This window comes from Candidatus Binatia bacterium (assembly GCA_036493895.1).
GTDB lineage: Bacteria > Desulfobacterota > Binatia > UBA1149 > CAITLU01 > DATNBU01.
The window spans coordinates 1-55,620 of sequence record DASXOZ010000007.1; the positions used below are offsets into that span (position 1 = coordinate 1).

Below are 55,620 nucleotides of genomic sequence, written 5' to 3' on the forward strand. Positions count from 1 at the left end.
GAACCCGGCGCTGCGCCAGGGCGCTGCCCCGGTGCAGGCTGCGCCGGCCGCGGTCCCTGCCGTGACGACCGAGCCGAACCAGCAGAACAAGGACTCCCAGCCGGCAACCGAGGGTGAGGCCTGCGTGACGCCTTCGCGCACCGGATGCGGAGCCCAGGCCGAAACCAGCAACCAGCTCGGTGACGAATTCCGCGATTCGCTCGGCCGCGCGATGGCGGCTGCGGGTTACGATTCCAATCGGATGTAGTTGCCGGATGTAGTCGGCCCCAGCCGATTCGAGCCGATGCGAAAAGGCCGCCCGAGAGGGCGGCCTTTTTCGTTTGCGCGCGACGCGAGGTGCGCGTCGCGCCTAGGGCTCGTGGCTGGCCCGCAGCGCGAACCAGCCGCGAAGCACGCGATAGATCACCCAGATCCCGACGAGCGCCGCCGCCAGGAAAAACGTGACGATGCCGAGTCCGAACACGAGCACGAGCGGCAGCGACAGCGCGGCGGCGACGAGCATCCACAGCAGCGCGTACCAGAACGTGCGGATCTGCCAGCGAAAATGCCCCTGCAGCCACGTGCCCTCGACGTCGGGCTGCCGCGCATAGTTCATGATCACCGCAACGATCGACGGGAGACCGAACACGAAGCTGCCGACGACCGTGGCCGCACCGGTGACGCCGATCAGCACCGACAGCGTGTGCAGCGCGTAGATGATGTGCGTGTACGTCACCAGCGACGGATCCGGGATCCGGCCGGAGCCGTCGGAAAACGTGTGCTCCTCCACCATCATGACAACACGCCTTCGCGGCGAGACCGACTATAAGGGAGGCCTGTTCTGCCCGCGAATCGGTGCAGGCTCGTCTTGCTCGCCTGCGTCCACGGCGTGCATCCTGTGCAGGAAACGGTGGATGAGCGGCGCGAACGCGACGCCGGCGATCACGAGCACGGCCAGGCCGCTGTAGAGCGCGTACAGGCCTGCAAAAATCTTCCCGCCCGTGCTCTGGGGCTGGAGCAGGGGACCCATTCCCGACAGGATCATGGCCGCGTTGGTGAAGGAGTCGACCGCCCCGAGCCCCTCGAAGAAGTGGTACCCGGCCATCCCCACCGCAAGAGAAGCGACGATCATTCCGAAGCCGACCGCGGCGCTGGTGGCCAGGCGGCGCAGGAACAGTCGCCACGGGAGCAACGGCATCGAGTGATGTTCGAATTGCCACATTGCCGCAGCATCCTCCGCGCTGCAGATCAGCACGGCGCCGGGCGCATTGCACGCGCGGCCTTCGCACCGCTCGTCGCCTGCTCGGTCGCGATGACGGCGCTTGCCTGCGCCGCGCACCGCGAAGTGCCGGCCGGCAACGCCGCAGCGACGTCTTCCGTCGCAGCCGAAGCAACCCCGACGCAAGGGCCGGCGCCTGCCGCGCCGGTTTCGAGCGCTGCGCAGGCGGGCCTTCCCGTTGCAACGCGAGTGCTCGATACCGGACAGACGATTGCCGGCGAAGCGCTGGCCTATCCGAAGAGTGCCCTTCCCCAGGTCACATCACAGATCGTGACGATCCTGCCGGGCCAGACGACGGGGTGGCACCGGCACGGGGTGCCAACCTTCGGCTACGTGCTGTCGGGACACCTCGAGGTCGAGTACGAGAGCAAACTCGGGCGCCGGGTGCTCGGACCCGGCGACAGCCTGATGGAGGCGATGCACGTCGCGCACGACGCGACCAACCTCGCCGCCGAGCCGGTTCGCATCCTCGTCGTGTTCATGGGCGCTCAGGGCAGACCGACCGTGCTGCGCGCCGATCCTCCAGCCATGCCCGCGGGGATCGGCGGCACCCGCACCGCCGATCTCGTCGACCTTGCGTCCGTGGACCCTCGCCTTCGCTTCGACATCCGCTACGCCGGCGCAGGCAACTTCACGGGTCGGCCCGTGTATACGAGCGCTCGCGCGTTCCTCGAAAAACCTGCAGCCGAAGCGCTCCGGCGCGCCAACGACCGCGCGCGCAAGGAAGGCTTCGGGCTTCTCGTGCTCGATGCGTACCGGCCGTGGTCGGTGACGCGGATGTTCTGGGACAACTACCCGATGCACCGCGCGTACCTCGCCGACCCGTTGCAGGGTTCACGCCACAACCGCGGCTGCGCCGTCGACCTCACGCTGTTCGACTTGCACACGGGCGCCGAAGTGAAGATGCCGAGCGCCTACGACGATTTCAGCGAAAAGGCCCACCCTTCGTACGCGGAAGGAAGCGCAGCCGAGCGTGCCGCGCGTGACCGGTTGCGCGCGATCATGGAAGCCGAAGGATTCAGCGTCTACGAGAACGAATGGTGGCACTTCGACTACCGGGGTTGGCAGGAATACCCGGTGCTCGATTTTTCCTTCGACGAAGTCGCCAGGTCCGCGTCCCGCCGCGGCGCCCCCTGACGAACGCTCGCCGCCTCACTTCAGGAAGAGCACCTTGCGATCGGTCGTGTGACCGGCACCGACCTTTCTCAACTCGCGGTTGAAGCTGAAGCCGGCATCGCTGTCGAAGGCTGCAGGCTTGGTCGTGTAGAACTGGATCGCTTCGGGCTCGAAGCGCGCCTCGTGCAGCGGCACGTCCTTCAGCTGGCCCCGCTCTTCTGCCTTTCGGCCGTTGAAACGGCAGATGGGCACGCTCTTGATCCTGGCCTTCCCGACCGGTCCCATCTCGATGTTGGTTCCGTAGAGCCACGCGTAGAACGGCTCGCGATGGTTGGATGCCGACGAGCGCACCGGCGTGTGCTCGTTGCTCTTGTACGAGAGGTAGTACTGCACGCCCATGACCTCGGCGTTGCCGTCGCCGCGAAGGTCGAAGACGTCGTAGCAGCCGGGCAGGTTCCGGAAAGTGGGCACCTTCGTCAGCGTGTCGGACTCGCTCGGCACGATCTGCCTCAGCTCGCTCATGTGGCCCGACGGAAGCCTCGTGCAGCCGTGGGAGGTGGGCCCGCGGCCGACGATCCACAGGTTCTGCATCGGCTTGCCGTCGCGCTCGCTGGTGGCTTTTCGCCACGCTGCCGGAAGAAACGGCGTCTGGCCGAGCTCGCAGCGCACGCCGGCGTTGTGGAAGGCGTTGTACGTGATGCCGCCGGCGTACTGGTACGCGAGCAGCGGAATGAACCCGTAGCCGGGGTTGTTCGACAGGTAATCGACCATGCCGAGCTGCCCGCGCCCGTGCTCGCGGCGCATCAGCGGCCAGACTCCGGTGACGCCGAAATCCGGAAGAGTCTCGCCGTTGTACGTCGTCGTCCCGTCGACGGTGCCGGCGGGATAGATCGCCGAGAACTCGAGCGCGTCGATGAAGCCGCCGCCGGCGCGATAATGGCCGCCGCTGGCTGCCGCGATGAACGATTCGGTTTCCGTGCGCAACGCCGGGGAATCCGCTGCGCCGCCCTTGGCCGCGGCGACGGCGCGGTCGAGCGCCGCGGCGACCGGCGGCGAGAGCTCCGTGAGGTTGATGCGGCCGGCAAGCGCAGCATTGGCCGCACCGAGCCGTGATGCCGGCGATGCATCGGTCGACGTCAGCACGGCGTGCCATTTCGTTGCGAGCGCCACCACCGGGATGTGAATCGCGAACACGCGCTCCGGATTGAGCGCCGTCATGACGTCGGCCGCCTTGCGGCGCCACGCTTGGGCATCCATCGTCGATCTGGCGACGACCGCAGCGCCGACACCCTGCTCTTCGAGCCCTTTGACGAAGCGCTCGTAGCCCTTGTTCGTCGTCAGCGTCATGGCCTTGCTGTCGATCAGCTCCTGGTAGGTGCGGTGGCGTGTGTCGAGATCGCCGAGGTAGTTGTCCAGCTCCGCATCTCCCAGCACGACAGTGATCCGGACCTGGTTGCCACGACCGAGCTCGATGTGAACCCGCGTCGGATCCTGGGTGCGCGGCGCAAAGCCCGTATAAAACGACGGCTCGTACCAGTGGAAGTAGACGCCGTCGGGCGGACTGCTCCCGTCCCACGTCGTATCGGAGGCCTGCATCGCAGCAGGCGCGGTGCACGGCGATGCCAGCAGCAACGCCGCGACGAGAAGAGTCGACCAGCGCCGCGTCACTGCAGCACCGTCTTGAGCGACAGCTCGTCCTTGCCACCTGCCGCCTTGCCGCCGGGACCGTCGAGCACGGCCAGCGCGGGCACGTTCTTCACGCTCTCGTTGCCGATGAACGGCCTCGACTGGAAGAGCCAGAGATGGCCGTCGTGGAAGCCGAACTCGATGTCCCAGGCGCGCGGCCTGCCCATCGAATCGCGGGCAGGCGTGAGCTGGGCGTCGATGGCCTTGCCGGCGGCGATGATGTCGTCGAGCTCTTTGGGCGCAAGCACTTCGTCCCTCCCGCTCGACGGGACGATGCGGCTTCCGCCGCCGGGAATCAGCGCGTTCTTCCACGGCGACTTGTAGAGCGTCAGGAGGTCGACGCCGTCGGGCGACCAGCGCAGCGTCTCGGCCGAAGTGCCGTCGACGGCGCCGCCGGGGCCCTCGGAAGTGGCGACGATCATCTTGCTGCGGTCACCGGTCTCGACGTCGCAGGTGACCAGCACTCCGGATTTGTCGTTCGGCACGGACTCCAGGATCACGACCGACGGCAGCACCCACAGCGGCTCGTCGATCAGCGACTGCCGCCACGAGAACGAGCGCAGCTCGAACGGGGAAGCCCACACCTGCTTGAGCGCCGTGTAGATGTCCTCGAGCGATCCCATGTTGAAGACGGTCAGGTTCAGGCCGGCGCCGTTGAAGCTGTCGAGGTCCTCGACGTTGGTGTCGCTGCGCACGAAGCAGCCCACCGTGTCGGTCTTGTTCGGCCCCTTGAGCAGGCCGTCCTTGTCGAGACCATCGCGGATCGCCGCGCGCAGCTCGGGCGACAGCGGCGCTGCCTCGATCGAGTAGCGGATCACGTCCAGGCGCGGCGAAATCCACGTGGAGAGGGACTTCGGATCCTTGGCCGCCGGGAGCATCTGGTCGAAGAACTGATGGAAGGTCGTCTCGACGTACTCCGACAGATGTCCTCCCGGCGTCGCGATACCGGCGTTCTTCAGCGAGTCGGGCACCGCGACCGGAATGCGCAGGTAGTGGTCGCGATAGGCACCGAAAGGCACGACGATGCCGCGCGCGACCTTGTCCGGGAACAAGTGCTTGAGCTCGCCGAGGAACGCAGCTTTCGGCCCGCAGATGCGGCCCGAGTCGCTGCGGCGGATGTCGTTGAGGTCGATCGGCAGCCGCTTGGTGAGATCGACCTTGGCGGTGTCGATGTGCAGCTTGGCCAGCCCGGCGCCGAAGCCGCTGATCTCGCTCTTTCGCGTGTCGTTGCCCGTGTAGTCGGACCACGCAGCGTTTTCGACTTCCGTCATCTGCGCCTTCGGCTTGATGATCACGCGGCCACCGGGTGTGGCCACCATGAACGTCGTCTCGCCGTCGTGGGGTTTCATCAGCGCGAACGCGTCGGGGCCGAGCACGACGTTGGGAATGCCGAGGGAGCGGGCAAGAAGCTGCACGTGCGAGAGCACGTTGCCCTCGCCTTCGGTCAGGATGCCGGCCGCGGGTTCGAGGTCGGCGGGAGTCTCGTTGAGCGCGACGATCTCGTTGCGCTGGTAAGCGTCGTCTTTCGGCGTGAAGCGAAGCTTCCCCACGGCCAGACCGGGATTGAGCACGCGCACGTCGTTGGTGACGTCGGTGCCGAACAGGTCGTGGTGCCGCACCCCGGCGCCGCTCGCGAAGGTGTCGAGGCGGCCGTAGACCTTCGCGTAAAGCAGCAGCGGGCTGCTGCGCAAAACGTCGTCGCCGATGCCGGCAATCTGGGGCATCAGCAATGTCCACTGCGCCCACACCTGCGCATACGGCAGCGTCGCATTGACCTGGGCCCATTCGACGATGCGACCGGCCAGGCGCAGGTTGCGCGCGAACTCTTCGCGAGTCGGGCTCGCATCGGCGAGCATCTTCGCGAGCACCTTCTGGGCCGCTTCGTGCTCGCGATGCACGAGCAGTCCGCAACCGTACGCGGCATCGGTGAGCGCGGAAAGGAGCTGCAGGCTCTGCCTGGCGGTGAGCTTTGCCTGGTCGGCCAGCAGCGCGTTGCCTCGCGCCTGCATGACCGCCGCTGCGGTGATGTCGAGGTCGATCAGGCGGCGCGCGTCGGGGATCGTCACCGATTTTGCCGCCACCGCGCGTCGCGCGTCGCGCATGAACGCCCCGAGCGCGGCCATTGCCGCGACCGGATCGCCGTCCGGCGCCGGAAGCTTGGCCGTAAAATCGGCTTTCAGCTTGGCATCCGACAGCGCCGCGAGCTGTTCTTTCAGCGTCTGCTCGTCGAGACGCGTCAGGCGGCTCAGCTCGACGATGACCTGCTCGATCTGCGTCCGCTCGGCGCCCTGCGGAAGCTTGTCGCGGTACGCGGCGACCTGCGGGACGAGGCCTGCCGAAAGCTGGTTGTGAATAGCGTCACGAAGCGGCTTGAACTTCGCGTCCATATCCTGGACTCGCACCGACATCGCGCGCACCTTCTGCACCTGGCCGAGGTCGTCGCGCAGGAAATAGCGACGCTGCAATTCGTAGGCGAGCGGGAAGTCGCGGCTGTCGTCGAAGCCGGGCTCGGCCAGGAATTTCTCGAAGAACTGAGGCGCCGCCCCGGTTTCGTACTCGGCTCCGGAGAGCCCGCCGAAAGCCTTCAGCTCGGCCAGCTTGTTCGCGGGGTTGGTCTCGACGAAATACTTTTCGAGGATGTAGCCGCACACGAGGTCGCGGTGATCGGAGATCTGCGGCCACAGCCACAGGTCGCGCGAGAAGATGTTCGCGATCCAGACGCGGTGCTGGGACAGCGATTCGGCCAGCGGCGCACGAAACGCCGCACAGAACACCTCGTCGTGCCCGCAAGGGCTCGTGATTCTGCCGGCTGCGTCGCGAACGGGTCGCTTGTCGCCGTTTTTGCAGACGCAGAAATTCTCCGAGTAAGGCCCCTTCAGCTTGGACAACGAAGCCTGGAAGTCGCGCTTGAGGGCTGCCGCCTCGGCGGCAGGAAGCTCGGGCGGGCGCATGGCCCTCGCCGGAGCCGCACCGGCAAGCGCGATCGGCACTGTCAGCAGGAGGAAGAAGAGCTTCGGGGAAATCGGTCTCATGCGGTACATCGCTCTGGTGCATCTCCGTTGGCGCGCCTGCGCCTTCCGCCGCGCGCTGGCGGGTGCGACCACCGCGCCCGCTGCCCCGCCCGGCGGAGCGTCCTTTACCCGATAGCGCGATTTCACCGCTCGAAGAAGTCGGCGTCGCCGTCGGCGCTCGTTGTTGCAAGGCGCCAGCCCTGGCGCTAGTCGGCCCGGATGAGACGCCGATGCGGGCGCACCTGCGCAGGGCTTCCTCTCGCCCTCGCTCTTTACACCCCGGCGCTCGCCGCTACACTCCCGGGCGCACCTGCGACGGCCGGCTCGGGACCGCGACAGCCTCCGGATCCCGCCGCAGCCCGTGCTTACGTCGAATCCATCCGCCCGGCGCCGGCGCTCCAGGCCTTTCTCGATCACGCCGTCGCCGATCTGGAGAACACCGACCCGGCGCTGCGAAGGGCCCGGCCCCGCGTCGCGGTGATCGACCTCACAGGCGCTGTCCCGCTTCTTGCCCAGGTGCGCGGCGACGAGAAGGTCTACCCGGCGAGCACTGTAAAGTTCGTCTACCTGATGGCAGCATACGCGTGGCAGGAACGGGGACGGCTGACCATCGACCCGGAGCTGGATACCGAGCTGTCCCAGATGATTCGCGAGAGCAGCAACGGCGCGACCCAGAAAGTGTTCGCGAGACTGACGGACACCGAGCCGGGACCCGAGCTCGACGCCGCGGCGTATGCGCAATTCCGCGATCGCCGCCTCGAGGTCGAGCGCTGGCTGCAGACGCTCGGGATCCACGACCTTCATGCCGTCAGTCCGACCTACGACGGCGACGGCGATCTTTTCGGCCGTGACCGCCAGTTCCTGCGCGACCGCAGCGTAAAAGGAGGCCTCGAAGCCCCATCGCGGCCGCTGGGCAGCGGGCGCGCTACAGGCGGAGACGAGTTCCCGAACCGCCAGGCCATGACGGCAAGCGGAACCGCACGACTGCTCGCCCTGCTCGCGACCGACAGGGCGCTCACTGCGACGGACTCCGCCACGGTGCGCCAGCGCATGAAGCGCGATGTGCGCGAGCAGCCGCACCTGGTCCACCGCATTGCCGGCGGTGCAGCGGCCATCCCCGGTGCCGAGGCATATTCGAAGAGTGGAACCTGGGGACCGATCTATTCCGACGCGGGCATCGTTCGAGACGCGTCGGGAAAAGAGTTCGTGATCGCCGTCTTCACCGAGTCCTCTCCGCCGTATCGCGGGGAGGCCATCGCCCAGCTCACGCGCCGCACCGCCGAGCATATTTTCGGCGCGGGCGCAGCGCCCAACGGAGGACCTACGTGAACACGAAAACGCTGCTGGCCGCAGCCGGCCTGGTCGCGGCGATTGCGCTGGCCGGCGCGGCAAACGCCGACGGACTTCCTCGCAACTGGCCGCTTCCGGCCAAGGATCTCGAGAAACGCCTTTCCCACGACAACTTCACGATCGTCAAGTCCGAAAGCGCGGGTGGCGGCGTCACCGGGGCTTCCAAGATGACGCTGCAGTTCGACGACGGCACGAAGATCAAGACGAAGTGGAAGGCCGTGCCGGAGAAGAAGATGGACGGGTGGAACAACTGCCCGCGCAAGGAAATCGCCACCTACGAGATCCAGCGCTGGTTTCTCGACGACGACAATTTTGCAGTGCCGACCACGGTGGCGCGCAGCATTCCGATGCAGAGCTACAAGGCCGTGCGCCCGGGTGCAGAGCCGACGCTGGCAGGCGGCAACTGCGAGGTCGGAGTCTTCGCGGCCTGGCTGAGCGACGTCACCGCGCCCAAGGACTTCTACGACCACAAACGATTCGCCTCCGATCCGCTCTACGCGCGCTACCTTTCGGATTTCAACGTTCTGACGTACCTCGTCGACCACCGCGACGGACGAGCCGGCAACTTCCTGCTGTCGACGGTCGCAGGCGACCCCCGCGTCTACGCAATCGACAACGGCATCTCGTTCCAGCCGTTTCCGTGGAACTTCCTGGTGCCCAACTGGAACAAGATGCGCGTGCCGTGGGTGCGGCGCGAAACCGTCGACCGCCTGCGACGCGTGACGGCGGCGGACGAAGCGAGGCTCGGCATCGTCGCCGAGCTGGCGATCGACCAGAGCGGCGTGTACCAGGACGTCGAGCCCGGCCGCAACCTCGATCCCGACAAGGGAGCCCGCGCGGCCGGCGGTCACATCCAGTTCGGCCTTACGGCGAAAGAGATCCGCAAGGCCGAAGGACGGCGCGTCGAGCTGTTGCGCGAAGTCGACAGCGGCAAGCTCGCCGTGCACTGACGGCTTTTACTCGGGAGGAGTCTTGGCCGGCTCGTGCGGCGGCTCGACGTAGCCTCCCGGAGCACCCGACGACCCACGCGGCGTCTCGTGCGAGCGCTCGCTCAGCATGTTGCGCAAGCGCTTGGCCAGCGTCTGGCAGATGCCGATGCCGATGGCAGGCTGGTCCTCCATCACTTCGAACAGATCGATGCGGGCAAGGCTCAGCAGGCGCACCTCGCCGACAGCCGTTGCCGTTGCCGAGCGCGTCTCGCCGTCGAAGGCCGCCATTTCCCCGAAGAAGTCGCGGGGACCGAGCTCGGCGACCAACTCGGCGTCCCTCAGGATGTGCACGTTGCCCTCGACGATGAAGTACATGTTGTCGTCGAGCTCTCCCTCGGTGACGATCGCCACGCCGTCCTTGACGACGACCTCGCTGACGACTCGGGCAAGCTCGGAAAGCTGTACCGTGGCAAGCCCCTCGAACAGGTCGAGAGCGCGAAGGTGAAGCATCGTCTCGACGGGGTTGAGCATCGGCATTTCGGCAATTTCCTCTTCGGGTGCTTCGGTCACGACCGCGTCGTGATGAACGGCGACGCGGCGCTTCGGGGAAAATACGCGCAACGCCGCATCCACGTCCAGAGCCGGAGCCACGCTGGTGAGCAGGCCTCTGTTTATCGTCGCGGCCAGAAGCGAGGTGGTCAGCGGGTCCCGCGAAGCCAGCGCCTGGGCGACGGCTTCTTCGAGCGAGGGCATGCGCCGGCCGAGGGCCTCGGCGGCGCGGGTGGCCAGGCGCTGAACGCCGTGCTCCTCGAGCAGCGGCAGGATGCGGTTGCGCTCGGCGGGCGGCAGCAGCGCCTCGAGCGCCTCGAGCAGCACGGCGCGGTCGCGTACGTTCCAGGCGCGGCCGAGGGAGCGGCAGAGGCTGGCGATGCGATCGTCGTCGCGCAGCGCCGCGAGCAGCTCGAGGACCACTCGCGAGCTTTCGTCGATGCGTTCGCGCAGGCGTTGCAGCACCAGCCGCGATATCCCGTTGGCCTCGAGAGAACCGAGCACGACCAGCAGCCCGCGGCAGACGTCGATCTCGCGATCGATCAGCATCGTCAGAAGCGCACCGTCCGGACGGATCTCCTTCAGCATCTGAGGCACGACGGCACGCCCGCGACGGCCTCCGTGACGCAGCGCATGGAGCATCGCGTGCACCGCCACCGGACCAAGCGTCTCCAGCGCGCGGCGCGCGGCTTGTGCCTCGACAGGCACGCGAGACGAGAGCCTCTGCGCGAGCAGCAGCGCGTGGTCGGACAATCCGGCATTGCCGATCAGGCGCAGCACCGCCGTGCGCACGGAAGGATCGGGATCGTCGGCCAGGTCGAGAGCCTGCTGCGCCTTGGCCGCGACCGCCTGCTGGTGAGTGACCGCGATGTCGGCCAGGGCTTCGACGGCCCGCGGACAGCCGCACGCATTCTGCTCCCTCTCCGGGTCGGCAGGATTCGCCGGGGCTGAAGTGGTGAGGTTGGCGAGCAGCAGGTCGAGGCGACGCAGCCACGTGGGATCGCCGTCGTCGCCACGCATCAGCTCATAGCGAAGCTCGGCCAGCGCGATCACCCGGCATTCGGGGTCTCCGCCTTCGAGCGCCGCGGCGACGGTATCGTCGAAAGCGTCCATCGAGGCGTTGTCGAAGCCGAGCCGCGCGGCCGCTACGTCGGCAGCAATGCGCACAGCCGCGGCATGCGCGGAACTGTTGCGCGCTGCCTGGATACGATCGCGGACCGCATCGACGAGCCTGGGGTAGGGCTGCGCGCGCCCGAGGTACTGCAGCAACTTTCCGTGGTCGACGGGCCCGAGGCCGGAAGAATCGGTGAGAATCCGCACGACGCTTGCGACGGCGGGGCCGCTCTGCGGCACGTCGGCGCCGGCTCCGGCGAGGACGCGGTCGAAAGCCTCGAGCAGCAGCGGTCGTTGCGAGGTGCCCCTGGCGATCGCCCGCGCCAGCGCCTCGATCGCGATCCCCGACGGCGCGTCCGAGAGAAGGCCGCACGCCGCCCGGCACAGATTGACGTCCTCGCCTTCGAGATTCTGCTGCAGCGTGCGCAGCGTCGTCGGATCGAGCAGCGCCTGAAGCGACTCGCCGTCACCATTCTCGCTGCGACGCACGCTGGCGGCATCGAGCAGGAGATTCGGGTAGTTCACCCACAGCCACCACGTCATCATCGTCCATGCGGCCGCGACCGGGAACGCCAGCGCGGCCACGTGTGAGGGATTGAGGAACGTGACGATCAGCAGCACGAGAAGGCTGCCGAGCGCCGCACCTGCCCTTTTTGCCGGCCCCTGGACGATTCCGGTCGCGGACGATCGCATGCGCGGCGGCAGCAGCGCGCTCAGGATGCGCTGGGCAGGCTCGTAGATCGTGTGGTCGACGACGCTGGTGCCCACCATCGCGGGCATCGCGGTCGGCAGCCCGAACTTGGCCGAAATCGCCGTGAGGCCGAGCATGTAGCCGGCGGGCGACAACACGGAGGCCATCGGCACGCCGACGCGGCGAAACAGCGCGGCGCTGCCGACGAGCTGGAGCAGCAGCACGCCGACGTTGATCCATCCGCGCAGCAGCCCGTAAAGGCTCAGCAGGCGCTGTTCGCCTTCCGGGAAGCGAGTGGCCATGTCGGCCGCCAGTGAAAACTCGAAGTACAGCACCGGCCCGAGCACGCCTGCGAGGAACGACGTGCAGACGAGGACGCGAAACAGCGCGCTCTCGCGCCAGTAGACGACAAGCCGCGACTGCGGATCCGCCGCTTCGATCGTCGCGCCGCCGGCACGACGCAGGATGCGCGGTCTCCTCGCGCTGCGGCCGAGCGGCATCGTCGCGAATGCCGCCGCGATGAACGCGACGGCCGAAACCAGCAGCAGCGACGGAATGCCGAAGTATTTGCCGAACGTCGACGACGAGAAGCTGCCGAAGATCGTGCCGAGGGTGCCGCCCGCCGTCATCAGCGCAACCAGGCGCTTGCTCTGGCGTCCCGTCATCAGCCCGCCGACGACGACCCAGAACATCAGGGATGCAATGACCTCGATCTGCTTGGATGCCAGGATCAGCGTCGTCGCGGCACCGGGAGCGCCGGTCGTCACCAGCGTCCACATCACGAGCAGGACGACCGTAAGCGACGCGAACGTGATGCCGAGCAGCACCCGCTGGTTGGCGCGCACCGCGAGGCGGCCGGCGACGAACGTCGTCGCGGTCAGCAGCACCGAATTGACGAGGAAGACCAGCGGCAGCCAATCTACGCCGACCCGCTTGAGGAACATCGTGTCGGAGCAGTTGGAGACCGAGACCGAGCCCCACTCGATCAGGAACAGGGTGACGGCCGACCAGGCGACCACCCGCCCCTCTCCGGGCTCGACTGCCAGGGACTGCCGCAGGCGCGGCACCAGTCGGGCGGGCCGATTCAGGCGGGAACCTGTTCCGGGGATGCGGACATCATGCGGGAATAGGCTCGCACGATGGTGACCGCCAGCAAGAGCCATGCGACAGCGAGGACCACGTTCACCAGAAAGAACGCCCGCGGCGGCAGGTCAAGGAAATGCACGCCGACGACAACGGTCAGCGCGGCAAGGCCGTCCCCCAGCCGCAGGAACAGCGAGTCGATCGCCGGCTTGGCCCTGTACTTCGTCTCGGAGCTCGTCGGCAGCCACAGCACCTGGCGCGCCGTGTTGTTGATCGAGTAGTCGGTCGAGTTCTCGGCGATCTTCAACGACCGCACGACCGGCAGGATCGGCAGCAACGCCATCGTCGAATACGAGATCAGCGAGATCACCGGCAGCATCAGCATGATCGCGCCGAAGCCGCCGTAGCGCAGCAGCCGGGAGGCCAGGAACGCCTGCGCGACCAGCGCGATGACGTTCACGTACGTGAACAGGCTGCTGTAGAACAGCGTCGTCTCTCTGCCGACCAGTTCCTGGACTCGCGCGGGGTCGGTGATCCCCTGTGCCGCCGCCTTCGAGGCCAGCGTGTCCTGCAGCACGCGGAACATCAGGTTCTCGCCGTTGGTATTTACCCAGTTCGTCAGCAGCGCGACCAGGGCGACGGTGACGAGATAGCGGTGCGTGAAGATGAAGCCGATAGCGCCGCGCCCTGCCCTTCCCGTACGTTCGTCGTCTGCCGTCGGCCGCGGCAGCGGATCGACGCGGCCGCGCCCGAGCGGCCCGCGCACATAGGCCAGGCGCGAAAGCACGATCGAAGCGGCCAGCGGGATGTTCGCGAGGATCAGCAGCGTTGCCGGGCTCATTCCGCCGCTGACGAGCACGGTCGTCAGCCAGGACCCGAAAGCCGCACCGGCCGTGGCGCCGATCGCGATCAGCGGCAGGAGCCTGGTCCCGCGCTCTCCGGCGTAGAGGTCGGCGGCCATCGTCCAGAACTGGGCGATGAGAAAGACGCCGAACATCCCGACCCAGAGATAGAAGGCGATCCCGGCGTACGGCACGTTCGGCGCGAGAAACCCGGGCCTGAGCAGCCAGAACACGACGAGGTTCGACATGCTGATCAGGATGCTGCCGGAGACGAGATTGCTGCGCGTCACACGGTGCGAGAGGTTCGCGACGAGGCTGGCCAGCCCGGCCAGCAGCAGGCTCTGGCCGAAGCTCGAATAGGCCTTGAGCTCCATCGTCGAAAGTCCCTGCACGCTCGAGACGGCGATCCAGCTGTCGCGCAGGGGCTTGACGAAATAGTACGCGCAAAGAAGGAGGAAGACGTTGGCGAACAGCACCAGCCCCGTCGGTCCTTCGCCCGGACGAATGTCGGTGAACGTGCCGAGGAAGCGTTCGAGCGGAGACGGTCTCGTGTTCTGCTGCACGTTGGCCTTGCCGGAGCCGCCCGCGCCCGGCGCGGCGCTTGCGCCGTACGCGATGCGCTGGCCGGCGCCCCAGCCCGAACGTCCCCCCTTATTGCGGGTCCGGAAGCCTGAGACAACGCAGCTTGTCCAGCCGCCGTCGCCGACCGGCGCGCCTTCCACCCTTTCGTGGCCGCTATTTTCGTCGACGGCGCTGCGGCGGCAACGCGGAATCTCGGCCGGCGGCGGCCCCGAAAAAAGCGACTACCCCGGCCGGACTGCTTCTGTCACACTCCTGCGGTCCGGAGCCACCCCATGAGAGGATCCATCGACGAGCCGACCCTCGGGGTCCCGGCAGCGCCGCTCCCGCACCTCGGCCCGAAGGCTTCCAATGCCTGCGATCGAACGCGGCCGGCGCTCCTTTCCCGGTTGCGCCGCTCCCGCCCGGTGGAGGCCGCGGTCGCCCTTCTCGTGGCCGTCTGCTGCGCGGCAGCGGGCTCCACTGCGCACGCAGCCACCGCGCTGCCGGACCTCATTGTCGACAGCCTCTCGGTCGCGCCGGGAAGCGGGCCCAACGGCACTTCGGTTCAGATCACCGCGACGATCCGGAACCAGGGCGACGCGCCGGCGGTCGCCTCCAAGACCCGCATCCGCATCAACACGGATCCGACCGGCGTCCTTCCCACCGACACCGCGCTCTGCAACAGCCTGGCCACGCCCGCCCTCAACGCCGGCGACACGGCGGAAGTCACTTGTATGCCGGCACTGATGGCCAGGCCCCCGGGCGCAAACTACATCTGGGCAATTGCCGACGCCGGCCCGGACGTCACGGAGAGCAACGAGGACAACAACAAGATCAACCAGCCCTTCACGATCAACGACCAGGTGCCGGACCTCATCGTCCAGAGCATTGCGGTCAACCCGGATTCGGTCTCCAACGGCGAGGCGCCCGACATCACGATCGTCATCAAGAACCAGGGCACGTCGCTGGCGGCCGCGTCGATCGCCAGGGTGCGAATCAACCAGAACGCGACGGGCGTCGCTCCGGAGGACGACCAGGTCTGCGGCAGCGTCTCGACGCCGAGCATCGCGGCCGGGCAGATCGCGACGGTGCATTGCAAGTCGACGATCAGCGGGCGCCCGGCCGGCACGAACTACGTCTGGGTCATCGCCGACGTCAACAACGACTCGGGCGAGAGCAACCACGACAACGACCGGGCGAGTGCACTGATCACGATATCGGCCGCTGCGAGCGACATCGTGGTCGACAGCATCGTGCTCAACCCGACCGGCGGCGCGAACGGCTCGCTGGTGCAGATCACGATTACCGTTCGCAACCAGGGCACCGGACCGTCCTTCGATTCGACGACGAAGGTTCGCATCAACCAGAACCCCGACGACGTTGCAGCAACCGACCCGATCATCTGCGGATCCCTCGATACACCGGCGATCCCCGTCGGCTCCACGACGGTGGTCTCCTGCAAGCCGACGCTCAACAACCGGCCCGCGGGTACGAACTACATCTGGGTCATCCTCGACAGCTCGAACACGGCCGGTCAGGCCGACCGCACCAACGACAGGTCGCGCGCCGACTACGAAGTCGCTGCGCCGCCGGCGCCGGACATGGCCGTCACCCAGGTCACCGTCAAGCCGACCAGTGCAGCCAACGGAACCCTGATCACCGTCAGCGCCCGGGTCGAGAACGACGGCAAGGCCAATTCTCCGGTCACCGAGACGCGCTTCCTCGTCAATCAGAACGCCGACGGCGTCTCCGACGGAGATCTCGTGCTTTGCGACAACGTCGACACGCTGGCCCTCGCTCCGGGCGCCAGCCTGAACGTCAACTGCAAACCGACGCTCAGCGGCCTGGCCGGCGGCAGCTACTTCATCTGGGCACTCGCCGACATCACCGGAGTTTCGGGGCAGTCCAACCACAACAACGACATGCTGTCGGTGCCGTTCACCGTTCTGACGTCTCCGGTCCCGGATCTCGTCGTCGACTCGGTCGCTGCAACGCCGTCTTCGGGCAACAGCGGCACGATGGTCACGGTAACCGCGAAGGTCCATAACGTGGGCACAGCGGCCGCGGCAGCCTCCACGGCTCGTTTCCAGCTGAGCGCGAGCTCGAGCGCGGTGCTCGCGACCGATCCGGTGGTCTGCAATTCGCTCACTCCGTCTCTGGCCACCGGCGTCTCGAGCAACGTCAACTGCACTTGGACCGTCAATGGCCAGGCGCCGGGCCCGATGTTCCTGTGGGTCACGGCCGACCAGACCAATACCGCGGGGCAAACCAACCGCACCAACGACACGAACAAGACGGCCTTCACCGTCGCGGCGGCATCCGGTCCCGATCTCGTGGTCAAGCGCGTCGTCGTGCTGCCCTCCACCGCGCGCAGCGGAACCAGCGTGCTCGTGCGCGCGCGGATCGCCAACGTCGGCAACGTCGCCTCGGCCGCGTCGGTGACGACGTTCCGCATCAACCAGAACACGAGCAGCGTCAGCAACGCCGATGCGGTGCTGTGCGCGGCGAAGCCGACGGCGGCGCTGCTTCCCGGCACCGGCGTGCGCGTGCGATGCACGGCCACCATCGGCGATCTTCCTCTCGGTGCCAACCAGGTATGGGTCACCGCAGACACCACCGCGACCTCCGGCCAGACCAACACGGGCAACGACAGCGGGCACGCAACGCTGACGGTGACCGACGCAGCGTGCACCGACCCGAATGCGGCGCCCGTCTTCGGCTGGCCCGTCGAGCAGCCGCGCATCCTGCAGGACTACGCGAGCTACGGCTCCGTTCCTCTCGGCGCAGGCAAGGTCGGTTACCACTCGGGCATCGACCTTCTGTCCCAGCTTTCGATTCCCGCCGACCAGACTCCGGTCTACGCGGCCGCCGACGGCGAGGTGGTCGCCATTCGCCGCGGTTGTCCGTCGCCGGCCGATCCCGTCGTCAATCCTCCGAGCGGCACCTGCGCCGGCGGCTGGGGCAATTTCGTCGTCATCCGCCACGGCGACGGCATCTACAGCGTGTACTCGCAGCTCGGCGACGTCCTCGCGAAGAACGACACCTGCGTCACGCGGGGAGACCGCATCGCGCTGGCCGGAAGCAGCGGTGCGACCAACATTCCGGTGCACCTGCACTTCGACGTGCTGGCCAACCTGGTCGAACCGGTACCGCGCGCCGAGCTCGGCATGGAGTACTACCGCAAGTACTACCCGTACGCGGGTCGCACGCCCGAAATCGACACCGGGGCGCTGCAGACGCACCTGGATGCGCGTGATTTCATGCCGCGCATCCGCATCGGCATCACGGCAGCGACGGCTGCGTCACGCGACGTCGCCAGCGGCGCAGTCGTCGCGCGTCTGGCCAAGGGGCAGCAGTACATTTCCTACGGGCAGCTCGTGCCGGGTTTCTACCTCATCGACCTGCCGAACCCGATGCTGCCCGAAGACGGGCCTCCGTACGGCGACGGCGTGCGCTACGGCTGGGTTCCGGCCGCTTCGGTGCAGGAGCTGGAGACCGCACCGATGCCGACGTCGTCGCGCATCGACGGCTTCGGCGTCTTCTCGCTCGAAGGTGCCGGCCCCAATTTCGTCGTCGTGCGGGACCAACCTTCCGCAACCTCTGCCGAAGTGACCAAGGTGTGGGCGGACCAGCAATTCGCGCCTGCCGGCGCCCCGGTGCCTGACCTCGGCGCCGGCGGAAACTGGCAGCCGATCTACGTCTCGGGCACGACGACCACCGGCAGCACAAAGCCGCGCGTGGCTTACGTTCCGGTCGTCGACCTCGGTCCGCCGCCAGGCCACTGAGATCGCCACGGCCCGGCGCGGACGAGCGCAGCCGTGAGCCTTCGCGTCAGTGCCGACCGGCTTCCGCTGCCTGGATGCGGCGAACGACGTCGGCCGACGGAGTTCGTCCTTCGGCCTTCGCTTCGTCGACCACGCGGCGCGCTTCGCCTGCGCGTCCCGCCGAAACCAGCGCTTCGGCGAGCTTGTCCGGAAGAGCCGGATCAGCGGCGCCCTGCTCTTTTTCTTTCGAGTAGAGACTGACGAGCGCGTTCCACCCCATCTGGCTCTCGGGCTTGTAGGTGACGACTTGGCGCATGTACCGTTCGGCGCGCGCATCGTCGCCGTGTTTGAGGAACCAGTCGCCGAGGATGCGCATCGCGCCGATGACACCTTGCGGGCTCAGCTCGACCGCTTCCTCGTACGTCGCGATCGCCTTGTCGTTCTGGCCGTTCTGCATGTAGAGCGCACCGAGGTTGTTCAGGCTGATCGCGATCGCGCGATCCTTGTCGTTCCAGTCGAAGCTCTGGAAGCAGAAGAATGCCGACATGGCCACCGCGGCCGCACCGCCTGCGACGTTCTCCCAGCGCGCCGCGCGCACCTGTTCCTCTAGCCACAGGACGCCCCACGCGCCGAGCACGATCAGCGCCGGCACCACCTGGATGCGGTAGCGCGAGAACACGTAGAACGCGACGACCGTCGCGCAGTAGACGGCGACGAAGCCGACGAGGATGCGCGTTTCGGTCTTCGTGCGGATCGAGACGGCGGCGCCGAGCACGGCCAGCGCCGCGACCACGCCGATGCCGAGCAGCGGCAGCGCGAGCACCCACGACCAGCGCTCGAGCAGGTACATGTTGAGGTTGTCGGGCACCTCGTAGTCGTTCCAGAACAGGATGAACTTCCTCAGGAACATCATCTCCGCGAACGTCGGGTTCTCGTGGATGTGTTTCCACGCCAGCGAGCTCCAGAAGTCCGAGACCTGCGACGGCGTCAGCTTCCTGCCGCTCTGGCGCTCGGCCTCGGCGCGGAAGTCGGTCTCTTCGAAGCGCGGGTCGGGGCGGATCGACGGCGGCACGAAGTAGCTGCCGCTCGTGTTCAGCGGATTGTTGCCGATGTAGAAGTTCTGCCCGGCCTGCGACGTCGTCAGCACCCACTGCCCTTCGACGTGGTGGTTGCGCAGCCCAATCGGAGAAAGCACCAGCGCGGCGCCGAAAAAGAGCGCCGCGGCATTGCGCATTCCGTGACGGTCGGGAATCCGGAGAAAATCGAATTCGCCGTCCCTCTCGAACAGCAGCAGCGCCATCGACAGCGGGATGAACACGATCAGGTTCGCGCGCGTCAGGCACGCCAGCGCGAGAACGGCGCCGGCAGCCAGGCGGATCTTTTCGCGACGATCGAGCATCAGCACGAGGAACGCCGCGACGAGAAACACGCTGAGAAACGTTTTCTCGATCTGCACTTCGTAGAAGATCGACGGCAGGAAGAGCGCCGCCATCAGCCCGGCCAGGTTTCCCGCCGCGACACCGAAGATGCGCCGCCCGAGCAGCGCCGTCAGCGCGCAGGTGCCGACGCCGAAGGCCACCTGGACGAGGTAGACGAGCATCAGGTGGCGTCCGAAGATCGAGTACAGGACGCCGAGGAAGTACGGGTACAGCGGATCCTGGTAGAAGATGCGGCTGCCCATCCAGTCGCCGGCGGCAATGCGCTGCCCCCACTCGTCATAGACGAGGCAGTCCAGGCCGAGGTTCTCGAAGAACGGCGTCTTCGACAGCGCCAGGACGTGCGCCAGCCGCAGCAGCGCTGCGACGACGAGCACCGAGGGCAGAAACCAGCGAGAACAAAGGACGCGGCGCAGCGGCGACGGGCCGGGCGCGGATGCGGCCACAGCCGGCCCGGCCTTCGCGCTCGCGACCGGAGCGGAGGCCTGCTGGCCCGCCGGCTTCGGTTTTGCGTGTATGGCGGCCTCCGCCGCTTCAGCGGCGCGGCGCTCGGCGCGGCGGCGTTCGGCTTCGCGGTTTTTCGCCATGGCCGGCGATTAGCACGGCGTCGCCAACGGGGAAATGCCGCGCGGCAGCGCCCGGCGGCCTACTGGAACGGGTATCCGGACCCTACCAGCGCCTGGATCGTCGCTCGCAGCCGTTCGTAGCGCTTCGTCGGCGTCTTCGACACGGTCGCGGGGTCCTCGTCGCCAGGCCATGCGTTGCGCCCGTGCACCGATGCCGAACGGTCGGCGTATCGCACGGTGACCGACCAGTAGCGCCCGGCGACGGCGTCGGGAATTTCGTAGTTGGTCTTCCAGTTCCAGAAATCGACGGCATCGAGCGTGCGGCGCAGGTCTTTCCACTCCTTCTCCGACGGCGCTCGCGCATGGTCGACCTTCGGGTCGAGAAAATCGGACGCGGGGGCGTGCTGGATGAAGTGGAGCGTGCCGCCGTCCAGCTTCACTTCGATCGAACCCTGCTCCAGATAGGCCCCGCTGGTGCAGTCCATCTCGAGGGGCTTCGACTGTGCCGCGGCAGGCCCGACGCCTGCAACGAGAACGAATGCCGCGACAACGACGACCGCGGCGCTTCGCATCAGAATTTCACCTCGGGCACCGCTTTGGCCGACTCCGGCGCTTCGAAATAGGGCTTGGACCCGAAGCCCGTCATTTTCGCGACGAGGTTGGTCGGGAAACTCTTCAGCGTCGTGTCGTACGCCTGCACCGCCTCGTTGTAGCGCATGCGCGCGACGGCAAGGCGATTCTCGGTGCCGGCCAGCTCGTCCTGCAGGTGAAGGAAATTCTGGTCGGACTTGAGCTGCGGGTAGTTCTCGGCGACGACGAGAAGGCGCGACAACGCGCCGGTCAGCTCGTTGGATGCCGCCATCGTCTCGGTCGGCGTGCCCGCCCCTGCCACGCGGCTCCTCGCGTCGGTGACCTTGGTCAATACTTCCTTTTCCTGCTGCGCGAAGCCCTTGACCGTGGCCACCAGGTTCGGGATCAGGTCGTTGCGACGCTGAAGCTGGTTCTGGATCTCGCCCCAGGCCGAATCGACCGCCTCGCTCGTCTGCACCAGCGAGTTATAGCCGCAGCCCGGCAGCGCCAGCGCACTGGTCAATGTCACCAGGGCAACCATCATGGATTGGAGCATCGCGCGTCGCTTCATCGTCCTGCACTCCTGTTCGCCGAGTCTACCAGCTGCGGCCCGCGCCGCCGCCTCCAAAGCCTCCGCCCCCGCCTCCGAATCCGCCACCACCTCCGCCGCCGAATCCTCCACCGAAGCCGCCCGACATCGGCCCGCCGAAACCGCCGCCCCAGAACACCGGTCCGTAGAAGCCGCGCCGACTGCCGAGAAAAATGCGCAGCAGCAGGAACACCACGAAGATCCAGAAAATCAGCGGAGGACCGACGTCGCGCGCTCGCTGGCGCCGCACCGACGGCGCGCCCTGGCCGTCGTACTCGGTCTCGAGAACCCTCGCGATCTCGCCCATGCCCGCGCGGATGCCGCCGGGATAGTCGCCGGCGCGAAAACGCGGGACGACGAAGCGGTCGAGAATCTCGCCGAGGCGCCCGTCGGGCAGCACACCTTCGAGCCCGTACCCGGTAAAGAAGCGGGCATGGTGATCGTCGACGGCGATGAGGAACAGAAGGCCATCGTCTTTCTCGGCGCTTCCGAGCTTCCACGCGGAAGTGACCTTCATGCCGTAGCTGAACTCGTCGAGAGGTGCCGTGGTGCGAACCGTGAGCACGACGATCTCCGCGCCTTTGCTGCCTTTGACCTGCATCGCGAGACGCTCGAGATCGTGCCGCGTGCCGGCATCCAGGATTCCTGCGTCGTCGACGACCGGACCGGTAAGCGCAGGGATCGCGCCGCTGCGATGTTGCGATGGCGCGGGCGCGGCAGGTGCGACGGGTGCATACGGAACCGCCGCCGGAGAAGGCGCCTGCCCGGATTGCTCGAGCTCGGCAACGGCCGCTCGCGCCGTTGCGACACCGAGGGCCTGCGTGCCGGCAATCACACCGAGCGCGAGAGCGAGAGCCCCGGCCAGCGGGCGCGCGCGCCGGATCTTCATTGCGCCGGGATCCCGTCGACCAGCCGTGCCAGCGCGCCGAGCTCGTCGAGGTAGCTCGCGAACACCGCATCGACGTCGGCAAGCGGGAGGCGGACGCCCCGGCGCGCCGCCTGCACCCTGCGGAACGTCTCACTGCGGGTGCCGAAAAGCCGGTCGACCTCGTGGGTGATGCGATGCGCGGCGTCGCGCTCGGCGTCGGCCAGCAGCAGCAGACCTCGCATGATGATTTCGAAGCCGGTGCTGCTCGCGATCATCAGCGCACGAATGCGACGGCGGCTTCCAACGGCTTCGAGGTAGGCCTGGCGAAGATGAAGGAGTTTTCCCTTCAGCTGCTGCTCCACTTCGAGGCGAAGATTGGCGCGATCGACCACCAGGCCTGCCAGCGGATCGGCTTCTCCGCGCACCAGCAAGTGGGTGTCCATCAGCGCGAGCACCTCGAGGGGAAAAACATCGCAGGAGGTTGCCAGGTAGTCGCGATCGAGTACCAGGGGGGCAGCCAGGCCGCTTCGCTTCCAGCGTTTCCAGACGCCGGCGACGTCGTCGAGGGTGGGCACGGTGACCGACTCGACGATGAGGAGCGTCTCGAGCAGCGTGCCCCGCGCAGCTCGCAAGGCGTCGTCCAGCGCGGCATCGCCGTGAAGCAGCACGGCCACCAGCTGCGTTCCGAGCACGGCAGTGCAGTCGGATGCGAAGCCGTCGGCTTTCTTGCGTTCGCTACGCGTCGACACCTCTTGAGTCTAACGGCAGGCGGGCTGCGCTTTCCAGCGCCAGCGGCCGTGTGACCCCGTTCGCGCCCGGGGACGAGGCACACTTTTCCTCCGGACTCGCGCCGGACTCGCGCCGGACTCGCGCGGCCTGCCAGACCCTCGCGACCCGCCACCCGTCGGCGCGAAACCTTACCAGGTGTCGATGCACGGGCGTTTCTTTCCCGTGCGGGGCGCAGCCGGCGGAGCCGAGCGAAGGGCCGTCATGATCCAGTGGCGCGAGTCCGCAGGATCGATCACGTCGTCGATCTCGAACGCGGAGGCCATGCTGACCGCCTTGCCGATTTCGTACATGCGCGCGACCATCTCGTCGAAGAGCTTGCGCCGTTCCTGAGGATCGGCCACCGCCTGGAGCTCTTTCTGAAAGCCGAGCTTGACCGCACCTTCGAGGCCCATTCCCCCAAACTCGCCGGTAGGCCACGCCACCGTGAAGATCGGCGCGTGAAAGCTGCCGCCCGCCATTGCCTGGGCCCCGAGTCCGTAGCCCTTGCGCAGCACGATCGTGAAGAACGGAATCGTGAGGCTGGCGCCGACGACGAACATCCTCGAGGCGTGGCGAACCATCGCGCGCTTTTCGATCTCGGGTCCGACCATGATGCCGGGCGTGTCGCACAGGAACAGCAGCGGCAGGTCGTGCGCATCGCAGAGCTGCATGAAGCGGGCGGCCTTGTCGGCGCCGTCCGGATCGATCGCGCCGGCCAGATGCGAAGGATTGTTCGCGAGAATTCCGATGGGCCTTCCCTCGATCCTTGCCAGCGCGGTGATCATTCCCGAGCCGAAGCCGCCGCGCAGCTCGAGCAGCGACCTGTCGTCGACCAGCGTCTCGATCACGTGGCGAACGTCGTAGATTCTCAGGCGGTTCTCGGGGATCGCACTGCGCAGCAGCCGCTGGTCGGCCATCGTCCAGTCGTCGACGGCGCCCTGGAAGTACGAAAGGTATTTCTTCGCCGCTTCGACCGCTTCGGCTTCATTGGCAACCGCGATGTCGACGACGCCGTTGCGAGCCTGCACCGACATCGGTCCCACTTCGTCGGGATGAAAAACGCCGAGCCCGCCGCCTTCGATCATTGCCGGGCCGCCCATGCCGATGCTCGAGTTCGCCGTCGCGATCACGACGTCGCAGCATCCGAGCAGCGCAGCGTTGCCGGCAAAACAGCGACCCGAGTTCACGCCGACGAGCGGGGCCAGGCCCGAGAGCTTTCCGAAAAGCGCGAACGCGCGGCAATCCAGTCCGGCGACGCCGGATCCGTCGGTGTCGCCCGGCCTTCCGCCGCCGCCCTCGGTGAAGATCACGACCGGAAGCCTCTGCTCGAGCGCGATCTCGAACATGCGGTCCTTCTTGCGGTGGTTCTGCAGGCCCTGGGTGCCGGCCAGCACCGTGTAGTCGTAGGACATGACGACGGCGCGCGAGCGATCGGGGCCGAAGACATCGCCGTTGATGCGGCCGAGACCGCACACCAGGCCGTCGGCCGGCGTGCGGCGCACGAGGTCGTCCACGCTGCGGCGGCGGCGCTGCGCCGCGATCACGAGAGCGCCGAACTCGGTAAACGAGCCGTGGTCGCAAAGCTCGTCGATGTTTTCGCGCGCGGTGCGCTGGCCGGTCGCTTCGCGGCGCGCAACGGCATCGGGGCGCTCGGAGTCGTAGCCGTAGCGATGTCGCTGGATCGACTCCGCCAGGTCAGGGCGAATGAAATCCGGATCGGCTTGTGCCGCATCCGCGTCGCCGGCGGCATCCACTTCGGCCTCCTCGAGGAACACGAGCGCCTGTCCCTCCCCGACCGTATCGCCGATATCGACGGCAAGACCGCGGCAGACACCGGAGGCCGGAGCAGCGACGACATGCTCCATTTTCATCGCTTCCATCACGAGCAGCGCCGCTCCGGTCGCAACGCAGTCTCCGTCGGCGACCGATACACTGACCACCGTCCCCTGCAGCGGAGCCCTCACGGCAAAGGTGCCGGCCGGCGCATCGACGGCCGCAGAGACCGCGACACGCGCTTCCTCCACCTGAACAACGCCGGCAGCGGCAACAATGGACGCTGCCTTTCCGTGCCGCACGACCGCCAGCGGATCCACCGAATCGACGCGCGCGCCGATACCGCCCGCTTTCGGCTGCGCCGACGGCTCCAACGGCCTTGCGAAGAATGCCGCGCGCGAAATCGCGTCGGCGGCGGCGACGATCTCGGCGATGTGCTCATCGACCAGCGTCGTCGTCGCCCGCCCGTTCTCGACATCGCCACGCGACAGCAACGCCGAAAGAAACGCGGCGTTGGTCTCGACGCCCTCGATGCGCAGCTCCGCCAGACGCGCTCGCGCCGCCCTGGCAAGCTCACGCGGGTCCGTCGATGGAACCTGCACGACGAGCTTGGCCAGCAGGGAGTCGAATGCCGTGGAAGTGGCGTAGCCGGAATAACCGAACGTATCGACACGCACGCCCTGTCCCGTCGGCGGCTCGAACACCGAGATCGTTCCGGCGCAGGGCCGCACCGAGCCGTCGCGCCCGATGCGCTCCATGTTGACGCGAAGCTGGATCGCGCTGCCTCGTGACGGCGGCCTGCGCCCCGCTGCCAATCCGAGAGACTCGAGGCTGGCGCCATCGGCGAGCTCGAGTTGCAGGCGCACGAGATCCAGCCCGGTAACGGCTTCGGTCACCGTATGCTCGACCTGGAGCCTCGCGTTGGCCTCGATGAAAAAGAACGTTTCGGGAGATTCCGAATCGACGAGGAATTCGAAAGTGCCGAGGCTGCGATAACCCGAAGCCTCAGCCATGCGCAGTGCGGCGGCGATGATGCGCTCGCGCAGCGCTTCGCCCAGGTTTGGACTCGGCGCCAGCTCGACGAGCTTCTGGTGGCGCCGCTGCAGGCTGCATTCCCTGTCACCGAGCGCGATCACCGACCTGCCGTCGCCGATCACCTGCACTTCGATGTGGCGGGCGCGAGGCAGCACGCGCTCGACGTAGACGTCGCCGATCCCGAAGGCAGAAGCCGCCTCCGAGCGGCAACGCTCGATCGCCTCGGCAACGGCACCTTTTTCGCGCACGACGCGCATGCCGCGGCCGCCGCCCCCGGCGATGGCCTTGACGAGCATCGCGGCGCCAGGCGGCAGCGCCGAGAAGAACGCCGTCGCGGCGTCGACGTCGACCGCCTCGCAGGCGGCGTCGAGAACGGGGACGCCGCAGTCGGAGGCAAGGTCCCGCGCCCTTGCCTTGTGCCCGAACAGCTCGAGCTGCGCAGGCGTCGGGCCGACGAACGTGATCCCCGCCTCGGCCAGTCGCGCTGCGAACGCGGCGTTCTCGCTGAGGAAACCGTATCCGGGGTGCACGCTGTCGCAGCCCGCTTCGGCCGCGACGGCGACGAGCCGCTCGATGTCGAGATACGCTCGCGGCCCGCCGGCGCCGAGCGCGATCGCGCGGTCCGCGCGCGCGACATGCAGGCAGCGTGCATCATCGGTCGAATGCACGGCGACCGTTTCGCAGCCGTGCGCGGAAGCCGCCCTCAAGATGCGCACCGCAATCTCGCCGCGATTGGCGACCAGCAGGCGCTTCACCAGCCGGCTCTCCAGAAACCGATGTCGTCGTATTCGACGCTGTCGAGCGCCGGCGAGCTGCGCTGCGTGACGCCGCTGCCGAAACCGCCGAGACCGGTCAGTTCGAACGCCAGCCGCACCTGCAGCTCCTGCGGGTTCCTCTGGTCGTTGCTCGTCGCCACAGCCGGATTGACACGCTGGACCACGCCGAGTCCCACTGTCCAGCAGTTGCACGACGACGTGAACGTCAGACCCACGGCCTTCTCGATGAACGTGTGGCCGTCGATGTCGTAGAGACCGCGCAGTCCGAGCGCGATGTTCCGCGTGAACGCGAGACGGGCGAGCATCTCGGTAGATTGCACGCTTGGTGCGGTGGTGGAAGTTGTCGGCGTCGGCGGGATCGTCGACGTCGGATCGTTGCGCACGTAACGGTAAGCGGCCGCGATCTGCGACGAAGGCCCGCGCAGGATGGGTCCGATCGGGCCGGTCTCCCACGAAATCGACGCGTTGGCGCCGCGGATCTCGCTCGCCCCCACGTTGTACGAGGTCAGCGTGCGAACCGCGAAGCCCTGCACCGGCTGGACGAATGCCGCCAGATCGATGTCCGAGAAGTGGTCGTCCACCACGTTCTGCGTGATGTTGTAGGTGTTCGACAACGACAGCCGCGCAAATTCGAAGGGTCCTTTCCCCGAATCCGTCTGGCCGGGCGCTCGCCGCAGCAGGAAGCGCTGCTCGACGCCGTAAGTGGCCACGTCGCGCCCGTCGATCGCGTCGAGGCGGTCGAAGAGCGGGACGTCGCAGACTCCTCCCGAAGCACGGCACGTCGGACTTGCGGAACTGTCGAGCGTGTTGAGGTTTGTGTAGCGTACCCCCGCGAAGGGCTCCACGGAATGATAGAGCCCGCTCCACTTTCCGGGAGAGTCGAAATGGTAGTCGCGCGCGAGCTTGGTGCGGATGTCGACGCCGGTCTGGAAGATGCCCCGCAGCGGGAACGTGTCGAGCTGCTCGACGAACTGCTCGTCCTGGTTCAGCACGTCGCGCTGGTTCATCGCGTAGGCCGTCCCGCGCCCATTCATCCACGCGCGCGACAGCACGGGGCCGCTGCTGAGCAGCGGCAGCGCCGCGGTCGTCGAGAAATCGAGCCTCTCGCCGCTGGCGCCCTTGTCGCGGAGGAAAGAAGCGACGCTCGAATCGACCCCGACCGCCACCGGACCGATGTTGCGGTCCGTCTGCAGCCACGCGTTGAACGGCTTCTGCTGCGTGTCGCGGACGACCGGATCGGACGTCGTCGAGTTGCCGTCGCTGATCTGTTCCCCGATCAGGTCCTGGTAGGCGACCGCCTCGACGCCCGCGCTCGTGAATCCGCTCTGGCCGACCAGGCCCGCTCGCGACATCGTGTAGCGCTGGGAGCGGCGCGTGTCGCGTTCGGCGGCATCGCCCTCCAGCGGTGCGATTTCGCGCAGGAAGCGTTCGTCGCCGACCCACTGGACGTCGGTGTACCCTGTCCAGGAGTCGCCGAACTCGCGGTGGGTCATCTCGACGAGGCCGCGATTGTCGGGAACGCCGATCGCCGGAGAGTCGGGACTCGGCTGGCCGCGCACCGATTCGTTGTAGAACGCCGCGTGGATCTCGCCCCACCGCCTTTTCGAAGGCGCGTAGCGATACACGCCGTCCAGGCCGAGCCGGGCAGAAGTCTCGACGACCGCGGTCATCGTAAGGTCTTCGTGCTTGTCGATGGCCCAGAAAGCCGGAAGCGAGAACAGGAAGCCGCGATTGCTCGAGCTGCCGATCGAAAATGGCAGCAGGCCGGACTGACGCGTCTCCTTGGTCGGGAAGACGACGTACGGAAGGTACAGTATCGGCACGCCGCGTACGTCCAGCCGGGCGCCGGTCATGTACGCGTAGCCATCGAGGTGAAGGTCGAGCTGTTTGCCTTGAAGCTCCCAGTCCGGCTCGTGGCCCTGGTCGACACCGCAGGTCGTGAAGTAGCCATTGTCGAGCAGCACGTGGCGGCCTTTGACCTTCTGCATCCGCGTGCCGCCGAAGCGGCCGCCCTGCGACTGCAGGTGCACCTCGGTGTTGTGCAGCTCGCCGGTCTCCTCGTCGACGTCGAGAGTCGCATCGTCGGCGGTCGCGCGAAGATCGTCGGACTGGTAACGCACCTTGCCGCGCGCATCGACGCGGCGCTCGCGCTGGTCGACGCGGAGATCGTCGGCGCGAAGCTTGGTCGTGTCCCACTCCACCTCGACGTTGCCGGAGGCGTGGACCTTGATTCCCTCCTTCTCGATCTCCAGGGAATCGGCTTCGACGGTGATCGGGCTCTTGCCGGAGGAACCGGGCGGCGGCGGAGCGGGTGCAGCCGCGGCGGCCGGCGCGGTTGCGGTGCCCGGTGCAGCGGCAGTGCCCGGCGCAGCAGCGGTCCCGGGCGGCGTCGCTCCCGCTGCGGAGCTCGTCGTGCCGCCGGGCGTGACCACTTCGGTCGTGGCCGGTGCAGAAGGCGACGCCTGCTCGTCGGCAGGCTCGGCGTTGCACGGCGCCGTATCGCTCGTCTTGATCTTGGTCGACTTGATCTCGGTCTGGTGAGGAGTCGCGTTGTACGGCTCGTAGAAGGTCCCGCCCGTGCTCGGCGCGATTCCGCTGCGCTGGGCCGCAGCGAGCTGCGGAAACGCCAGGGCCAGGACTGCGGCGACGAGCGCCTGCGCCCGCAGGTGGGACCCGCAGCGGCGGAGGCCCTCAGTCCTCGAGATCCTGTTCGAGCAGGGTTCCACCCGCCGCCCTGTATAGGGTTCCAAGCAGGAAGATGGAACCCGTCACGACGATGCTGCCGTGCACAGAAGCCAGCTCCTCGGCGACCTCGAGGGCGCGGCTGGGGCTCTCCTCGACGATGGCGTCGGGTGCCACCTCGAGGAAGCGCTGCGGCCTCTCCGCCCTCGGCATCGGCGGCGCCGTCGCGACGATTCGGTCGAAATGCGGGGCGAGCGCTTCGAGCATCGCTCTCCAGTCCTTGTCGGCCATTGCCGCGAACACGAGGACCCGCGGATGCGCCGGCGCAACCGTCTCCACCGCCGCGGCCAGCGCCCGCGCCGCCTCGGGATTGTGCGCCGCATCGAGAATGAGCAGCCCGCTGCCACTGCGCCGGGGAACCGCCTCGAGCCGGGCCGGCCAGCGCACGTCGATGATGGCCCGGTTGCGAATCTGCGCCTCGAGCGCAAAGCGCGGAGCCAGGGCATCGACTGCCGCTGCTGCGACGGCGGCATTGACGACCTGGTGATCGCCCGCCAGCCCTCGACCCTGCTCGCGACGGGCCTCGACAAGCGGCGCGAAAGGCCCGAAATCCCTGCCCCAAGCAAGATGCCGCGCGCCGACTTCGGTCGCACGGCGCGAAATCGCCTCGAGCGCTTCTTGCGTCACCGCGCCACTGATCGCAATCGAGCCGGGCTTGATGATCGCTGCCTTCTCGGCCGCGATCGCCGCGATGCTGTTGCCGAGGTATTCGGCGTGGTCGATCCCGACGGAAGTGATCACGGCGACGTCGCCGTGCACCACGTTGGTGGCATCGAGACGTCCCCCGAGCCCCGCTTCGACAATGGCGATGTCCACTTTGCGGCTGCGGAATTCGACGAATGCCGCCAGCGTCGCGATCTCGAAGAACGTCAGGCCGGCGCTGCACTGCGATGCGGCATTGCTGACGACCTGCACGCCGTCGACGACCGCTTCGCGCGATACCGGCGCTCCGCAGATACGGATTCTTTCGCGGAACGAAACGAGATGCGGCGAAGTGTACAGGCCCGTGCGGTAGCCTCCCGCGCGCAGCGCAGCCTCGATCATCGCGGCCGTCGAGCCTTTGCCGTTGGTGCCGGCAAGATGCACGCACGCGAACGTCCGCTCGGGATGCCCGAGCGCATCGAGCACCGGCGTCAGCCGCTCGAGGCGGAAGTCCATCCCCTTGCGGGCTTCGAGCGCGTAAAGCGCTGCGAGGATTTCCTGATAGCCGCGGGCCACCGCTTTCAGCGACGGACCGCGTCGATGCCGCGGCGAAGATCGGTGACGAATTCACGCACCGCTGCGACGGCGCCGCTGCGGCCTGCGTCGAACATGTGGCGCACCAGCGCCGAGCCGACCACGACGAGGTCGGCGTAGCGCGCAACCTCGCCGGCCTGGGCCGGCGTCGAGATGCCGAAGCCGACGCCGATCGGAAGGCCCGTGATCTTTCTCGCGCTCGCGACGAGACTCTCGATCCCCGCGGGCGCATTGGAGCGCGCACCCGTGACTCCGGTCACCGAAACCATGTACACGAAGCCGCTTGCCATCTCCGCGACCGCTTGCATTCGCGCCGGCGTGCTCGTCGGCGCGAGCAGGAAGATGTTGGCAAGATCGTTGGCGCGACACGCCTCGACCATCGGCGCCGCCTCTTCGGGAGGAAGATCGGTGACGAGCACCGCATCGGCGCCGGATGCGCGCGCATCGCGCGCGAAAGCCTGCTCGCCGTAACGGAAATACGGATTGTAGTAGCCGAACAGCACGAACGGAACGTCGGTGCGCGCACGCAGCCACCCGACCATCTCGAGCACGCGCGGAAGCGAAGAGCCGGCGGCCAGCGCGCGCTGGCTCGATTCCTGGACCACCGTTCCGTCGGCAATCGGGTCGGAAAAAGGCACTCCGAGCTCGATCACGTCGGCGCCGCTTTCGGCGGCCGCGAGGATCGCGTCGCGACTGGTCTCCAGGTCCGGATCCCCGACCGAGAAAAACGGCACGAACCCGGCGCGGCCCTCTTCGGCGAGGGTTTTCAGCTTGTTACGAAGGCGCAGCGACACGGGCGCCGCTTGTAGCGGGATCCGCCAAAGAGTGCACCTCTTCGAGGCCCGCGCCTCGCCAGGATCATCTCGACAGGATCATCTCGACGGGATCCTCTCGACGGGATCCTCCCGAGGTGAAGCACGGCACCCGCGCGAAAGGGCCCTGCTGCGCCCGATGGCCGGCGTTCCCGTCTGCCGTGCAAACTTGATAGCGTCCGTTGGCCGACGGGAGAGCGGAGCCTCGATGAAACTTCTGGTCGTGCGCCACGCCGTGGCGCAGGAACGAGACGAGTGGCATGAGACGGGACGGCCCGACAACGAGAGGCCGCTGACCCGCAAGGGCCGCACCGAAATGAAAGCGTGCGCGAAGGCGCTGGCACGCCTCGTCCCCGGCCTCGATCTCATCGCAACCAGCCCCTTCACGCGCGCTGCCGACACTGCGGAGCTTCTCGCGGCAGCGTGGTCTTCGATGCCTCTCCTCGACGTCAAGGAGCTTGCCAGCGGAGGATCGCGCAACGAGCTGCTCAAGTGGCTGGCCTCGCGCACCGAGTCCTGCCTTGCCGTGGTCGGTCACGAGCCGGACCTCGGTTCCCTCGTCGGCAGCCTCGTCGTCGGCGACAGCCGCGCGGTGCCGATTCCGCTCGAAAAGGCCGGCGCCTGCCTGCTTCGTTTCCCGGAAAGGATCGAGCAGGGGCAAGGCGAGCTTCGCTGGCTCGTCTACCCTCGCCTGCTTCGCAAGCTCGCCAGATGAGCAGCACCGACAACCTGCTCGAGCTGCCGGCCAGTACGGTCGCCTGCGATCTCGTGCGCCGGCGCCTCGAAGACGCTGCCAACGCCCTGTCGCGCGTTTCGGATCGCCACGACACCGAGGCGCTGCACGACTTTCGCGTCGCCCTGCGGCGCCTTCGCGGGCTGCTGCGTGCGTACCGCGACGGGCTCGGCGAGGCGGCATCGCGCAAGTTGCGCCGCCGCCTGCGCAAGCTCGGTGCGACGACCAACGCCGCAAGGGATGCCGAAGTGCAGCTCGAATGGCTCGAGCAGGCGCGCGCGACGCTGCTGCGCCGCGAGCGCTCCGGACTGAACTGGCTCACGCGGCGCCTGCGCGCTGCGCGCAACGCCGACTATCTCGATGTCCGTTCGCGCGTGCGTGAAGAATTCACCAGCCTCCACGACGAGCTGCAGTCGCGCCTCGGCGACGTCGACACCTCTTCGCCGTCGCTTGCCACCACGCTCGCGGCGCTGCTTCGCGAGCAGGCCTCGACGTTCGCGGGCAGCCTGGCGGCGGTGCGCACACCCGGCGATCGCAGGGCGATCCACGAGGCCCGAATCTCGGCGAAGAAGCTGCGCTACCTGCTCGAGCCGGTGCGCGCCGAGGCTCCGGACGCCAAGCCGGTCGTCCGCTCGTTCAAGGAATTCCAGGACCTCTTCGGCACCCTGCACGACATGCACGTGCTCGAGGCGACGCTGGAGACGGCACTGGACGCGGCCTCCCGCGACAAGGCTGCGCGGCTTCGCGACCTCGCTCTGCGCGGCGAGCGCTCGCTGTTCGAGCGCGAGAGACGGCGGGACGAGAGACTCGGCCTTACCGCGCTGGCTGCACGTGCACGCACGTGCAGGGACCAGCTCTTCCATGATGCGGAGCGGGTCTGGCTGTCGCGGCGCGCCACCGAGCTGGTGCGCGACGTGCGGGCGTTCGCCGACTCGATCGACGTGCTGCAGCGTGCCCGCGACGAGGCGCTGGCGACCGAGATCGAGCGCAAATACCTGTTGCTGGCGGTTCCCGAGCGTGCGCGCTCGGCGCCGAGCAGCACGATCGTGCAGGGCTGGCTGCCGGGAAAAACGCTGCGCGAGCGGCTGAGGAAAATCACCGACGATGCGGGCGAACGATACTACCGCACGGTCAAGCTCGGCTCCGGCGTCGAGCGCATCGAAATCGAGGAAGAAACCACGCGCGAGGTGTTCGAGACGATGTGGCCGCTGACGACCGGCTGCCGCATCTCCAAGCGGCGCTACAACGTCCCCGACGGCGACGTCGTCTGGGAGATCGACGAGTTCGACGACCGCGACCTCGTGCTGGCCGAAGTGGAGCTGGCCGCGAAAGACCAGCAGGTCGAAATCCCGGAGTGGCTCTCTGCTTCCGTGGCGCGCGAGGTGACCGACGAGCCGGCCTATCTCAATCTTTCCTTGGCGACCCAGGCGGCGTGAGTGGAACTCAGTGCGCCGCGCGCCGGCTGGCCGGCAACCTGCTAGAGCTTCTCTCCGAGATACTCCGCTACCGCCGGCATGTCCTTGTCTCCGCGGCCCGAAAGATTGACCAGGATGGCCTGGTCCTTCTTCATTTTCGGCGCCACCGCAGAAGCGTGAGCCACCGCGTGCGCGCTCTCGAGCGCGCAGATGATCCCCTCGGTCGAAGCCAGCAGCTGCAGCGCCTCGACGCACTCGGCGTCGTCGATCGTCGCGTAGCTCGCACGCCCGCTGTCATGCAGCCACGCATGCTCGGGGCCGACGCCCGGATAGTCGAGTCCCGGTGCGATCGAGTGCGCCTCGCTGATCTGCCCGAGCTCGTCCTGCAGCAGGTACGTCTTCTTGCCGTGCAGCACGCCGATCTTTCCTCGCGTGATCGACGCCGAGTGTGCGCCCGCGTCGAGGCCCAGCCCCGCCGCTTCGACGCCGACCATACGCACGTCGCGGTCGTCGAGGAAGGGATGGAACAGACCCATCGCGTTGCTGCCGCCCCCGACGCACGCCACGAGCAGATCGGGCAGAGAGCCGCGCTGAGCGAGGATCTGTGCGCGCGCCTCGCGTCCGATCACGCTCTGGAAATCGCGCACCATCTGCGGGTAAGGATGCGGCCCCATCGTCGAGCCGACGAGATAATAGGTATCGCCGACGTTGGTGACCCAGTCGCGCATCGCGTCGTTGATCGAGTCTTTCAGCGTACGACTGCCGCTGGTCACGGGCTTTACCTCGGCCCCGAGAAGCCGCATGCGGAACACGTTGAGTGCCTGGCGCCGCACGTCTTCGGCCCCCATGTAGATCTCGCACTTCATCCCGAACAGCGCGCACACCGTCGCCGTCGCCACGCCGTGCTGGCCGGCACCGGTCTCCGCGATGATGCGCGTCTTGCCCATGCGGCTCGCGAGCAGGCCCTGGCCGAGACCGTTGTTGATCTTGTGCGCACCGGTGTGGCAGAGGTCTTCGCGCTTGAGCCAGATCTGCGCGCCGCCGAGGCGGTCCGACAGCCTCCTGGCGTGATACAGCAGCGTCGGGCGGCCCGTGTAGCCCGTATGCAGCTCGGCAAGCTCGCGCACGAACGCGGGATCGACGCTCCAGCGCGCGTACGCCTCTTCGAGCTCGAGCAGCGCCGGCATCAGCGTTTCGGGGACGAAGCGTCCTCCGAACTGTCCGAATCGGCCGTGGGCATCTGGAAGAGTTGCGGCGGTCTGTGACATCGTTTTTCTCGTGTTACCGGACCAGGGGCGTCACGGCGCCCTTCTTGCGTTTCGCACGAACGCTTCGATCTCGTGTGCGTCCTTGATTCCCGGCGCGCTCTCGACGCCGCCGGCGGTATCGACGCCGAACGGCCGGCGCTGCGCCACGCTAGCAGCGACGTTGCCAGGAGTCAGGCCACCGGCCAGGATCGCCTCACCGAAATCGAGCCCGTCGAGCAGGCCGCCGTCGATCGTCTTGCCACTGCCCCCGCCACTGCCGTGGTCGACCAGCACGCGAACTCCGCGACGGCTACGGCTCTGGTTGCCGGGCTCTCCGCTGGCAAGCGCGGATGGAGACGAAAATCCGTCCCTTTGCCGGACTTCGCCGAGCGCGGCGGTGATCGCCTCGCGCGACGTCGCGGCTACCGCACGAATCACCGCAATCTCCCATCCTTCTGCCATCGATGCGTCTTCGCCGCCGTGAAGCTGAATCCCCGTGAGCCCCACCTCGCGCACGAGTTCGGCGATCCGCTCGCGGGTCTCGAGCACGAAGACGCCGAACACCAGGGAGCCCGCGGGAAGCCCCGCGACGATGCTGCGCGCCTTTTCCGGGCCGCAGTAGCGAGAGCTTCCGGCCCAGAAGTTGATGCCGATCGCATCGGCGCCCGCATCGAAGGCCGTGCGCGCATCGATCAGGCGGGTCACTCCGCAGATCTTGACCCAGGTCTGCATCGCTCAGCCCTCGAGCATCGCGTGAAGGGCCGCCCCCGGATCGTTCTCCTTCATGAACGTCTCGCCGATCAGGAACGCATGGACGCCGATCTCTTCCATACCTGCCAGCTCGGCCGCGGTGCGAAATCCGCTCTCGGAGACCAGCGTGACGTCGTCCCCGGCCAGCGCTGCCAGCCGCGCCGTCGTATCGAGCGAAGTCTCGAACGTGTGCAGGTTTCGATTGTTGATGCCGACGAGCCTCGAGCCGGCGGCCAGCGCCCGTTCCAGCTCCGCTTCATCGTGCACTTCGACGAGAACGTCGAGGTCGAGCTCGGCGGCAGCGGCGGCGAGCTCGCGCATGCGCGCGTCCTCGAGCGCCGCGACGATCAGCAGGATGCAATCGGCTCCGTACGCCCTGGCCTCGACCACCTGGTAAGGATCGATCGTGAAATCCTTGCGCAGCAGCGGGATCGATGCGGTCTCGCGAACGAGCGCGAGGTCGGCGAGGCTGCCCTGGAAGAACGGCGCGTCGGTGAGCACCGAAAGGCAGCGGGCGCCGGCCTGCTCGTACTGGCGAGCGTGGACGTCCGGACGGAAGTCGCCGCGAATCACGCCGCGCGACGGCGAGGCCTTCTTGATCTCGGCAATGATCGCTCGGCCCGGCCCTTCGAGGTGACGCAGGAAGCCGCGGCGAGGCTCGGCAAAATGCGGCAGCGAGCGCAGCGACGCCTCGGGCGCGTGGCGCTTGGCCGCCGCCACTTCGTCGCGCTTGGATGCCAGGATGCGATCGAGAATCACGGCCTGCCCTCGCCTGCGGTTCTCATGCGGCTTCCCCGCGCGAAAGCGAAACGAATGCCTCCAGCACGCCGGCGGCAGCGCCGCTGCGAAGAATCTCGCGAGCGCGCGCGACGCCTCCCGCAAGCGTGGCGGCAATGCCCGCAACATGGATCGCCGCACCGGCATTGAGCGCCGTCGCATCCGACAGAGGTCCGACGGCGCCGGCGAGCACCTCGCGCAGCGTCGCCCCGCACGAAGCTGCATCGACGCCGCCGCGCAAGTCGCCGACGCTGCAGCGCCGCATCCCGAACTGTTCCGGCTCGATCTCGAAGCCGCGGATCTCACCGCCGACAAGCTCGACGACCGACGTCGTGCCCGCCACGGTAATTTCGTCGCTGCCGTCGCTGCCGTGAACCACCAGCACGTGCTCGCTGCCGAGCTCCCTCATCGTCTCGGCAACGGGCTCCATCCAGTCGGCAGAGAAAAGTCCGATCACCTGGCGACGCGCGCCCGCCGGATTGCAAAGAGGTCCCGTCAGGTTGAACAGCGTGCGAAAGCCGAGCTCGCGGCGCACCGCTGCGACGTGGCGCACCGCCGGATGGTAAAGCGGCGCGAACAGGAACGTGAAGCCGCAGCGCTCGAGGCAGCGCGCCGCCAGCTCCGGGGGCAACTCGATGCGGGCACCGAGCGCCTCGAGCACGTCGGCGCCGCCGACGGTTCCAGTGGCCGCCCGGTTGCCGTGCTTGGCCACCTTCGCGCCGGCGGCCGCCGCAACGAAAGCCGATGCGGTCGAGACGTTGAACAGCCCGAGCCCGTCGCCGCCCGTGCCGCAGGTATCGATCACCGGGCCCTTCACCGGCAGCGCGACCGCCCGGGCCCGAAGCACGCGGACGGCGGCAACCAGCTCGGCCACCGTCTCGCCCTTGGCTCTCAGCGCCGTGAGGAACGCCGCGATCTGGGCAGGCGCAGCCTGGCCGTCCATGATCGCCGTCATGGCCCCGGTCATTTCGCTGTCGGAGAGATCCTGCTTCTCGACCAGCCTGGCCAGGGCCTCTTTCACGACCGCTCGATCTCGGCGGCGTGGCGAAGCGAGGCCATCATCGCTTCGGCCTTTGCCTCGCATTCGGCCTGCTCTTTTTCGGGCACCGAGTCGGCGACGATGCCGGCGCCGACCTGGACGTAGGTGCTGCCATTCGTAACGAGGACGGTGCGAATTGCGATGCAAGTATCCAAATTTCCGAAGAAATCGACGTAGCCCACCGCGCCCCCGTAAAGGCCCCGCCGCGTCTTCTCGACTTCGTCGATGATCTCCATCGCGCGGATCTTCGGAGCGCCGGCCAGGGTGCCGGCCGGGAACGTCGCGCGGAAAGCATCGAAGCAGTCGGTGCCGCTGCGCAGGCGGCCGGATACCAGCGAGACGATGTGGTTCACGTGCGAGTAGCGCTCGACGACCATGCGTTCGTCGACGCTCACGCTTCCGATCTCGGCGACCCTGCCGATGTCGTTGCGGCCGAGGTCCACGAGCATGATGTGCTCTGCCTGCTCCTTCGGATCCGCCAGCATGCGCGCAACCTGGGCTTCGTCCTCTTCGGGCGTCGCGCCGCGGCGGATCGTGCCGGCGATCGGCCGTACCGTGACCCTCGGCCCCTCCACCCTCACCATCACCTCGGGCGAGGAGCCGACGGCGATCTCGCCGTCGAGGTCGAGGTAGAACATGTACGGCGACGGGTTGATCGTCCGCATCGCGCGATAGATCGAGAACGGGTGCGTCGCCAGCGGCGCCTCGTAACGCTGCGACGGCACGACCTGGAAGATGTCGCCGGCTGCGATGTACTCCTTGCAGCGGCTTACGGCATTGCCGTACTCCTGCGGCGTGAAGTTGGAGACCGGCGCGACCGGAAGACCCTCGCCCGGTTTGACCAGCGGCACCTGCGAGCGGCGAAGGTGCTCGACCGTGCGCTCGACCGTGGCGGCCGCGCGCTCGTAGGCGACGTCGACGTTTTCGTTTTCGCCGGGCACCGCGAGGCACACGACCTTCATCGTGTGCGTGACGTTGTCGAAGAGCACGAAGGTATCGGCGACCAGCCCCGCGATGTCGGCGACGCCGAGATCGTCGACGTTCTTGTCCGGGAGCTTCTCGACCGTGCGCACCAGGTCGTAGGACAGGTAGCCGACGAACCCGCCCGCAAATCGCGCGAGACCCTCGACGCGAGCAGGACGAAACGGCTTCAGCACCTCGCGCAGGCTGTCGAGGGGATCGCCGGTCAGGGTGCGCACGACGCCGTCACGGCCGCGCACCGTCATGACGCCGTCCCTGGCGCGAATCGTCATCAGCGGATCGCTGCCGAGAATGCTGTAGCGACCCCAGCGGTCCCCGCCCTCGACGCTTTCGAGCAGGAAGCCCTGCCCGCGGCAGTGCAGTTTGAGGAAAGCCGAGACCGGCGTGTCCAGGTCCGCCGCGATCTCCCGGTAGACGGGAATCGTGTTGGCACCGGCCGCCAGGCGCCGGAACTCGTCGAGGGTCGGAACGAGGGCCATCCGGCCCGTTTAGCCCAAAGCGGGGACGGGGGGAAAGCACGGCGGCCGTCTCACGCGGCCCTTCCCTTCGCGGCGCCGGCTGCCGCGCGGCACACGACGACGCGGGCGGGACGCCGTGGCTGGCGCCCGACCGGGGAGAAAAGATTGCCATCCGCAAGGCGACGCGTCTTGAACCGGATTAAAATTCGTATTTGAAATGCCCGTATGAAAACGCCCGCCCGCACCCAAGCGCGCTCGGGGCGCTCCGCTGACACGCGCTCGGGGCGCTCCTCCGACACGCGCTCGGCGCGCTCGTCCGACACGCGCTCGGCGCGCTCCGCCGACACCCGCCGGCGCCTACTCGAAGCCGCCGGCGAGGTCTTCGCTGACGAGGGATTCCGCGCCGCGACGATCCAGGAAATCTGCCGGCGTGCGCGCGCGAACATCGCGGCGGTGCACTATCACTTCGGCGACAAGGAGCGGCTCTACGCTGCCACGATCGACTACGCCCATCAGTTCGCGCGGGAGCGCAGCGATGCCTCGGGCGAAACGCCCGCATCGGCAACGCCCGGGCAGCGCCTCCGCCTCCACATCGGCTCTTTCCTGTCGCGACTTCTCGACGGCGGTCGACCCGCGTGGCACGCCAAGCTCATGGCCCGGGAGATGATCGACCCGACGCCCGAGCTCGATCGGCTGGTACGCGACAGGATGCGCGCGACCCACAAGCAGCTCGGCGGCATCGTTCGCGAACTGCTCGGCGCCGGGGCCTCGTCCGAGATCGTAAAGCTGATGGTGCTCAGCATCGTCGGGCAGTGTGTGTTCTACCGCCATTCGGCCCCGGTCATCGCGCGGCTGTATCCTGAAATCGATACTCCGCGCGACGTCGAGCGTATCGCCGATCACATCGCCCGTTTCTCCCTGGATGCGATCCGCGCCCAGCGGGCCCAGCGCGGCCAGCGGGAAAGGAAAAAACCTCGATGACCGAAGCCGGCAGCGACAAACCGACTCGCGCGGCTCAATCCGATGGCGGATCAACCGAGGGCGACCGATCCGCACGGCCTGGCGGTCCACGACACGCCGGGCCGTCACACGCTGGCGACGATGCCGGCCCGGCGCACGCCGGCCGGCCCCGATGGCTCGTCGCGACAGTCGTCGCCGCGGCAGTCCTCGCCTGCGTGCTCATCGTGCTCATGGTGCGCGGCTGCGCGCACCGCGGCGGCGACACCCCGCCCGGCGGCGGACCGGCATCGGCGCGAAGCATCCCGGTCACCGTCGCGGCGGCAAAGACCGATGACGTCGACGTCTACCTCGACGGACTCGGATCGGTGACGCCGCTGGCCACGGTCACCGTGCGTTCGCGAGTAGACGGTCAGCTGATGAGCGTGCGATTCCGCGAAGGCGACGAGGTTCATGCCGGCGACCTGCTGGCCGAGATCGACCCGCGCCCCTTCAAGGTGCAGCTCGACCAGGCCCGGGCCCAGCTGGCAAAGGACCAGGCGCTGCTCGGCAATGCCAAGGTCGACCTGGATCGCTACCGGCTGCTGTTCCAACAGGATTCGGTGGCCAAGCAGCAGCTCGATTCCCAGCAGTCGCAGGTCAAGCAGGATGAGGCGGCGCTCGAGCTCGACAACGCGCTGATCGAGAGCGCCGAGCTGCAGCTCGTCTACTGCAACATCACCGCGCCGGTCAGCGGAAGGCTCGGGCTGCGCCTCGTCGATCCCGGAAACATCGTGCGCTCCAGCGACAACGGCGGTCTCGTCACGATCACGCAGCTCCAGCCGATCGCAGTCGTCTTCACGATTCCGGAAGACGACGTAGGCAAGGCGCAGGCCAGCCTGAAGGCCACGGCTGCGCCACGCGTCGAAGCGTGGGACCGCGAGCAGCGCCACATGCTGGCCGTCGGCACACTGATCACGATCGACAACCAGATCGATCCGGCCACCGGCACGATCAAGCTCAAGGCAGAGTTTGCGAACTCGGACGATTCGCTGGTCGCCAACCAGTTCGTCAACGCCCGGCTGCTCGTCGACGTCAAGCGCGGCAGCATCGTGATCCCCGCGGCCGCCGTCCAGCACGGCAGCGAAGGAACGTTCGTGTACCTCGTCAAGGAGGACCAGACGGTCGAAGTGAAGCCGGTCGTCGTCGATCTGGCGCAGAAAACGATCGCGGCCATCGCCGGCGGTCTTGCCGTTGGTGACAAGGTCGTCGTCGAAGGCGCCGAAGGCCTGCGGGCCGGCACGAAAGTCACCGTGCAGACTCCCGGCGCACCAGGCGACAAGGGCGCCGGCGGCGGAAAAAACCCGGCGTCCGGCAAGGAAGCGGCGACCCCCCAGGCTGCCGCGCCGAACGCAGCGGCTTCCGGAGAACAGGCACCGACGGCGGCGCCCTCCCAGCACGGACCATGAACCTGTCGCGGCCTTTCATCCTGCGTCCGGTAGCGACGACGCTTCTGATGACCGCGCTGTTCCTGGCCGGACTCGTCGCCTACCGGCAGCTGCCGGTGGCCGCCCTGCCGCAGGTCGACTACCCGACGATCCAGGCCGTGACGTTCTACCCCGGCGCCGGGCCCGAAGTGATGGCCTCGTCGGTCACCGCACCGCTCGAGCGGCAGTTCGGGCAGATGCCTGGCCTGCAGCAGATGACGTCGTCGAGTTCGGGCGGCAGCTCGATCGTCACGCTGCAGTTCAACCTCGATCTCGGCCTCGATGTAGCCGAGCAGGAAGTCCAGGCCGCGATCAACGCCTCGGGCAGCTATCTGCCCCGCGACCTTCCGAACCCGCCGGTCTACAGCAAGGTCAATCCCGCCGACGCGCCGATCCTCACGCTCGCGCTCACTTCCGACACGCTGCCGCTGCCGCGAATCGAAGACCTCGCCGAGACTCGCCTCGTGCAGAAGATTGCCGAGCTTCCCGGCGTCGGCCTGGTCTCGGTCGGCGGTGGACAGCGGCCCGCCGTCCGCGTGCGCGCCAATCCGACTGCGCTTGCCTCCTACGCGCTGACGCTCGAGGACCTGAGAACCGCGATCGCGACCGCCAACGTGAACCAGGCCAAGGGCGGATTCGACGGGCCGCACCAGTCGTACGTGATCGGCGCGAACGACCAGCTGCTGAAGAGCGACGAGTACGCCCGCCTGATCGTCGCGTATCGCGACAACGCCCCGATCAAGCTCTCCGACGTCGCCGAAGTCGTCGACGACGCGGAGAACATCCACCAGGCAGCCTGGAGCAACCAGGTGCCCGCCGTGCTGCTCAACGTGCAGCGCCAGCCCGGCGCCAACGTCATCGAGGTCGTCGACCGCATCGAGCACCTGCTGCCCCAGCTCGAAGCCACCCTCCCCTCTTCCGTCCGCGTCGAGGTGCTCACGGACCGGACGACGACGATCCGCGCGTCGATCAAGGACGTGCAGTTCGAGCTGATGCTCGCGGTCGCGCTCGTCGTAGCGGTGATCTTCCTGTTCCTGCGCAGCCTGTCGGCCACGGTGATCCCGGCAGTGGCGGTTCCGCTGTCGCTCGTCGGCGCCTTCGGCGCGATGTACCTGCTGGGCTTCAGCCTGAACAACCTGTCGCTGATGGCGCTGACGATCTCGACGGGATTCGTCGTCGACGACGCGATCGTGATGATCGAGAACATCGCACGCTACGTCGAGGCCGGGCAATCCCCGCGCGAAGCCGCGCTGGCCGGCGCCGAGCAGGTAGGCTTCACGATCCTGTCGCTGACCGTCTCGCTGATCGCGGTGCTGATCCCGCTGCTGTTCATGGGCGACGTAGTCGGGCGACTGTTCCGGGAATTCGCGATCACCCTCGGAGTGACGATCCTGCTTTCGGCTGCGGTCTCGCTGACGCTGACGCCGATGATGTGCGTCAAGCTGCTGCGCCATACGCCCGAGGAGCAGCAGGGCCGCTTCTATCGCTGGACGCAGTCGCTGCAGGAGCGCACCATCGACGCCTACTCGCGATCGCTGCGCTGGGTGCTCGACCGGCAGCGCGGCACGCTGGTGGTCGCCGTCACGGTCCTCGTCTTCAGCCTTGTGCTGTACGTCGTCGTTCCGAAAGGGTTCTTCCCGGTGCAGGACACCGGCGTGTTGATCGGAATCTCCGAGGCCCCGCAGAGCATTTCGTTTGCGGCGATGGCCGAGCGCCAGCAGGCGCTGGCAAGAGTCATCCTGCAGGACAGCGCGGTGGCCAGCCTGTCCTCCTTTATCGGCGTGGACGGGACGAACACCACGCTCAACAGCGGCCGCATCCAGGTCAACTTGAAACCGCTGCACGAGCGCGACGCGGGCGCGACCGGGGTGATTGCCCGCCTGCAGGACAAGCTGCGCACGGTCGACGGAATCACGCTGTTCCTGCAACCGGTACAGGACCTGACGGTGGACGACCGCGTCAGTCGCACGCAGTACCAGTACAGCCTCGAAGACGCCGATCCGGCAGAGCTTGCCGTCTGGGCTCCAAGGCTGGTCACGGCCCTGCGCGAGAGGCCGGAGCTGCGAGACGTCAGCAGCGACCAGCAGGACGAAGGGCTGCGTGCCGTCGTCGACATCGACCGCAGCACCGCCTCGCGTCTCGGCATCCGGCCCCAAGCCGTCGACGACACGCTGTACGACGCTTTCGGCCAGCGCCAGGTCTCGACGATCTTCACGCAGTTCAACCAGTACCGCGTCATTCTGGAAGTCGGGCCCGCCTTCCGCGAGCAGCCGGGCGGTCTCGACTCGATCTACGTCGGCGCCGCAGGCGGCGCCCAGGTTCCGCTGTCCGCGATCAGTCACGTGACCGAGACGGTCGGCCCGCTGTCGATCGGACACCAGGGCCAGTTCCCGCTGGTGACGCTGTCGTTTGATGTCGCGCCGGGCGTTTCGCTCGGCGAGGCCGTCACTGCCGTCGAAGCCGCGACCGCGAAATCCGGCCTGCCGCCGAGCGTGCAAGGCAGCTTCCAGGGCACCGCGCAGGCGTTCCGTGCTTCCCTTGTCAATGAGCCGCTGCTGATCCTGGCCGCGCTGGTGACGGTCTACATCGTGCTCGGCGTCCTGTACGAGAGCTACATTCACCCCGTCACGATCCTGTCGACGCTGCCGTCGGCCGGCGTCGGCGCGATCCTCGCACTGCTGCTATGCCGGCAGGAGCTGACGGTCGTCGCGCTGATCGGCATCGTGCTGCTGATCGGCATCGTCAAGAAGAACGCGATCATGATGATCGACTTTGCGCTGGAAGCGGAGCGCGAGCACGGCAAGAGTCCCGAGGATGCGATCTTCGAAGCGTGCCTGCTGCGCTTCCGTCCCATCATGATGACGACGATGGCCGCGATGCTCGGCGCTCTGCCGCTCGCGGTCAGCCACGGTGTCGGTGCCGAGCTGCGCCGGCCTCTCGGCATCACGATCGTCGGTGGTCTTCTCGTGAGCCAGGCGCTGACGCTCTACACGACTCCGGTCATCTACCTCGCGTTCGACCGGCTGGCGCGCCGCGCCGGCGAGCGCCGCCGGCCGAGCGACGGGCCGGAGCTCGCGACGGAGGCCCCGTGAGCGTCTCGGCGCCATTCATCCGTCGGCCGGTCGGAACCACGCTGCTGACTCTCGGCCTTGCGCTGGCCGGCGCCGTCGGATTCTGGCTGCTGCCGGTCGCGCCGCTGCCCCAGGTCGACTTCCCGACGATCTCGGTCGGCGCAGCGTTGCCGGGCGCGAGCCCGGAGACGATGGCGTCGTCCGTGGCCGCTCCACTCGAGCGCCAGTTCTCCCGCATTGCCGGCGTCACCGACATGACGTCGACGAGCTATCTCGGGCAGACGTCGATCGTCCTGCAGTTCGATCTGGCCCGCAGCATCGACGGCGCCGCACGCGACGTCGAGGCAGCGATCAATGCGGCGCGCGGCGACCTGCCGACGAACCTCCCGTCCAATCCGACGTACCGCAAGGTCAATCCCGCCGATGCTCCGGTGCTCATCCTCGGGATGACATCCGACACGCTGAGCACCGGCGCCATGTACGACATCGGCTCGACAATCCTCCAGCAGAAGCTCGCGCAGGTCGAAGGCGTGGGCCAGGTGTTCGTCGGCGGTGCATCGCTGCCCGCCGTGCGCGCCGAGCTGAACCCGCTGGCGCTCAACAAGTACGGCCTGAGCCTGGCAGACGTGCGGGCGGCGTTGTCGACGACCAGCGTGAACCGCCCCAAGGGCGAACTGACGACGGGAGACCGGACCTGGCAGATCCACTCCAACGACCAGCTCCGTACTGCCGAGCAGTACCGCCCGGTGGTTGTCGCCTACCACGACGGGGCGCCCGTACGATTGTCGGACGTCGGCACCGTCGACGATTCGGTCGAGGACCTTCGCAACGCGGGCTTTCTCAACGGCAAGCCGGGAGTATTCGTCATCATCTTCCGTTCGCCGGGCGCCAACATCATCGACACGGTCGACCGGGTGCGCGCGGTACTGCCGCAGCTGGCTGCGTCGGTGCCGGCCTCGCTGAACCTTTCGGTGGTCATCGACCGCACTCCGCCGATCCGCGCGTCGCTTCACGACGTCGAGTTCGCGCTCGTGCTGGCCGTGTGCCTGGTGACGCTGGTCGTGTTCGCATTCCTGCGCAGCCCGCGCTCGACGCTGATCCCGAGCGTCGCCGTGCCGGTCTCGCTGATCGGCACCTTCGGCTGCATGTACCTGCTCGGCTACACGCTCGACAGCCTGTCGCTGATGGCGCTGACGATCTCGACGGGATTCGTCGTCGACGACGCGATCGTCGTCCTCGAGAACATCACGCGGCACATCGAGGAAGGCGTCGAGCCGCTGCAGGCCGCGCTCACCGGTGCGAGCGAGATCGGCTTCACGGTGCTGTCGATGAGCGCGTCGCTCGTCGCGGTGTTCCTCCCGATCCTGCTGATGGGCGGAATGGTCGGCCGCCTGTTTCGCGAGTTCGCCGTCGTGCTGTCGATCGCGATCACGATCTCGCTGGTGCTCTCGCTGACGACGACGCCGATGATGTGCGCCGCATTCCTGCGCCGCAGCACGACGAAGCGCCATAACCGGATCTACCGGTTCTTCGAGGCGATCTTCGACGGCATGCACCGCTTTTACGAGAAAACGCTCGGATGGGCGCTCGCGCATGCACCGTTCATTCTCGTGCTGACGCTGGCCACCGTCGTGGCCAACGTGGCGCTCTTCGTCTGGATTCCGAAGGGATTCTTTCCGCAGCAGGACAACGGGCGCCTGACCGGCACCATCCAGGCCTCGCAGGACAGTTCCTTCCAGGCGATGCGCGATCGCCTCTCCCAGGTCGTCGACGTGATCCGGCGCGACCCTGCCGTGGAGAACGTCCTCGGCTTCACGGGCGGCGGAGGCGGCTCGGCGCGCAACAGCGCAAGGCTGTTCGTCGCGCTCAAGCCCGCTTCCGAGCGCTCGCTGACCGCCGACGAGGTCATCGGCCGTCTTCGCGGACCCCTGTCGAAGATCCCCGGTGCTCCAACCTATATGCAGGCGGTGCAGGACCTGCGCGTGGGCGGACGGATCAGCAACGGCCAGTTCCAGTACACGCTGCAGGGCGAGAAGGTCAGCGACCTGGTCGAGTGGGCACCGAAGCTCGTGCGGGCGCTGCGCGAAACGCCGGGAATCGTGGACGTGAGCAGCGACCAGCAGGATGCGGGACTCGAAGCGACGCTCGCGATCGACCGGCCCACCGCGTCGCGACTCGGCCTCACCCCTTTGACGATCGACGACGCATTGTACGACGCATTCGGCCAGCGCCAGGTCTCGATCCTGTACACCCCTCTCAACCAGTACCACGTCGTGATGGAGGTCGATCCGCGCTTCTGGCAGGACCCCGGCACCCTGTCGCGTGTCTACGTGAGCTCGCCGTCCGGGGACCAGGTGCCGCTGTCGGCCTTCGCGCGCTTCGAGCCCTCGGCCACCACGTTGTCGGTCAGCCACCAGGGACAGTTCCCGGCCGTGACGGTATCGTTCAACCTCCTGCCCGGAATGGCGATCAGCCAGGGCGTCGATGCGCTCGAGGCGGCCGCAAGCCGGATCGGTATGCCGCCGACGATCCACGGCAACTTCCAGGGCACGGCGCAGGCGTTCCAGGCGTCGGCGTCGAGCACGCCGCTGCTGATCCTGGCCGCGCTGCTGACGGTCTACATCGTGCTCGGCGTGCTCTACGAGAGCTACGTCCATCCCATCACGATCCTGTCGACGCTTCCGTCCGCGGGAATCGGCGCGATCGTCGCACTTTTGCTGTCGGGCCTCGACCTGAGCGTGATCGCGATGATCGGGATCCTGCTGCTGATCGGGATCGTCAAGAAGAATGCGATCATGATGATCGACTTCGCGCTGGAGGCGGAGCGCAAGCGCGGGCGCAAACCGGACGTCGCGATCTACGAAGCCTGCCTTCTGCGCTTCCGCCCGATCATGATGACGACGTCGGCGGCGCTGCTGGGCGCGCTGCCGCTCGCGCTCGACAGGGGCGTCGGTTCGGAGCTTCGCCGGCCCCTCGGCATCGCGATCGTCGGAGGACTCATCGTCAGCCAGGCGCTGACGCTGTACACGACTCCGGTCGTCTATCTCTATCTCGAGCGCCTTCGCCTGTGGACGCGGCGTCACGTGCTCGGCGGGCGGCGACGCCACGCCGCGCCGGAGGCGGTGTAAAATGAATGCTCGCGTCTCGTTCCTGTTGCTGGCGCTTGCGTTCCCATCCGCGTGCAGCGTGGGCCCCGATTACGTGCGGCCCGACGCACCGACCGCCGCGACGTACAAGGAAGCCGGATCCTGGAAAATCGGGGAGCCCGGCGACACCGCGTCCCGCGAGCAGTGGTGGGCCGAGTTCGACGACACCACGCTCGACGGCCTCGAGCACCGCATCGAAGTCTCCAACCAGGACCTCGCCGCGGCGCAGGCCAGATTCCGCCAGGCGCGCGCGCTGGTCGAGCAGGCCCGCGCCGCGTACTTCCCGAACGCCACCATCGGCCTGTCGGCCGGACGCTCGCACCGATCGGCCAACGCCGGCTTTTCGGGATCCGGCACCAGCGCAGGCGGAGCCGCCGGGTCGTCGTCCTCAACGTCGCTGAACAGCTCCGACTATGTGCTGCCGATCGACATCTCGTGGGAAGCCGACGTCTGGGGCCGCGTACGGCGCAGCGTCGAGTCGAGCCGCGCCTCTGCGCAGGCCAGCGCTGCCGATGTCGCCGCCACGCTGCTCAGCCTTCGGGCCGAGTGCGCGACCGACTACTTCACGCTGAGAAGCCTCGATTCCCAGCAGCAGCTTCTCGACGATACGGTCAAGGCATTCGAAAAATCGCTGCAGGTGACGAAGAACCGCTACTCGGCCGGTGTGGCCGCCCGCACCGAAGTCGCGCAGGCCGAGACACAACTCGAGAACACGCGCACGCAGGCCATCGATGTCGGCGTCCAGCGCGCCCAGGTCGAGCATGCGATCGCCGTCCTCGTCGGAACGACGCCTTCGGACTTTTCTCTTGCGCCGGCGCCGCTTCGCGACGTGCCGCCGCCCGTGCCGCCCGGATTGCCATCGGAGCTGCTCGAGCAGCGTCCCGACGTCGCCGCCGGCGAGCGCCGCGTCGCGGCCGCCAACGCGCAGATCGGTGTGGCCCAGGCGGCCTACTATCCGGACGTCACGCTGTCGGCCTCGGGCGGGCTCCAGTCGGCGCACCTGTCGGACTGGTTCACGTGGCCGAGCCGCTTCTGGTCCGTCGGTCCTTCGATCTCCGAGACCGTGTTCGACGGCGGCCTCAGGCACTCGCAGACGCGACAGGCGCGCGCGGCCTACGACGCCGAAGTGGCAGCCTATCGCAAGAGCGTGCTGACGGGATTCCAGGAAGTCGAAGACAGCCTGGCGGCTTTGCGGATCCTCGAGAACGAAGCCGAGGTCCAGCAGCGTGCGGTGGCCTCTGCCGAGGAGTCCGTGCGGCTCACCATCAACCAGTACAAGGCGGGGATTGTGAGCTATCTCAACGTCGTCGTCGTGCAGGCCACTGCGCTGTCGAGCGAGCGCGACGCTGTCGTCACGCGCAACCGCCGCATGGCCGCGACGGTGCAGCTGATCAAGGCGCTCGGCGGCGGCTGGACCGCGCGCGAGCTGCCGTCCGATGCCAACGTCTCCCGCACCGACGCGCCGCACGTCGATACGCTCGAGGCATCCGGCGCCGGCGCGTCGGAAGCCCCCGCCGTCGCCCGGTAGAGCCGGTTCCTGCAGGAAACGGCCGTGAATGTCGCCGCAATGACGGGCTCGACCGGTTCGATCAGATGGCCGACTGGCTCGCGGATCTCGCACCGTGGCTCGCGCAACCATACCGCGGGCAGCGCTTGCACGGCAGACCTCGATCGTGTCAGAAGCGCTCATGCTCCAGCACATCCAGCCGCCCGATCTGTTTCGAAGCTCGAAGCTCGGTTTCACGCAGGTCGTTACTGCGACGGCCGGGGCCGTTGTCTGGGTTGCAGGCCAGACGGCCTGCGACGAGCGTGGACGGCCGGTGGGAGCCGGCGATATCGGGAAACAGGCCGAGGTCGCGCTCGAGAACGTCCGTCGCGCGCTTGCTGCCGCCGGCGCCGGTCCTGCCGACGTCACGATGCTGAGGGTCTACATCGTCGGCTTCACGCACGAGGCCGCGAGCGAGATCGGCGGGCGAGTCGCCAGCTTCTTTGCCGGCGTCGAGCCGCCCGCGTCCACCTGGGTCGGAGTGACGGCGCTCATGCACCCGGACTTCCTCATCGAGATCGAAGCCGTCGCGGCAGTGCCGGCCGCAAGCTGACGGACGCTCCGGCGCGCACGCCGCGAAAGCTCAACGCGAGGAAACGCGCAGTGCGAGAGTCTTCCTCGCCCTGACCAGCCACCCGGGCGCGATCGCCGAAAGCGGAAGGACGCGCTCGCGCCTCTGCTCTTCCTCGAGGTGCTGGATCCGCGCCTTGAGCATGTCTTCCAGCGCGATCTCGCCGACCATCTTGCGGCCGTCGCGGCCGGCAACGACGGGCAGCAGCGTGCGGCCCGTCGTCGCCATGCGATGCACGGCGATTCGAAGAGGCTCGTCGGCGTGCGCGACGACGGGTTTTCGCGCTATGCCGCCGAGAGTCGGCGGCGAGCCGCCGTCGCCGAGCAGCCAGGAATTGACGTCGGTGCGGGTCGTGACGCCGACGAGACCGCCGTCCTCGTCGACGACATGGAAGAGCTGGCGAAGCGAGCTGGTCGAGTCGGCCGGCGGCCGGAAGTCGCCGCGGTGCAGCGAAGCCGGCAGCACGCGCACCGACGTTCGCATCACTTCGCGCACGAACAGGATCTCGAGCGGATCAGTCGAATATTCGCGGCTGAGGTGAAAACCGCGGCGGCTGACTTTCTCGGTGAGGATCGAGCGCCTGAGCGCGAGCACGGTGAATGCGTGCGCGATCGGCACGGCGATGAGCAACGCGAGCGCCGCGCCCCAGGCCTGGGTCAGCTCGAGCGCGAAGACGACGCCCGTAAGCGGCGAGCGCATGGTGCCGCCGAGCATCGCCGCCATGCCGAGAAGCGGCCAGAATCCCTCGCCCACTTTGGGAAACCACGACGCTTCGAGGCCGCCGATCGCAGCGCCCATGATCAGCAGCGGCGCCAGCACGCCGCCGGAAGTCCCCGAGCCCAGCGAGATGCTCCAGATCAGCGCCTTGACGACCATCAGCACGACGAGGGCGCGACCGACGATGCCGCCTCGCAGCAGCGAATCGATCACGTCGTAGCCGACGCCGAGAGCGCGCGGTTCGATGAGACCGCCGAGGCCAATGGCAAGGCCGCCGACGGCCGGCCACCACATCCAGTGGATCGGGAGCCTCTGGAACGCATCTTCGAAGAGATACACCGCGCGCGTGAGCAGCCCGGACGCGGCGCCGGCAATCACGCCGCACGCGACGCACGCGGCGGCCAGCGCGACGTCGGGATGCACGGCCGGCAACTGCAGCGGGAACAACGGGCCCGATCCGAGGAGCAAAGGACGGATGCACGCCGCCGTGGCGCTCGCGAGCGCGACGGGGATGAAGCTTCGCGGCTTCCACTCGAACAGCAGCAGCTCGACGGCGAGCAGCGCGGCGGCCAGCGGCGAATTGAACGTCGCGCTCATCCCCGCCGCCGCGCCGGCGACGAGCAGCGTTTTTCTCTCGGCGGCGGTGAGCCTCAGAGTCTGGGCGACGAGCGAGCCGAGTGCTCCTCCTGTCATGATGATCGGGCCTTCGGCACCGAAAGGGCCTCCGGATCCGATCGAAATCGCCGACGAAAGAGGCTTGAGAAGCGCGACGCGCGGCTGGATGCGGCTGCCGTGGATCAGGATCGACTCGATCGCTTCGGGAATGCCGTGGCCGCGGATCTTCTCCGATCCGTAACGCGCGATGACGCCGATGACGAGCGCGCCGATCACCGGAACGACGACGGCCGCGGCTCCGAGCGTGTTCTGCGCCGGCGAGACGGCCGCGAAGCTGAGCCTCTGGAAGAAGAAAAGATTCGTGAACAGCGCGATGGCCCGAAGCAGCGCGAACGCGACAACGGCGCTGAGCGCTCCGATGCCGCAGGCAAGGAGCGTCAGCGGGAGGACGCGTGCGGTGGTCGTGAAGTCGCCGAGCTCATCGACCTGTGTGAGACCGGGTGCGGCAGTGGCGACTGGTGGACGCGGCGCCGGTGCGATGCCCGAGGGCGCCGCCTGCGTTTGGCAGGCGGCACTCACGGCTGCCGCTCCTGGCCGCGCCGCCGGCCCATCGTGCCTGCAAGCGCCTCGAGCGCGCCGATCAACGCCGGTGCGCGCGTCAGGAGCTCGGTGCGGTGCGCGACCGCGAGCTTTTCGAGCACGCGGATCCCCTTGACCGTGAGCACGACCTGCACCTGCCGGCCGTCCATCGGGGACGGCTGTTTGCGCACGAGCTGTCTCTCTACGCACCGGATGACGAGATCGACGGCACTGTTGTGCTGGATCTGCAGGCGTTCGGCGAGGCACCCGATCGTCGGCTCCACGCCATCGGGCAGCCCGCGGATTGCGAGCAGAAGCTGGTGCTGTTGGGGCTCCAGGTTGACCGAGCGGGCGCTGGCTTCGCTGAATGCGACGAAACGGCGGATCTGGAAGCGCAGCTCCGCAAGGGCGCGGTATTCCTTGAGGCTGACGGTGGCCGGCATCGCGGAGATGTATCGTGATACGATATAAAAATCCAATGCCCACCGGGCGCCCCGCACGGGCTCCCGCCGGCATCGGCCGAGGACGCGAGTGAGCCGGGTCACCGCCCGCAATTCGCAGCGACTCGCCCCTCGTGGAACGCGATGAGAGCCCGGAAAAAAGCCCGGGCGAACGGGCGACCCGGGAGCGGTCGTCCAACGGGTTCCGCAACGAGCGAACGACCGGTAAAAAATGAAGAGAGAAGATCAGCGCACGTCGCTCTGGCACGCGCGCATCATCGCCAACTGCAATCGGCCCGGCCTACTCCGTGCTGACGAACGCCTGCCCGAGCCCCATTTCCTGGTGGCAGCGGTCTGCCGCCGCGCGGGCCTCACCGAAGGCCGAATAGCTTCCGACGCGCACGCGGTACCACGCGTCGTCGCCGTCGCTGACCTTCTTGATGTAGGCCGCGTAGCCGTGGGCCTTCAGCTTCTGCACGAGTTGATCGGCATCAACCTGTTTGCGCGTCTGGAGGATCTGGACGGTGTAGCCGTGGCCGCGCGCGGGCTCGGCGTCGTCTTTCTCCTTTTCCTTTTCCTTGGCGGCTGCAGCTTCCTTCGCCTTTGCATCTTTCTGGGCCTCCTTCGCCGTGGTCCCTGCAGGGATGGAGACTGGTGCGGGCTTGGTGGCTGGCGTCGCCGCGGCAACCGGTGCGGCGGCAACTTGCGCTTTGCTGTCGGCGGGCGTGTCGACTTTTGCGACCGCTGCGACGGGTTCGGCAGTGTTCGAGGAAGCGGAATTCTTGTCCGGCGCAGCGGCCGGCTTCCCGCTCGATGCGGAAGCGGCAGCGACGGGCGCCGCCTTGGCCGGTTTCTCGATCGGCTCCGGCCTTTTGTATTTCGTGAAGTCGTCGACGGGAATGCGCGCGACGCGATCTTCGGCGGGCGCGTGGAACGACGCGTTCTTCTTGCCGACGAAGAGGCCGAAGAAGAACACGGTGGTCACGGTGACGACGAAGCTGACGGCGACCAGCGTCATCTCGAAGCTGGTCAGCTGGAGCTGTCGTCTCGCCTGCCGCGTCGCCATCCGCCCTGCCTCCGCCACACCTTCGCGGGAACGACCGGCTCGCGTTCCCTGACTGAGGCCAGGCTCGCGCCTGGTCTCGCTTCTCGCCGGCCCGACTCTCGCCGGTCCTTGCCGCGCTCCGGTCCGGTCCCGCCCGGCTCTTGCCGGGCCTCCGCGTCCCGGACCGCTGAGGGGGCCGGGGCGCTCATTGTAGCGGGTTCGCCGGGAAGAGCCCGCATCCAAAATGGGTGATGTGCAAAAAAAGTGACCCGCGACTGGCACTTAGGACGGGTCGCGAAGGCCTTACATGCGTTCGGGAGCGACCACCCGGCGCCTCGGCACGCGGAGATGGCGGCGGATCGGGATGCCCTACATTCGATCCGGAGCGGCGATCCCGACGAGCTTCAGGGCCCCTCCGAGCACCTGTCCAACGGCCCGGGCCAGCAGCAGGCGCGCGCCGGTGGCGGCGGGATCCTCGCCGACGAAGCGGTGCTTCGAGTAGAAACGGTGGAACTCGCCGGCCAGCTTCTGCGCGTAGAAAACCACCCGGTGGGGCTCGAGCGCGTCAGCCGCGCCGGCGACGATCTCGGGGAACTCGGCCAGCAGCTTGATCAGCGCGATCTCGTCGGGGTGCCCGAGCGGCGAGGTCGACCCGACGCCCGGCTCCGGCACGCGAATCTCCTTCTCGTCGGCCTGGCGGAAGATGCCGGCGATGCGCGTGTACGCGTACTGCACGTAGAAGACCGGATTCTCGGCAGTCTGGCGACGGGCGAGCTCGAGGTCGAAGTCCAGGTGCGCGTCCGACTTTCGCGACAGGAAGAAGAAGCGCGCGATGTCGGGACCGACTTCGCCCAGCACGTCTCGCAGCGTGATGAATTCGCCGGTGCGCTTGCCCATGCGCACCGGCGTTCCGTCGCGCGAAAGGCTCACCATCTGCACGAGCACGACGCGCAGCTTGTCGGGGTTCTGGCCGAGCGCCTGCAACGACGCCTTCACTCGCGCGATGTAGCCGTGGTGGTCGGCGCCCCAGACGTTGACGAGGCGGTCGAAACCCTGCAGCACCTTTTCGCGGTGGTAGCAGATGTCGCCGGCAAAATACGTCATCGTGCCGTCGCTCTTGACGATCGGGCGATCCTTGTCGTCGGCGAACGCGGTCGTGCGCATCCACGTCGCACCGTCGGCTTCGTAGAGACAGCCGCGCGACCGCAGATCCTCGATCGCTTCCTCGACCTTGTGGCTCTGGCCGAGCGCGCGCTCGCTCGTGAAGTTGTCGAAGCGCACGCCGAAATCGGCAAGATCGGCGCGGATGCGGTCCATCATGACGTCGCCGGCGCGAAGGCCGAGCTCCAGCACGGCTTTGTCGCGGGGCACCTGCGTCCAGCGTTCCCCTTCCGTCTCGATCAACTCCTGGGCGTAGACCGTGACGTAGTCGCCGGGATAGCCGTCCTCGGGAAACGGCTCGTCGCGTCCGAGCAGCTGCAGGTAACGCGCGAGCACCGAGCGGCCGAGCGTATCGATCTGCACGCCGGCGTCATTGATGTAATACTCGCGCTCGACCGCGTAGCCGGCGGCCTCCAGGACGCGCGCAATGGCGTCACCGGTGGCGGCGCCGCGGCCGTGGCCGATGTGCAGCGGTCCGGTAGGATTGGCCGAGCAGAACTCGACCTGGATGCGCTTGCCCTTGCCGGTGTCGCCCTGGCCGTAGGTGTCGCCGGCTTCGAGAATGTCGAGCAGGCGCGCGCGCCACGCCGCGTCGCTGAAGGTGACGTTGAGGAAGCCGGGGCCCGCTGCTTCGGCGTTGGCGACGAGGCCGTCGCCGGCGGTGAGATGGCGTGCGACGATCTCGGCAATCGCGCGCGGAGGCTTGCGCTCGGCCTTGGCCAGCATCATCGCGACGTTGGTCGCGAGGTCGCCGTGGCCGTCGTCGCGCGGGATCTCGACGATATAACCCGGGGTTTCGGTCGAAGAGAGATCGCCGGCCGCGCGCGCGTCGGCCAGGGCGCGATCGATGATCTGGCGCAGGCGGGCTTTCATGTTCTCCCGTGGGGTTGGGAACGGGCAGCAGCGCGCCTCATCCAGGAGCCGACGCGACTTGGATACGCGCTGGTGCCTGACCCCAACTTCGAGAAGCCCGCGTCAGCCTGCGACGGCGGCCTTGTCCGCCTTCTTGCCCTTCTCGGCCTTGACGGGCGGCGGCGGCAGCTCGGTCAACTCGAGGATCGAGATCGGCGCGGCATCGCCGGGCCTGCGGCCGAGCTTGATGATGCGCGTGTAGCCGCCTGCGCGGCTCGAAAAGCGCGGCGCCACCTCGGCGAACAGCTTGGCGACGGCTGCGTCGGTACGCACGAACGCGCGCGCACGGCGGCGCGCCGCGATCGATTGCTGCTTGCCGAGCGTGATCATGCGCTCGGCCCAGCGCCGCACTTCCTTGGCCTTGGCGTCGGTCGTGCGGATGCGGCCGTGCTCGATCAGCGACGTGACCATGTTGCGCATCAGCGCGTGGCGATGCGCCGAATTGCGACTCAGCTTGCGACCGGCGTTGAGGTGTCTCATCGCGTTTCTTTCCCTATCCCTTTCGTCGTTCGGGCTCGCGCCCTCGCTGTCTCCGTTCGGGCTCGCGCCCTCACTGCCTCTCCGTTCGGGCTCGCGCCCTCAGTACCGGTCCTGCTCGATCCGCATGCGGTCGAGCGTCTCGCGGTCGGGGAAGTTCGCCAGGCGCATGCCGAGGCTCAGTCCCATCCCGGTGAGGATCTCCTTGATCTCGAGAAGGCTCTTGCGGCCGAAGTTCTTCGTCTTGAGCATCTCGTGCTCGGTGCGCTGCACCAGCTCGCCGACGTACTTGATGTCGGCGTTCTGCAGGCAGTTGGCCGAACGCACCGACAGGTCGAGCTCGTCGACGCAGCGGAACAGCGCATCGTTGATCTGCTCGCCCTCGACTTCGGC

At 67.7% G+C, this 55,620-nt stretch carries 39 protein-coding genes; 13 read left to right on the forward strand and 26 right to left on the reverse strand.

Annotated elements, in window-relative coordinates:
• On the forward strand, nt 1–247 hold a 247-nt coding region (locus VGK20_00675; GenBank protein ID HEY2772539.1), incomplete at its 5' end, for a hypothetical protein.
• A gap of 102 nt (nt 248–349) precedes the next feature.
• Here the strand turns inward: VGK20_00675 and VGK20_00680 are convergent.
• The gene (locus VGK20_00680; GenBank protein ID HEY2772540.1) at nt 350–775 is read right to left on the reverse strand and encodes a hypothetical protein; all 426 of its coding nucleotides are present in this window, start codon (nt 773–775) and stop codon (nt 350–352) included.
• Nucleotides 776–802: 27 nt separating this feature from the next.
• Nucleotides 803–1,201: a hypothetical protein gene (locus VGK20_00685; protein ID HEY2772541.1), complete on the reverse strand. Its 399-nt coding sequence runs from the start codon at nt 1,199–1,201 to the stop codon at nt 803–805.
• On the opposite strand from VGK20_00685, the gene VGK20_00690 reads away from it, so the two are divergent.
• The gene (locus VGK20_00690) at nt 1,184–2,395 is read left to right on the forward strand and encodes a M15 family metallopeptidase (GenBank protein ID HEY2772542.1); all 1,212 of its coding nucleotides are present in this window, start codon (nt 1,184–1,186) and stop codon (nt 2,393–2,395) included. The genes VGK20_00685 and VGK20_00690 overlap by 18 nt on opposite strands.
• Nucleotides 2,396–2,410: 15 nt before the next feature.
• On the opposite strand, the gene VGK20_00695 is transcribed toward VGK20_00690, so the two are convergent.
• Together VGK20_00695 and VGK20_00700 are read right to left on the reverse strand one after the other, a co-directional pair.
• Complete coding sequence (locus tag VGK20_00695; protein ID HEY2772543.1) at nt 2,411–4,042, reverse strand: hypothetical protein; 1,632 nt, start codon at nt 4,040–4,042, stop codon at nt 2,411–2,413.
• Nucleotides 4,039–7,092 (reverse strand): PEP/pyruvate-binding domain-containing protein, encoded by a 3,054-nt coding sequence (locus VGK20_00700; GenBank protein HEY2772544.1) that lies wholly within the window; start codon nt 7,090–7,092, stop codon nt 4,039–4,041. Before VGK20_00700 ends, VGK20_00695 begins: the two co-directional genes overlap by 4 nt.
• Nucleotides 7,093–7,290: 198 nt before the next feature.
• Here VGK20_00700 and VGK20_00705 point away from each other — a divergent pair, with 198 nt between their 5' ends.
• A complete protein-coding gene (locus VGK20_00705; protein HEY2772545.1) occupies nt 7,291–8,400 on the forward strand; it encodes a serine hydrolase in 1,110 nt (369 codons plus the stop codon).
• A complete protein-coding gene (locus tag VGK20_00710; GenBank protein HEY2772546.1) occupies nt 8,397–9,371 on the forward strand; it encodes a hypothetical protein in 975 nt (324 codons plus the stop codon). Before VGK20_00705 ends, VGK20_00710 begins: the two co-directional genes overlap by 4 nt.
• A 6-nt stretch (nt 9,372–9,377) precedes the next feature.
• On the opposite strand, the gene VGK20_00715 is transcribed toward VGK20_00710, so the two are convergent.
• Both VGK20_00715 and VGK20_00720 read right to left on the reverse strand, forming a co-directional pair.
• Nucleotides 9,378–12,722: a cyclic nucleotide-binding domain-containing protein gene (locus tag VGK20_00715; protein ID HEY2772547.1), complete on the reverse strand. Its 3,345-nt coding sequence runs from the start codon at nt 12,720–12,722 to the stop codon at nt 9,378–9,380.
• Nucleotides 12,723–12,787: 65 nt separating this feature from the next.
• Complete coding sequence (locus VGK20_00720; protein HEY2772548.1) at nt 12,788–14,350, reverse strand: hypothetical protein; 1,563 nt, start codon at nt 14,348–14,350, stop codon at nt 12,788–12,790.
• Between the two features lie 132 nt (nt 14,351–14,482).
• Between VGK20_00720 and VGK20_00725 the strand changes: the two genes are divergently transcribed.
• Nucleotides 14,483–17,974, forward strand: coding sequence for a CARDB domain-containing protein (locus VGK20_00725; GenBank protein ID HEY2772549.1), 3,492 nt, complete (start codon nt 14,483–14,485; stop codon nt 17,972–17,974).
• Nucleotides 17,975–18,020: 46 nt separating this feature from the next.
• Here the strand turns inward: VGK20_00725 and VGK20_00730 are convergent, their stop codons facing one another.
• The 9 genes from VGK20_00730 to trpA form a co-directional block, all read right to left on the reverse strand.
• Nucleotides 18,021–19,976, reverse strand: coding sequence for a glycosyltransferase family 39 protein (locus VGK20_00730; GenBank protein HEY2772550.1), 1,956 nt, complete (start codon nt 19,974–19,976; stop codon nt 18,021–18,023).
• Nucleotides 19,977–20,035: 59 nt separating this feature from the next.
• Nucleotides 20,036–20,527, reverse strand: a complete 492-nt coding sequence (locus tag VGK20_00735) for a hypothetical protein (protein HEY2772551.1) — start codon at nt 20,525–20,527, stop codon at nt 20,036–20,038.
• Entirely contained in the window at nt 20,527–21,096 is a 570-nt protein-coding gene (locus VGK20_00740; GenBank protein ID HEY2772552.1) for a LemA family protein, read from the reverse strand. The genes VGK20_00735 and VGK20_00740 overlap by 1 nt, the downstream gene beginning before the upstream one ends.
• Nucleotides 21,097–21,121: 25 nt before the next feature.
• Entirely contained in the window at nt 21,122–22,003 is an 882-nt protein-coding gene (locus tag VGK20_00745; protein ID HEY2772553.1) for a TPM domain-containing protein, read from the reverse strand.
• Nucleotides 22,000–22,731: a hypothetical protein gene (locus VGK20_00750; protein ID HEY2772554.1), complete on the reverse strand. Its 732-nt coding sequence runs from the start codon at nt 22,729–22,731 to the stop codon at nt 22,000–22,002. Before VGK20_00750 ends, VGK20_00745 begins: the two co-directional genes overlap by 4 nt.
• Nucleotides 22,732–22,899: 168 nt before the next feature.
• Nucleotides 22,900–26,313, reverse strand: coding sequence for a carboxyl transferase domain-containing protein (locus tag VGK20_00755; GenBank protein HEY2772555.1), 3,414 nt, complete (start codon nt 26,311–26,313; stop codon nt 22,900–22,902).
• Nucleotides 26,310–29,060: an LPS assembly protein LptD gene (gene lptD / locus VGK20_00760; protein HEY2772556.1), complete on the reverse strand. Its 2,751-nt coding sequence runs from the start codon at nt 29,058–29,060 to the stop codon at nt 26,310–26,312. Before lptD ends, VGK20_00755 begins: the two co-directional genes overlap by 4 nt.
• Entirely contained in the window at nt 29,026–30,294 is a 1,269-nt protein-coding gene (locus VGK20_00765; GenBank protein ID HEY2772557.1) for a Mur ligase family protein, read from the reverse strand. Before VGK20_00765 ends, lptD begins: the two co-directional genes overlap by 35 nt.
• 5 nt (nt 30,295–30,299) lie before the next feature.
• Nucleotides 30,300–31,106 carry a tryptophan synthase subunit alpha gene (gene trpA, locus VGK20_00770; GenBank protein HEY2772558.1) on the reverse strand — a complete coding sequence of 269 codons (807 nt, stop codon included), beginning with the start codon at nt 31,104–31,106 and terminating at the stop codon, nt 30,300–30,302.
• 226 nt (nt 31,107–31,332) lie between these two features.
• Between trpA and VGK20_00775 the strand changes: the two genes are divergently transcribed.
• Both VGK20_00775 and VGK20_00780 read left to right on the forward strand, forming a co-directional pair.
• Nucleotides 31,333–31,839 carry a histidine phosphatase family protein gene (locus VGK20_00775; protein ID HEY2772559.1) on the forward strand — a complete coding sequence of 169 codons (507 nt, stop codon included), beginning with the start codon at nt 31,333–31,335 and terminating at the stop codon, nt 31,837–31,839.
• On the forward strand, nt 31,836–33,293 hold the full coding sequence (locus tag VGK20_00780; GenBank protein HEY2772560.1) for a CHAD domain-containing protein: 1,458 nt from the start codon (nt 31,836–31,838) through the stop codon (nt 33,291–33,293). Before VGK20_00775 ends, VGK20_00780 begins: the two co-directional genes overlap by 4 nt.
• A gap of 41 nt (nt 33,294–33,334) precedes the next feature.
• Here VGK20_00780 and trpB read toward each other — a convergent pair whose 3' ends face one another.
• The 5 genes from trpB to trpE are packed head-to-tail and all read right to left on the reverse strand — an operon-like array spanning nt 33,335 to nt 38,545.
• On the reverse strand, nt 33,335–34,540 hold the full coding sequence (gene trpB / locus VGK20_00785; protein ID HEY2772561.1) for a tryptophan synthase subunit beta: 1,206 nt from the start codon (nt 34,538–34,540) through the stop codon (nt 33,335–33,337).
• A 30-nt stretch (nt 34,541–34,570) separates the two neighbouring features.
• The gene (locus VGK20_00790) at nt 34,571–35,251 is read right to left on the reverse strand and encodes a phosphoribosylanthranilate isomerase (GenBank protein HEY2772562.1); all 681 of its coding nucleotides are present in this window, start codon (nt 35,249–35,251) and stop codon (nt 34,571–34,573) included.
• A gap of 3 nt (nt 35,252–35,254) precedes the next feature.
• On the reverse strand, nt 35,255–36,028 hold the full coding sequence (trpC, locus tag VGK20_00795) for an indole-3-glycerol phosphate synthase TrpC (protein ID HEY2772563.1): 774 nt from the start codon (nt 36,026–36,028) through the stop codon (nt 35,255–35,257).
• Between the two features lie 22 nt (nt 36,029–36,050).
• Nucleotides 36,051–37,067, reverse strand: coding sequence for an anthranilate phosphoribosyltransferase (gene trpD, locus VGK20_00800; GenBank protein ID HEY2772564.1), 1,017 nt, complete (start codon nt 37,065–37,067; stop codon nt 36,051–36,053).
• Nucleotides 37,064–38,545: an anthranilate synthase component I gene (gene trpE / locus VGK20_00805; GenBank protein HEY2772565.1), complete on the reverse strand. Its 1,482-nt coding sequence runs from the start codon at nt 38,543–38,545 to the stop codon at nt 37,064–37,066. Before trpE ends, trpD begins: the two co-directional genes overlap by 4 nt.
• A gap of 204 nt (nt 38,546–38,749) precedes the next feature.
• On the opposite strand from trpE, the gene VGK20_00810 reads away from it, so the two are divergent.
• The 6 genes from VGK20_00810 (at nt 38,750) to VGK20_00835 (ending at nt 49,263) form a co-directional block, all read left to right on the forward strand.
• Nucleotides 38,750–39,505: a CerR family C-terminal domain-containing protein gene (locus VGK20_00810; protein ID HEY2772566.1), complete on the forward strand. Its 756-nt coding sequence runs from the start codon at nt 38,750–38,752 to the stop codon at nt 39,503–39,505.
• A gap of 194 nt (nt 39,506–39,699) precedes the next feature.
• Nucleotides 39,700–40,929: an MdtA/MuxA family multidrug efflux RND transporter periplasmic adaptor subunit gene (locus VGK20_00815; GenBank protein HEY2772567.1), complete on the forward strand. Its 1,230-nt coding sequence runs from the start codon at nt 39,700–39,702 to the stop codon at nt 40,927–40,929.
• The gene (locus VGK20_00820; protein ID HEY2772568.1) at nt 40,926–44,039 is read left to right on the forward strand and encodes a multidrug efflux RND transporter permease subunit; all 3,114 of its coding nucleotides are present in this window, start codon (nt 40,926–40,928) and stop codon (nt 44,037–44,039) included. The genes VGK20_00815 and VGK20_00820 overlap by 4 nt, the downstream gene beginning before the upstream one ends.
• The gene (locus VGK20_00825; GenBank protein ID HEY2772569.1) at nt 44,036–47,146 is read left to right on the forward strand and encodes a multidrug efflux RND transporter permease subunit; all 3,111 of its coding nucleotides are present in this window, start codon (nt 44,036–44,038) and stop codon (nt 47,144–47,146) included. The genes VGK20_00820 and VGK20_00825 overlap by 4 nt, the downstream gene beginning before the upstream one ends.
• A 1-nt stretch (nt 47,147) precedes the next feature.
• Nucleotides 47,148–48,692 carry an efflux transporter outer membrane subunit gene (locus VGK20_00830; protein ID HEY2772570.1) on the forward strand — a complete coding sequence of 515 codons (1,545 nt, stop codon included), beginning with the start codon at nt 47,148–47,150 and terminating at the stop codon, nt 48,690–48,692.
• A gap of 160 nt (nt 48,693–48,852) precedes the next feature.
• Nucleotides 48,853–49,263: a RidA family protein gene (locus VGK20_00835; protein HEY2772571.1), complete on the forward strand. Its 411-nt coding sequence runs from the start codon at nt 48,853–48,855 to the stop codon at nt 49,261–49,263.
• A 30-nt stretch (nt 49,264–49,293) separates the two neighbouring features.
• Here the strand turns inward: VGK20_00835 and VGK20_00840 are convergent, their stop codons facing one another.
• From VGK20_00840 to VGK20_00865, 6 genes are all read right to left on the reverse strand, one after another.
• Nucleotides 49,294–51,192, reverse strand: coding sequence for a chloride channel protein (locus VGK20_00840; GenBank protein ID HEY2772572.1), 1,899 nt, complete (start codon nt 51,190–51,192; stop codon nt 49,294–49,296).
• Nucleotides 51,189–51,737, reverse strand: a complete 549-nt coding sequence (locus tag VGK20_00845; protein HEY2772573.1) for a MarR family winged helix-turn-helix transcriptional regulator — start codon at nt 51,735–51,737, stop codon at nt 51,189–51,191. The genes VGK20_00840 and VGK20_00845 overlap by 4 nt, the downstream gene beginning before the upstream one ends.
• 196 nt (nt 51,738–51,933) lie before the next feature.
• Entirely contained in the window at nt 51,934–52,698 is a 765-nt protein-coding gene (locus VGK20_00850) for an SPOR domain-containing protein (protein ID HEY2772574.1), read from the reverse strand.
• A 348-nt stretch (nt 52,699–53,046) separates the two neighbouring features.
• Nucleotides 53,047–54,711, reverse strand: a complete 1,665-nt coding sequence (gene argS / locus VGK20_00855; protein HEY2772575.1) for an arginine--tRNA ligase — start codon at nt 54,709–54,711, stop codon at nt 53,047–53,049.
• 102 nt (nt 54,712–54,813) lie between these two features.
• On the reverse strand, nt 54,814–55,230 hold the full coding sequence (gene rplQ / locus VGK20_00860) for a 50S ribosomal protein L17 (GenBank protein HEY2772576.1): 417 nt from the start codon (nt 55,228–55,230) through the stop codon (nt 54,814–54,816).
• Between the two features lie 99 nt (nt 55,231–55,329).
• The coding region (locus VGK20_00865) for a DNA-directed RNA polymerase subunit alpha C-terminal domain-containing protein (protein ID HEY2772577.1) at nt 55,330–55,620 on the reverse strand (291 nt) is incomplete at its 5' end.

Excerpts from the sequence above, each read along its gene's own strand:
- VGK20_00790 (HEY2772562.1), bottom strand. The coding sequence starts at position 35,251 with ATGCAGACCTGGGTCAAGATCTGCGGAGTGACCCGCCTGATCGATGCG.
- VGK20_00775 (HEY2772559.1), top strand. The coding sequence starts at position 31,333 with ATGAAACTTCTGGTCGTGCGCCACGCCGTGGCGCAGGAACGAGACGAG.
- VGK20_00735 (HEY2772551.1), bottom strand. The coding sequence starts at position 20,527 with ATGCGAAGCGCCGCGGTCGTCGTTGTCGCGGCATTCGTTCTCGTTGCA.
- VGK20_00725 (HEY2772549.1), top strand. The coding sequence starts at position 14,483 with ATGAGAGGATCCATCGACGAGCCGACCCTCGGGGTCCCGGCAGCGCCG.
- VGK20_00680 (HEY2772540.1), bottom strand. The coding sequence starts at position 775 with ATGATGGTGGAGGAGCACACGTTTTCCGACGGCTCCGGCCGGATCCCG.
- VGK20_00745 (HEY2772553.1), bottom strand. The coding sequence starts at position 22,003 with ATGAAGATCCGGCGCGCGCGCCCGCTGGCCGGGGCTCTCGCTCTCGCG.
- trpE (HEY2772565.1), bottom strand. The coding sequence starts at position 38,545 with ATGGCCCTCGTTCCGACCCTCGACGAGTTCCGGCGCCTGGCGGCCGGT.
- VGK20_00810 (HEY2772566.1), top strand. The coding sequence starts at position 38,750 with ATGAAAACGCCCGCCCGCACCCAAGCGCGCTCGGGGCGCTCCGCTGAC.
- argS (HEY2772575.1), bottom strand. The coding sequence starts at position 54,711 with ATGAAAGCCCGCCTGCGCCAGATCATCGATCGCGCCCTGGCCGACGCG.
- VGK20_00730 (HEY2772550.1), bottom strand. The coding sequence starts at position 19,976 with ATGGCGAAAAACCGCGAAGCCGAACGCCGCCGCGCCGAGCGCCGCGCC.
- VGK20_00700 (HEY2772544.1), bottom strand. The coding sequence starts at position 7,092 with ATGAGACCGATTTCCCCGAAGCTCTTCTTCCTCCTGCTGACAGTGCCG.
- VGK20_00690 (HEY2772542.1), top strand. The coding sequence starts at position 1,184 with ATGTTCGAATTGCCACATTGCCGCAGCATCCTCCGCGCTGCAGATCAG.
- rplQ (HEY2772576.1), bottom strand. The coding sequence starts at position 55,230 with ATGAGACACCTCAACGCCGGTCGCAAGCTGAGTCGCAATTCGGCGCAT.
- VGK20_00780 (HEY2772560.1), top strand. The coding sequence starts at position 31,836 with ATGAGCAGCACCGACAACCTGCTCGAGCTGCCGGCCAGTACGGTCGCC.
- VGK20_00820 (HEY2772568.1), top strand. The coding sequence starts at position 40,926 with ATGAACCTGTCGCGGCCTTTCATCCTGCGTCCGGTAGCGACGACGCTT.
- VGK20_00705 (HEY2772545.1), top strand. The coding sequence starts at position 7,291 with ATGAGACGCCGATGCGGGCGCACCTGCGCAGGGCTTCCTCTCGCCCTC.
- VGK20_00835 (HEY2772571.1), top strand. The coding sequence starts at position 48,853 with ATGCTCCAGCACATCCAGCCGCCCGATCTGTTTCGAAGCTCGAAGCTC.
- VGK20_00740 (HEY2772552.1), bottom strand. The coding sequence starts at position 21,096 with ATGAAGCGACGCGCGATGCTCCAATCCATGATGGTTGCCCTGGTGACA.
- VGK20_00685 (HEY2772541.1), bottom strand. The coding sequence starts at position 1,201 with ATGTGGCAATTCGAACATCACTCGATGCCGTTGCTCCCGTGGCGACTG.
- VGK20_00850 (HEY2772574.1), bottom strand. The coding sequence starts at position 52,698 with ATGGCGACGCGGCAGGCGAGACGACAGCTCCAGCTGACCAGCTTCGAG.
- trpB (HEY2772561.1), bottom strand. The coding sequence starts at position 34,540 with ATGTCACAGACCGCCGCAACTCTTCCAGATGCCCACGGCCGATTCGGA.
- VGK20_00830 (HEY2772570.1), top strand. The coding sequence starts at position 47,148 with ATGAATGCTCGCGTCTCGTTCCTGTTGCTGGCGCTTGCGTTCCCATCC.